Here is a 57,671-nt window from a genome sequence, read left to right as displayed (position 1 = left end):
AGTGATTGAAGAATGTAACGATTACATGTGCCAAATTACAGTTTTCAATCCAAATCCGGATAGCATCCAGTAAAAAAGCAGCTACTTACACTAGCTGCTTTTTTAATGAGTACCCTTATACAGTTGGTATTTTGAGTTTTTGTCCCGGATGAATCAGATTGGGATCTTTAATCTGGTCTTTATTGGCCTCATAAATCTTCTGCCATGTTAGTCCAGGGTAGTTTTTGGCAATTTTGCTCAATGAATCACCACTTTTCACAGTGTATGTAGTTTCCTGAGCTGCCGGTCCGGCTACTTCCAGGTTAAGCACCAGATCACCTGCACGATAATCGGGATCAATAGCTCCATAGGTATCCCATATCTGCTGTTTCACTTCTTCACTGGGAGCCGTTCCATCAATATATAAAACATTGTCTTGTTCTTTAACCTGAAGATTGGTTATGCCTTTGCTGTTTGCCAGGTTAATAACCGGTTGATATTTATCAGTAAGTGCCATAAAATTTTATAGTTAGTAGTAAATCCAATCTATGTCAGTAATTTCAAAATCAATCTATAACTGCCGTTGTTTAATTGACAACCAACTTAGAACGATCAACTTTTTTAGGCTTTGCTTCATTTGAGGCTTTTATAACATCTTGCAATTTAGAACGCTTCACAGTTCCTTCAAGCATTACGACACCATCTTTTACAGATGCTGTTACACCACTGATGTTGTATTGCTTAAATTTATCCTCCACAGCTGTTTTCAAACTATCATCTGGTGAGAAAGTTCTTTCTGGCTCAACAGGTGCAGGAGGGGCTTTTACTGTTAGCGTATTTACCACAGACTTTACTCCATCTGCAGTTTTGGCAGCCTCTTCGGCCTGTGCAATCAGGTCTTGTGTCTCTACCTCTCCACTTAGTGTTACTACCCCTTCTTTCACAGACACATTCACCCCTTGTATATTTTGCGTTTTAACTTTAACACTTTCTGTAATAGCCGCATCATCAGGCTTTTTCTTACAACTGCTGACAGACAATAGAATGCTGAACATCAGCATAAACAAGGATAATGACGTTTTGTTTTTCATAGAACTAAAAATTAGGTTGATTAATACATTACTTCCAGAAACGCTGAAATATAGGTAATTTTAGTTACTAACCACATACCAATTACCTATAAAACAAACTGACTATCAAACAAATAACTAGTTATCTATCCTTAATCAAAATATTCTGGAAGTATGTTCCTCAGAAAGAAATTTCTATGCCTGATGCAATCTAAATGAATAGGAATAGAATGTGTCTTTGCTACAGATTATCTGACAGAAAAGTATAAGAATGTACTATACGCAGAATCAATGCCTTATGTGGATACGATAGCAGACCAGGTCACTTCTTCCCCAAAAGGATAACTGGGGAAATATATACTCGAAACAGACTCTATTTATTTCATTATCAAACAAATAGAGAAATACATCTATAAATAAAAAAGTTTTTTTTGCCGGCTATAGAAAAAATTTACCCTCTGAGTAATCTCTCAAATTCGTTCAGCAGCAATAATCCGGTTGCGGATACGGCTCAATGAAACAGGCGTAATCCCCAGATAAGACGCTATATAATGTTGAGGAATTCGTTCCAGAATCTTTTTCTTATTGCTCTTCAGCAATCCGATGTATCGTTCTTCCGGACTATCCATTAATAAGGAAACCATACGTATTTCAAGTCCGACTGCCAGATACTCTGCCAGCTTCCTGCCAAAAATCTGATAAACCGGATAGTTAGTATATAAGTTTTGAAGCGTTTGGGCAGAAAAACACAAAACCTCCGAATCTTCCAGTGCTTCGATAGTTAACAAACTGGGTTGATTTTGCAGGATACTTATATAAGAAGACATCAGATGGTTTTCAAAATAGAAATAAGTTGTTTTTTCCTCTCCATCTTTCGTATAAAACTGCCGGAAGCTTCCCTTTAATACTAACGCTATCTTATCTTCCATTTCTCCTTCTTTACTAAATGCCCCCTTCCGTGGAATCTTACTGATAGATAAATTTTGAGCTAAGGCACTCCATTCTTCCTCTGTAAGGGAAACAAAACGTTCGATATGCTGACGTAGTAGAAGATGTTCCATAGACTAAGTAAAGGCTCCTGAGCAAGATTTATTTTTTCTCAAATATCAGTAAATGCTGCCAGGGAAGCGAATCTTGTCTCTCAATTCCTTTTAAACCTACTACCTCCATCTCTTTCCGGATTTGCTCTTTCGTCATTTTGTGTAAAGGCTTAATAGGAATAGACTTATCTTCTGCACGATATTCCAGCAGTACAACCTTTCCTGTAGATTTCAAAGCCTTGTATATGGCTTGCATCATAGCATAGGGCTCTGAAAACTCATGATACGTATCTACCAGCAATACCCAGTCCACCCTATTTTCAGGCAATTTCGGATCTGTAATAGTCCCTAATACTGTTTCTACCTGATGCATACGGTTTTTCTCTCGTTTAGATTGTATGATAGCCAGCATTTCAGGCTGAATATCTACCGCATAGACTTTTCCCTGAGGTACCATTGGCGCAAGTCGGAATGAAAAATATCCACTCCCGGCTCCAATATCAGCAATTACATCCGTAGGTTTAATTTGCGACTGCAACGCCTGAATAATCAAATCAGTACGTTCTTCTTCCAACCTTTCAGGACGATCTAGCCAAGACGCTGCTTCATGACTCATGGTATGTGCTATCTCTCGTCCCATATATAACCTTCCTATACCATCCGGACTTCCAGCTGGAACATTTTTATATATACTATCTACCACCTGGGTAGTAAGCGTTTGCCTGCCAGGCTGACTACACGAAGCGTGTAAGAAGATGATGCCCAGCAGATAAAATAGGTGGAATTCTCGCATAAAAGAGAAATTTTATTTCACACAAAACAAAATCGGGTAAAGAAAGTTATACAAACCTCAAGCCTGACATATAATTTATAACGACAATCGTTTAAAATTTATAGACAGGCATTTGATTTTTATCTATAAGCTAGTAATTTTAATAAGTTTAACATACTACAAGTATGTATTCCTGCTCCTTTCACCACTCTATGTTTATATCTTTTAAATTGTCTACTTATTGAAGAAATGTTTACAATGTATGAAAAAAGCTTATCCCTTACTCGCAATTGCCTTGCTGGTGGTTTTTGGATCCTGTATGAACGAAAGCCGTTTTTTAGTTGAATATGATTATAGCTACAAAGGAAATTTCAAAAAGTACAATTCGTTTTGCTTTGTAGATAATGGCAGTGCTGATGATAAAGACTCGACTATGTCGAATCCGATTATCGAAGAATCAGTACGTAAACAACTGGAGTTACATGGTTATCGTTTCAATAAGCGCAAACCCAGCTTGCTGGTATCCTACAAGATTTTTTATGACGATCTTCGCTTCCAAGGATTTAATCAACCTGAAATAGAAAACTGGATAGCTACAGAGGATGAGGAAGTAAAATATGATCCTATCAAGTATAGTATGGTGCGTGGTACATTGGTAGTGCAATTGCTGGATGCCAAAAAACATCAGACAGTCTGGCAAGGTTATGCATCAGGGCTTTACAATGATCAAACATTGACTAGTGATCGTTACCTGAAACGTGCGGTACGTTCTATCTTTGATAAATACAGGCTTTTTGCAGATGGGTATATCCTTGAAAACCGCGAAAATGCACCTGTGGGTAATTCGGATAAATAAAAGGGATACATACAATAGTGGTGGTATGGTTATGCAGGAATCCGGAAAATCTCCGGATTCTTGTTTTATAGTAAAATTCATCAGTCAAAACATATTATTTTCACCAAATACTCACCTCACTTTTACATACGATAGCAGGCAAATTCACTACGCCAGATCAAAATTACTTCATATGTAATTCTATACACATACATAGATTACATATGATATTACATCGAAAAAAAAGCGTTATTCGGAATAATCCTATATTTTTGGGATTGATACTTGAAAACTTTTGTTTTTTTACTTTACTTAGTTAAAATTACCGTGCAAGAGATTGTCAGCAATCTGCCAGATAGTAAATCCGCTTATATTGAATTACATTATTTTCCTTGTTTAGCTTATTTCGCCTGTATATCATCGTATGAATCAATTCTGTTAGAATCAGCAGAAAATTATACAAAGCAAAGCTACCGAAACCGATGTAATATCCGTACTGCCAATAAAGTAGCCAACTTGTCAGTACCAGTAGTAAAAGGAAATACCAAACAGCGGATAAAGGATATACACATTGATTATAGTGAGAATTGGATTAAAGATCATTGGCGTACAATTGCTTCAGGATACGGAAAAGCGCCCTTCTTTAGTGAATTAGCTCCTGTCTTTGAAAGAATTCTCCACAAGAAACATACGTTTTTATTTGATTTGAATCTTGAAATACTGACAAACTGTCTGCGTATTTTAAGATGGAAAAAGGAAATACGCTTATCTAATGAATATTTTAAGGGATCAGAGGTTCCAAATGACTTCAGAGACCGTATTCATCCCAAAAAAACAGAGTTATTAACGGATCTTTATAAAGTTGTTCCCTATACGCAAAACTTTGGCAGTGATTTTGTACCAAACTTATCAATCCTGGATATTCTTTTTTGTGAAGGTATCTATGCATCTGATCTCATCTGTCAATCTTCTGTTAACCCGCAAGGGCACAATTTTTAAAGAAAGGAGTTTATATACTAATAGTGCTGTGAAGGTTTACTATAACCATACTTGAAAATCTTCTCAAATAGTGATTACATATAAAAATTTAATAACACTAATCTGAGCCAATAAACTATTTTTTGTTTTTATTAGTTTATTAATAAATTTCAGACTTAAATAACTAACCAACTTATTGCTGAAATAAGTTTTTAATTAGGAACCATATATGGAAGCTAAGTTTTCTAACCGAGTAAAAGAGGTGATTTCTCTCAGCCGTGAGGAGGCATTGCGACTGGGACATGACTATATCGGAACGGAACATCTCATACTGGGTATGATTCGGGAAGGTGAGGGTGTCGCGATCGGACTACTTAAAAAGCTGGGCGTTTCCCTGGAAGAGCTTCGTCAGACGATTGAGCAGGCAACCAAAGGTACAGCCACTCATACTGTGAAGAATCTTGCCAATATTCCATTGACACGTCAGTCCGAGAAAGTGCTGAAGATTACTTACCTGGAGGCTAAGATATTCAAAAGCCAACTCATCGGTACAGAACATTTGCTCCTCTCTATTCTACGTGACGAAGATAATGTTGCCACGCAGATTCTTTCTAAATATGATATTAATTACGAAGTGATTAAGGAAATGTTAGAATACCATACCCACAACCCAACCTCTGCTGCCGATGCAGATGATCCGGATGATGACAACTCACGGATCTTTGGCGGTGGCGGAAGCCAGGGAGGCAGCGGAAGGGAATCCGCTAAATCCACAGAAAAGTCGCGTACGCCAGTACTGGACAACTTTGGTCGTGATTTGACTAAACTTGCAGAAGCTGGAAAATTAGACCCGATTGTTGGTCGTGAAAAAGAAATTGAACGGGTAGCCCAAGTATTATCTCGCCGGAAAAAGAATAACCCTATTCTGATCGGAGAACCAGGAGTTGGTAAAACTGCTATTGCAGAAGGTCTGGCTCTTCGTATCGTTCAGAAAAAAGTGTCTCGTGTATTGTTTGGTAAACGTGTAGTTACACTGGATCTGGCTTCATTAGTGGCTGGTACCAAATACCGCGGACAATTTGAAGAGAGAATGAAAGCCGTTATGAACGAGCTTGAAAAATCTCCGGAAGTTATTCTGTTCATTGATGAGTTACATACTATAGTAGGTGCAGGTGGAGCTTCTGGATCACTGGATGCATCTAATATGTTCAAGCCAGCATTAGCCCGGGGAGACATACAATGTATTGGTGCCACCACACTGGATGAATATCGCCAGTATATTGAGAAAGATGGAGCTTTAGCTCGCCGTTTCCAGATCGTAATGGTTGATGCAACTTCACCAGAAGAAACCATTGAGATTCTGAACAACATCAAAGATAAATACGAAGACCACCACCATGTAAACTATCGCCCTGAGGCTATAGAAGCTTGTGTGAAAATGTCTGATCGTTATATTTCTGATCGTTTCCTTCCAGATAAAGCTATTGACGTACTAGACGAAGCAGGTGCTCGTGTACACATCAATAATATTTCTGTACCTGAAGATATTCTGAAACTGGAAGAATCCATTGAGAATATCAAGAAGGAGAAGAACCAGGTTGTAAAAAGCCAACGTTACGAAGAAGCTGCTCAGTTACGTGACAGAGAAAAGAAATTACTAGAGCAACTGGAGCGTGCGAAAGAAATGTGGGAACAGGAAACCAAGCAGAAACGCTATACTGTAACAGAAGAAAATGTTGCAGAAGTTATCGCGATGATGACAGGTATTCCAGTTAACAGAATCGCTCAGAACGAAGGTACCAAGCTGCTTGGCATGGGTACCGAACTGAAAAACCGTGTAATTGGTCAGAACGAGGCAATTGAAAAACTGGTAAAAGCGATTCAACGGACTCGTGTAGGTTTGAAAGATCCTAAAAAGCCGATTGGCTCTTTTATATTCTTAGGCCCTACAGGTGTTGGTAAAACTGAGTTGGCAAAAGTACTGGCAACGTATCTATTTGACAAAGAAGATGCATTGGTTCGGATTGATATGAGTGAGTATATGGAGAAATTCTCCGTATCCAGACTGGTAGGTGCGCCTCCGGGATATGTAGGATACGAAGAAGGTGGTCAGCTGACTGAGAAAATCCGTCGGAAACCATACTCTGTCGTACTGTTGGATGAGATCGAAAAAGCTCACCCGGATGTATTCAACCTGTTGTTACAAGTATTGGACGACGGTATATTGACAGATGGCTTAGGTCGTCGGGTTGATTTCCGGAACACGATTATCATTATGACCTCTAACATTGGGGTTCGTGACCTGAAAGAATTTGGTTCTGGTATTGGATTTAGCACCCGTGCTAAATCAGATAACAACGATGATCTGATGAAGAGTACTATTCAGAATGCCCTGCGCAGAGCCTTCTCTCCAGAGTTTCTGAATCGTCTGGATGATGTGATTGTATTTAACTCACTGCAACGTCAGGATATACACCGGATCATTGATCTGTCTCTGGCTAAACTATTCTCTCGTCTGACTCAGTTAGGCTACAAAATAGAACTGACTGAAAAAGCGAAAGACTTCCTGGCTGAGAGAGGTTACGATCCGCAATATGGTGCTCGTCCGTTGAACCGAGCGATTCAGAAATACCTTGAAGACCCGGTAGCTGAAGAAATCCTGAAAGGCGATTTTGCAGAAGGTGATACCATTCTGGCTGATTACGAAGGCACAGGTGAATCTCTGACCTTTAAGACAGTTAAGAATGTAGGTGTGTAACAGTTTCACTTGTTATAAATCAGAAAGGGGCTCTTGCGAGCCCCTTTTTTTGTTTATTTACTATATCTGTTGTTTAATTTTCTATTTTCGTATAGCATTCTTTGCAATCTATTTATACTACACTATGAACATTACACTCTTACAAGACCTCATGAAAGACGGATACATCTGTGTACAGAAGCATCCGGAAGTAGATTATTATATTTATAACTATACCCCCAAAACGCAATTTGAAAGAGCATGGAATGAATGGACTTTAATGGCACGAGGTTTAATTCTGGATCAGGATTATACAATTGTATCTCGGCCATTCCCAAAATTCTTCAATATGGAAGAACACTTGCCAGAGGAAATCCCATCCGAAAATTTTGAGGTATACGAAAAACTGGATGGTTCTCTAGGCATTCTGTATTGGTTGAATGGCAAGCCGTATATGGCAACAAGAGGTTCCTTTAATAGCGAACAGGCATTGAAAGCTACTGAAATGCTTTATCAAAAATATGCGCATACCTTTCCATTACTAGATCGTTCCAAAACCTATCTGTTTGAGATTATTTATCCGGAAAATCGGATTGTAGTTAACTATGGAAACAAGGAAGATCTAATTTTACTTGCTATCATTACAAACGAAACGGGTCTGGATGAACCATTAGAGGATATTGGTTTTCCATTAGTCACTCGCTATGATGGAATCTCAGATCTAAAGACATTAAGATCGCTTCAGGAAGAAAATAAAGAAGGCTTTGTGATTAAGTTCCGATCGGGCTTCCGGGTAAAAGTGAAGTTTGAAGAATATGTGCGGTTACACCGAATCCTGACCCGTATATCGTCAAAAAATATCTGGGAATACCTATCTGGCAATCAATCTTTTGAAGAGATTCTGGAGAAAGTACCTGATGAATTTTATGACTGGGTAAAAAAGACAGTTGCAGATCTTACTAGGGAGTATCAGGATATTGAGAAATATTGCCAGGAACACTTCAAAGATCTCGGCAACCGAAAAGATAATGCACTATACTTTCGTACACTCAAATACCCTGCAGTTCTGTTCTCAATGCTTGACCAAAAAGATTATAGCCATATTATCTGGAAGATGATACGACCTACGTATGAACGACCTTTTCGTGTCAGTGAAGACAATTAACATCAAGTACTCTACCACCTTATTCACCTAATACCGGAAATGAATATTCATTTCAAAGAAGAGTCATTATTCGCAAAACTCATCAAAGCGACTATAGTACAACTGGAAGTTGGTTCTCCTTTATATGGTTTGCAGGATGAACATAGTGATAGAGATCTGCTCTGCATTTATTACCCATTTCACAATCAACTATCCAGTTTTACACAAACACATCACCAGTTACAATATAAAGCCCAACATATAGATTATCTGTTTGTAGATATATTTACGTTCATACGTAATACCTTATCAGGTGATTCTACACTTAACTTTGAAGCTATCCATATAGAGAATCTGCAATATACTCCGCTGGAATTTCTGTATACATATCGCACCTATTTCTACAATTATCAGATTATTAAGGCCTATCTTGGATTTGCCAACAGAGATCTCAAACAATACTGGCAGCAAACTTCTGAGCGGGACGCTAGTAAAAAATACATACATGCAGAACGCGGATTCTTATTTGCTAAAAGCATCTTTCAGAAAAACTTTATCCTGAAAGATGCTATTCTTCTGGAAAAGCGGCAGAACTTTATATCTCTTTCTCTTTCTGCCCGAAAAGAGACACTGAAAGAGTTACAAAATGAAATAGACTATTTTCGAAAGACCGTGCTTACTACGGCTATCGAATCTGGAAAATTAACCCGTTATATGCAACCATTGCACCAGAAGGAAATAGATACTTATTTACAACGATTAAAAAGTTTGCCTCACTATCAGTATGCTCAGACAGAAGAATTTAATCTGGATCTTTTTTATACTGTCAATGAAAATGGCTTGTCTTATGAGTAGGCTACGCTTCTGAAAACTCACACAATAGCGTTATCATGGTAGTCTTTAAAAATCCGATCAGTATATAATTCCAGAAGCTCCAGAACTCTATCCCGTACTGGAGACTGAAGGACAAAACCTATATGATGCGGATCATTTATCTTCCAGATAATTTCTGAGTCAGTAAAAGCAGTAGTATCCGAATGTTCATAATGACTTAACGATAATAGAAGACCTGAGTACATGTTTTTTACTTCAGGCAATGTATAATCAAGATTGCGAGCGGAGACTATTTCAATATTTGCCCACTCCTGCCACAGGTTGATTCCTGATGCAGCTTCTATCATCTCAACAATATGTGCCCCTCCTACCCGTGCTGATGTTTCCAGAAAGTAAAACTGTTCATCTTCTTTTGCTTGCACAATCTCACTATGTATAGCACTATTACGTATTCCAAATGCTTTTATAATCTGATTATTTAATCGCTTTAGGCTTTTTTCAGCTTTTGATTGGAATGGCACTGTTACAGAACGAAACAGAGTCCCTTTGTAGGTGTCTTCTACAGGATTATTCAGATTTCGGTTATACCAATCAAAAACAATTTTCCCTCCCGCAGCCAATGTATCTACGTAATAGGTGTCTCCCGGCTTAAATTGCTCCAGTAAATAATTATGGCGCATATCACCCAGACCATTAAGTATAGTCCATAATTCGTCAATACTATGAATCTTTTTTGTGCCTGCTGATGATTCTGTACGAGGTTTAAGTATCCAGGGAGGACTCACAGTCTGTGTGTAATGATGTACTACTTTATCCGTGAAAAGAGCACAAAAAGGAGGCACATTTATACCAGCTTCTGCCGCTTTCATACGCATTGCCAGTCGGTCCCGAAAATAACGTGCTGTAGTCTGTCCAATACCCGGAATACGAAAATGTTCCCTGAGAATGGCAGCTTTTTCAAGATCTATGTCATCCAGCGCTACAATACGATCTATACGTTGATGACGTATAAGATGAGCAAAGTTCGATACAATTGAACTCATATCCCATTCGGCCTCCTCCATATAAAAGACCTCTTCAATAGCATCATGTGGCCAGGGTTTATCTGCCATAGCTTTAGATGTCAACAGATAAATGGTACACCCTGCTTCTTTGCAAGCACTTATAAATCTCGAACCTTTAAAATAGCTTGAAACACAGAGGAAAGTAAGGCTGGTAAGTGGCATGTTCCAATAAAATAAGTAAGTGATGAAGTTGTATACATTTTCAAGCTGGTCATTTGACATTCAAAGCAGAAGCATTTTATTGATAACGACAGGCACTGTATGTTACTAAACGAGACATCAGATTATTTTATTAGATGATACTGTCTACATAATTTGTTAAAGTATTGAAAACATGTCAGAACTACGTTTAATCTGAGATTCTCAAATTTTCTCCAACAAATTATGTAAACAGGACCTGATTATAATTTACAAAATAGGAAATTGTAGTTTAAGTCTCAACATTTTGAAGCTTTATATCTTTTGTTCAATGTAGGCTGTTAATAACCGGATTCCATAAGCTGTCGCATTCTTTTGTGTTCCATATTCGCTCTCTGTAAATGCAGTTCCAGCGATATCAAGGTGCGCCCAGGTAGAATGGCTATTAGTAAAAACTTCCAGAAACTTAGCACCCATAATGGCCCCGGCAAACGGCTTACCATGATAATTTTTCACATCAGCTACATCTGATTTCAGATCATCTCTATAGTCATCCCACATAGGTAATCGCCATAACTTTTCTCCGGTTTGCTCGCTTACTTTTATTAATTCAGATGACAGCGTGTCATTTGTAGTAAACAATCCTGCAGCCACATATCCCAACGTACCGATTACGCTACCTGTAAGGGTTGCCAGATCTATCAGAACATCTGGTTGATAGTTCTTAACCACATAGGCCAGTGCATCAGCCAGAATCAACCTTCCTTCGGCATCTGTATCAATCACCTCAATTGTTTTTCCTGCATAGGAACCAATTACATCGCCTGGCTTGGTAGACTCTCCATCTACACTATTTTCAGTAGAAGGTATCACTCCAATCAAATGTACAGGTAGTTGTAACCTGGCAGCCAGTTCAATAGTCCCAAGTACAGCGGCAGCTCCTCCCATATCACTTTTCATCAAATGCATATTGGCTGAATCCTTAAGAGAAATTCCTCCGGTATCAAATGTAACTCCTTTGCCCACTAGACCTATTTTTTGAGAAGCAGCAGCACTATCAGGTTTATACTCCAGTACAATCATCACAGGCGGATTGGCACTTCCTTTATTTACAGCCAACAGGGCCTCTGCGCCAATATCAATCAGTTGGCTTTTGTCAAGAATAGTGACATCGTATCCCCATTCTCTTCCAGACTCCAGAGCCCAGGTTGCTAATGTCTGTGGTGTTTTGTAATTGCCAGGAGCATTACCCAGATTCATTATTCTGATCTGAGTCTCAGCAATGGCCTTACCCTTAGAAACCGCTTTTTCAGCGTCAGTCATACTCTCCTGGGACACATACAGGTCCAGAGAGGGATTTGCCTGAAAAAAGTTATAAGAGTCTGATTTATTTGTCTTGTATAAATTCAGATCATATCCTCCCAGTAATGCCCCATTTATAATGTTTTCCAAATAGTTGATACTATTAGCAGAAGCTTGTAAAGTAAGGTCTATCCCAAGAGCAGCAGGCAATTTGGTCTTATAGCTAAAAAACAGGTAACGAAATGCTTTTAACACTTCTATACTCCCTGCAGGTTTTCCTAGACCTAACAGATACACTTTCTTTAGCTTTTCAGAGGGAGTAGGAACATAAAAAAATAACACTTCTTTAGAATCTGCTTTAAAGTCATTTTGCAAGTCATAGTCAGAGAGTTGAAATTTCTCTGCAATCTGTGTTAAAGAAGACTGTAAGTTAGTATCCTGCCATACAGGAATAATCAAAGCCTGAATCTGAGGTTGAATCTGCGAATAGAGTTGTATATTCATTGGATAACAAAGATTGAGTTGTACTTATGGTAAGCAACAAAGATGATAATATCTCAAAAATAGTATGTTTTTTCAGGCATGAATCATAGAATGGTTAACTTTGTATGCTAATTAGAATTTTCGTAATTTTTTCACTACTATAATTCAGAGATTATGTTAGACATGATGAATATGTTTGGTAAGGTAAAAGAAATGCAGGCCAAGCTAAAAGAAGCCCAGGATAATTTAGTAAAAGTACAAGCAACAGGGGAATCCGGTGGTGGTATGGTAAAAGTTATTGTAAATGGAAAAAAGCAAGTAATTAAACTTGATATTGACAATGACTTATTAAAGCCTTCCGATAAAGAAATGTTACAGGACCTTATTATTGCTGCGATGAATAAAGCATTGGACGAAGTGGAAGAAAAAGCCCGTGAGGAGTTAAAAAAAGCCACTCAGGGTACATTACCAAACATTCCGGGTCTTGATTTAGGCAGCATGTTTTCGTAAAATATCACATCTGTTTTGTGTTTACCGTTTTTCGTTTTACGTTTACTGTCTTAAAATAAGATTGTTTCATTCAGGATAGTAATGAAAAAAAGTAATTGATATAGCTTGTTTGAAAGTTGAGATACAGGCCTAATCAGGTAAACACAAAACAGATCTAGTGAAAACCGCAGTTGTTATTCTTAATTATAACGGAAAACATTTTTTAGAGCAATTTCTTCCTTCAGTTGTAAACTATACTACTGAAGCACAGATTATCGTAGCAGACAATCTGTCCACAGACGGGTCTGTGGAAATGCTTCAGCAAAAATTTCCACAGGTACAAATTATTGAAAATACGCAGAATGAAGGCTATGCGGGAGGATATAACACTGCCCTTAAACAGGTCCAGACCGAATATTATGTACTCCTCAATTCAGATGTGGAAGTTACCCCCCAATGGCTTTCTCCACTTATTCAGTTAATGGATAGCAATCCGACTATTGCAGCTTGTCAGCCTAAACTAAAGCAATTTTATCAAAAAACGCACTTTGAATATGCCGGTGCAGCGGGTGGATTTATAGATATTCTGGGCTATCCATTTTGTAGAGGACGCATCTTTCAGGATATGGAAGCTGACACAGGTCAATACAATAATACATGTCCTGTATTTTGGGCATCTGGAGCTTGTATGGTTGTCAGATCGTCTGTTTTCTGGGAGCTTAACGGCCTTGATGCAGAATTCTTTGCCCATATGGAAGAAATTGACTTTTGCTGGCGTGCACACAATAGCGGTTATCAGGTTTACTATTGCGCTGAGAGTACAATATATCATGTAGGAGCAGGCACTTTAAGCACTGTAAGTCCTCAGAAAACGTTTCTGAATTTCCGCAACAGTTTAGCGACACTGTACAAAAATTTACACACGTTTAGGCTTATTTATACGATTTTTATTCGTTTGGTATTGGATGGCGTTGCCGGAGCAATATTTTTATTACAAAAAAAGCCGACACACTGCTGGGCGATCGTTCGGGCACACTTTGACTTCTACAAAAAAATTCCATTTTGGATGAAACAAAGGCGAAGTGTGATACGTAAGAAGGATGGCTTTTCCTTATTAGTTTATCAAAGTAGTATTGTTTGGATGCATTTTGTTCGCAAAAAAAAGAAATTCAGCGAATTGCAATTTTAAGGACAAATAATACAGAAAATTTATAAAATGTATTTTATTTGTGGCAAAAATAAAAAAACATTAAATATCCCAGACGGTAGGATGATTATATCGGCGAAGATGTTTACGCATATTAAGTACAAAAGCTAATATAAGATAGATAATTAACGGAGATCCAAGTGTGAGAAATGAGGTGTAAATAAAGAATAAGCGAATACTACTGATTGAAACACCCATCTTTTCTCCCAGCCTTGTACAAACACCAAACGCTTGATTTTCAAATAAGGATTTAATCTTTTGCATATGTTCATCTAATTAGTAGTAACAAAAATAAGAAAAAGTCGTACAAGAACACATAACGAAGTTAAGTGCTTCTTTGAGACAACAAAAAAAGTATATAAAAAATACACTTAATTTCAATAAATCTCTTCTATTAAAACTATTTGTAACTTCTAAATTAAACTTTTTTATTATGATTAACAAAAAAACAACACTTGCAACCCTTACTGTTTGCGGTGTATTGGCGCTTTCCGGTTGTACTCTCAACCAGATGGTCAAAAAATCTAAAGAACAGAAAGTAGCAGTAACCCCTAATCCTTTAGAGGTTCATGCTGATCAGGTGAAGTTCACAGCAGAAGCAACATTGCCTGTAAAAATGTTGAAGAAAAAAACAACCTATACAGGAAACATAGCTTATAAATATGGAGATAAAAAGACAGATGTAGGTTCTATCCAATTCAATGCAGCAGACTATCCTAATGCAAAGAAAGAATCTCCTGTAAAATCTCAGGAATTCAACTTCCCATATCAGGAAGATATGCGCCGTGGTGAATTAACTTTCACAGGTACTGCTGCAAAAGGCAAAAAATCTAAAGTATCTCCTGAGTTAGCAATCGCTCAAGGTATCATCACGACTTCTCGCCTTGCTCAGGATGCAGTTCCTGTTGTATATGCAGAAACTGGTTATAACCCAGATCCTGAATACAAACCAACGTATGTTGCTTTCTATTTCGATCAAGGAAAATCTGCATTGAAAACCAGTGAGGTACGCAGCAAGCGTGGTAAATTCCTGGATGCTTTCATTGCAGACAAAAACGTTACTAAAACTGTAACTGTAACAGGAACACACTCTCCTGAAGGAACAGAACGTAAAAACAAATTCCTTTCTGATGATCGTGCAAAACAGATCGAGAAGTTCTATCGTCAGAAAATGAAGCAATATGATTACAAATCTCAGGCTGACTCTGTAGAATTCGTTCTGAAGCCAGTATTTGAAGACTGGACAGTATTGAAAGATTCAGTAAACTCTTCTACTATCCTGCAACAAGAACAAAAAGACCAAGTGTTGTCAATCGTTGATGGAGGAGGAGAATGGGAAGAAAAAGAAAAACAACTGGAGAAGTTGGCTTTCTGGAAAACCTTGTTCAAACAAGTATATCCTAAACTTCGTAATGCTAACACTGAGATCTTAACGCTGGTTGAAAAGAAAACAGATGCTGAAATGTCTGCTATCTCTAAACGTATCGTTGAAGGAAAAGATACAGTAGGAGCTCTTAGCGAAGCTGAATTAGCTTGGTCTGCATCTTTAACTCCAATTGTTGAAGAAAAACAAGCAATCTATGCTGTTGCTGTTAAAAACTACGATAGCTGGCAAGCACACAATGACTACGCAGCTACTCAATTAGAGATGGCTAAGAAGTCTTCTGATCCTGCGAAAAAAGCTCAACTGGCTGATGATGCAATCACTCACCTGGAAACAGCTAAAACCAAACAGGAAACAGCTGAAGTATACAGCAACTTAGCAACTGCCTACACTATCAAAGGTGATAAGCAAAAAGCTGCTGACGCGATCACTAAAGCTCAGTCTTTAACTGGTAACGATCAGGTAACTAAAGCTATCAATGCAACGAAAGGTGTTCAGCAAATCCGTGCTGCTCAGTACAGCGAAGCTGCTGCCACATTGTCTCAAGCTGGTGATGATGCTAGTGTATTGTACAACAAAGCATTGGCTCAATTATTAGCTGGACAAAACGATGCAGCTGTTGCAACTTTGAACGATGCGGCTGCTAAAGATGCAAGCAATGGTGATATCTATTACCTGATGGCTGTGGCAAATGCACGTGCTAAGAAAGAAGCTGATGTATTTACTAATCTTCAGAAAGCAGTTCAAAACAAATCTAGCCTGCGTGAGAAAGCAGTAGACGATCTTGAATTTGCTGCTTACAAAGATTCTGAAGGTTTCAAAAATTCTTTGAAATAAGCTTTATAGCAACTTTCAATAGAAAAGCCCTGCCAATGCAGGGCTTTTTCATTTTCTCCATATTTCAACACCTTTACAAAGCTGTTTGTACCCATCCAAGTCCATGACGTGTGGTTTCTACCAGCCAGTATGAGCCGAATTTAGCCAGAGCATATACCGACTCTCCTTTTGCTCTTGTCTCCATCACAGCAGCCCCGGAATCAGGTTGGTCCGTAACAGCGGTCATCTGCTTTACCTTAACCTGATCAACAGGCATCCTTACCTTTTCTATGTCTTTTGCAGCAATGTATGCATTTATACCTGAAGGTAATATGATATGGTACCAGAGAGAAGATCCTCCAATCACCACAAAAGGTGTATGACGCTCTATGGATTGCAGAATGGGAGACTTTTTATCTGGGATGTGATAAATAGATGCTTTTTTCACTGACACCCGATACCACATACCTAAATTATCCAGTGGTACTTTTATATCAGCAGGAATGCCAGAAGAAGCTTTTATAAATGGATAAGGATCTATAGCGCCAGAAGGCCAGCGATAAATACCAAAGTGCAGATGGGGAGCCGTAAAGCGAGCATTACCAGTAGTACCCACAAGCCCCAGCGTATCTCCAGGCTTTACCAATTGTCCGGTTTGCACTAACTGACTATCCAGATGGGCATAATACAACGTTTGATTTCGTTCCTGATCCCATAACCACACCACCTTTCCACCCAGATTATTGGTATTCACACCTCTTATTACACCTTTCGTAGAAGCAATAGCGGGTGTACCTCTCGCTGCAAAAATATCTACACCTTCGTGTCTTCGTGCACCACCATCACGGTCTGCCCCCCAAAAGCTTCCAATGTGTTTATCCGTTTTTCCCTGTACAGGAAATCCTAAACTGGGGCTATTGGTAATAGATAATGTATAGCGTCCACTTCGTAACAATTCAGGCTGTATCCGTACCAGATGCATCTGATCATGTTCTGCTTCAAAGGTTACTGAAGTTGCATTGGTATCAGCAGAGATAAGTAATTTTGGCACTCCTTCCCATTTAAATACATCTACGAATACTTTTACTTTCTGAAGAGATTGTACTCCAACCTGAATAGTAATGCGTTCTCCTCTACGGGCATTAAACCGAAAGCTATAGGCAGTAGGCTTATCAGCACCAAAGTACGCTGTCTCCTGAAAAGGTACAGAAATCAATAATGAATCATGCAACACACGCTGCCCTGCCAATAGCCAATCTTTACCTAAAGCCGTTTGGTCAAGTTTGGTATCTTCCAACGCTTTTTGGTATTGTTCATAAGGTGTTGCCTTTTTGAATACTTCCCGAAAGGGCGTTGTCTTTCCGCAACTAGTCAGGAAGAGCAGGAAGATAGTACAAAGAGAGAATGTGAAATAAGGATTTTTTCTACGATGCAGATAATTTGTCATGTATATAATCTGAGGAAATAATGATAACTACCTCAGTCATAACAACATGTTACACATCAAAGTTTCAATCTATTGTAGATCAACAAATTACAACTCAGTAGTTTTATATCTATCGGGGAAATGAAGAAAATCTCACTAAGAACTGAAGCCTAACAATTCTTAGTGAGATTTTTTAACTGTAGATCGATTTACAATATCAGGTTTAAAATTTCTTTGGCAATTTGTTCAGCAGCATTTGGATAGCCAAGCTTTACAATGTTCTGAGACAGTACCTTCTTCTTCTCCGGATTGTTTAACAATTCCAGTGCTGTAGTTACCAGATTCTGCTGAGCATCTGTATCTTTTACCAGTAGTGCAGCGTCTGCCCTAACTAGGGCCATTGCGTTTTTAGTCTGATGATCCTCTGCCACATTAGGAGAGGGAACCAGAATAGAGGGTTTGGCAGCCAGACAAAGTTCTGAGATTGATAAAGCCCCAGCACGTGAAATAACTACATCAGCAGCAGCATAGGCCAGATCCATCTGGCCAATAAAATCAAACACCCGAATATTGGTAGCTCCTGAAGCAGCAACAGCCTTTTGGCAGGATTCATAATAATATTTACCTGTCTGCCAAATCACCTGCACAGAGGTTTGTTTCAGGGTTTCAATAGCTCCTTGAACACTCTTATTGATTGTACCAGCTCCCAGGCTACCACCTATTATCAGTAACGTAGGCACATTATCCCACAGTTGGAAATGCGAAATAGCAGCGGCTTTCTTCTGATCTGCAGATAAAATATCTTTTCGGACAGGATTACCTGTTAACACAATCTTTTCTGCAGGAAAAAATGCATCCATTCCCTCATAGGCCACACATATCTTGCTGGCACGTTTGGCAAGCCATTTATTTGTTATTCCCGCATAGGAATTCTGCTCCTGAATGAGTGTAGGTAATTTCATCAGTCCTGCAATATACAGCAAAGGTCCACTGGCGTATCCTCCAACTCCAACAGCAACCTGAGGACGAAATTCTTTAATCACCTTGCGGGCTTTTAGCAGACTACTCAAAAATCGCCAGGGAAGCAGGAAATTACTGAGATCAAATCCTCTCTGAAGTCCTCTGATAGGCAATCCTACAATCTTATAGCCTGCCTGCGGTACTTTCTGCATTTCCATCTTACCTTCTGCACCGACAAATAAGACTTCAGTATCAGGATTGAGACTCTTTAATGTATTGGCGATAGCAATAGCCGGGTAAATGTGGCCTCCGGTGCCACCCCCACTAATAATAACACGAACAGGCTGGGTCAAGGTTTAGTATCGATTTGAAAATGTTCTTTTATAAATTCACTAACAATAATAAGACTACAAACTCCGTCCTTTCAGGTCTGTACGGCTTACACTTATAATAATACCTATTGCCATCCCTGTAAATAATAAGGAAGTTCCTCCCATACTTAATAAAGGAAGAGGCTGACCTGTTACAGGAGCTAAACCTACAGAAACTGCCATATGTGCAAATGCCTGTAATACCAGACTAAAACTAAGTCCTGCTGCCAGTAATCCCCCAAACGGTCGATCACTGTTTGAGACAATAAGCATACTCCGATACAGTAGAAACAGATACAAAATAATCACAACAATTCCTCCCACCATACCATATTCTTCTACAATGATAGCATAAATGAAGTCATTGTAAGCATTAGGTAACATATTGCGCTGTTCACTGTGTCCGATTCCTTTTCCCACCAAACCACCTGTTGACACAGCAATAAACGATTGTTCAGCCTGATAAGGAATATCCTTGCTATCCATAAATCTTTTTACACGATTCACGACTGTTCCTCCGCGCTGACCTACAGCCATTGCAATGGCTCCTGCCAGTATTCCCACCAAAACTAACCGAAACAGATACTTAACAGGCACCCTTCCAATGAACATTAGCAGCATACAGGTTACAAACAACAGAGCAGCAGTTGAGAAGTTAGCCAGAGCAATCAAACCACAGATAAGACCACACCAGATAAGTACAGGAATAAGTGTTCCTTTTACATCCTCAATCTTCTGTTGCCTCTTTGCCAGAATCGCGGCGATACTTGCAATCAAAGCCAGCTTGGCTAAGTCTGACGGTTGGAAAGATTGTCCAAAAACAAAAATAACCCGTGTGGCACTATTAACACTACGTCCTACAAAAAATACCAGGATAAGTAAAGGCACCGATAACCAAAGTCCTAATTGCGATAATTTAGCATAATACCGATAATCGACCCGATGAGCCATCCACATCACAAATACACTTATACCCATGAGCAATGAATGTTTAAAGAGATAATACTCTGTATTTCCTCCTTGCTGCTGGTAAGCCAGTGTGCCTGTTGCACTATATACAACCAGTACACTCATAATAGAAAAAGCCAGAACAATAAACCAGATATAAAGATCTCCTTTAAAGTTTCTTTCAATCCATTCGCGCATAGGTCTTCAGGTAGGTTAGGTTATAAGTAATTACAGGAATGTTTTGGGTCTGTCTGTGTCACAAAACTACATGAATCTGTCAACTTGGGAAAGTTATAAAATAAAAAAGCGAAAGTGCAGAACACTTTCGCTTTTTTGAAAGAACTATACTTAATTTATTTCTTCAGCAACAACACTGCTGCTGCACAAAAGTCTTTTGATCCTTCAAATGAGAACTTCAGGTAATATACCCCTGTAGCTGAACAGGTATAACCCAAGCCTGGACGAAATTTCTTCCCACTTGCATCATAACTTGTTCCGATCAGATTACGGTTTGCATCATAAAGCTCCAGTACAACCCCTTTTAACTCAGGGTCTTTGTTAGCAATATTGATCAGGTAAGTCGAGTTCTGACGAAATATATATGGATACTCAATTTTAGGCTTGTTGCCACCTTCGCCATCAATCTTATAGCTCTTCAAAAATGTAGTTCCATCAGGTAAATTGCCAATTATCTTTTCTGTATATTTTTCTGCTTCACACTGTGCAAAAGCACTATTCTTTGCACAAAAAAATAATGCAAGCAGCATAGCGGTAAATAGAATGTTTTTCATAAAGTCAGCCAATATTAAGTTCTTGTAAGTATTGCGTAAAGCTTTAATTATTAATACTAAATATAACTCTTTAGTAATCCGGTATCTTGAACAAATCTTCTATTTGATAATTTTGTCACGTACAGCTATGGTAGCATTACGAATATTATCTATATCCTGTTCCGTAAAATCGATGCGGCTTGTACTTTTATCAACAATAGTTGGGATACCATTGATTTCTTCCATCTTGGATTCTTTGTACTCACGAGTCACTTTTACAGCATCAAATTTCGCCTTTAGATTATTAAGATCATTTATCAATCCTTGCACATTTGCATCGTCCTTATAAAAATCTAACAGGAGTAATAATTGATCCAAAATCACCTTTTGCTCACCTACTCTTTCTTTGAATTGTTGACTTGGATTTTTCTTCACTACCTCACAGGTCAGATAGAGTGATTCAACCCATCCACCTGTCAAAATCAGTACACTTTGGTTAGAACGATTTTGATCCTGAAGGTAGGAGTTGATCTTCTCAAAATTTTGTGTTGTGATTAATAAAAGTGAATCAAGGTTACTGCTATTTGTTGCCAGTCTTTTAATTGTTGAAAAATCGAAAAACTGCCCGATATTCAGACCATTAGCCATACTTGTTACAGCATCAAGGTATTTAATGGCGTCTTGCTTCTGATCATAGATATTGGCATATCCAAGATCTGTACTATATACACCCAAGTTTACAGCTTGGCGGAAACTAGTATTATAATTACCCTGGCTTGCTGTTGGGTTAAGTAATTTTGAGTCGTATTTTGCACCTTGTTCTTTGATAAGAACAGAAATTTCAATAGGAGAAGGTATAGATTGTATGAATTCGTTGACAACTTCCTTAGATACTGCAGGTGCTTTAGGTTTTACATTCTTTAAACTGTCAAGAGTACCCGCATCATCATTATTCTTGCTTCCGTTGCAAGAAAGTAACGCCAACGCGATAAAACCTATCAGTAATTTTTTCATAGTGATCGGTAATTGAAATAGTTAAGTAATGAGCGCAGTAAAAATAATTGTAATTCAGCTATTTACAAGTTTTATCAAAAATTACTTCCCGTAATCCATGTAAGAGTTTTAACAAAAATGATTTTTTCTCTACCTCTAAAATTACTTCTTCTGGTAATGATCCGCAGAAAAGTTCATTTTAGTAAAGAGATAAGTAATTTATTATAGAGTTTTTGAAATAAGTCGCAAAAAACCATAGTATTGTTATTTCTTTATATAGTAGAGAAGACAATGGTATATGCTACAAACATTGTCGTCTCTATTAACAGTATAATTAATTGGTAGCAACTTTTTTCTTTGCAAATGGCATATCAAGCTTTACACGTATACCACTCAATTTTTTCTTGATCCCTTCCAGGCTTGTCAGAACAGCCTTAGGTAAACGAATATTACCAAAGGCATAGAACAATTTGCGGAAAGCCTCGAAGTATAAGGTCACATACAAAAATCCTGTGAGTGCCCAGAGAATAATAATATTAAAGTAATAGGTATCAAATAATCTCCCAAACAATGGTTTTTGTGGAGCTAGAAAATGCGTCCTGTAATCCAGTATAGATAATACTTCAGGATCTCTGAACACAGGGTCAGTTTGTTGTAACAATTTTCCATTGTACTCTACAATTCTATCTTTCGCACTGGTATTCTTCATAAGATCTGCCAGTGATTCATTGTAGAACTGATTCTTATAAGATGTCAGATTAAACGTCTTATTTTTTTCTTTGTAAGCAATGAATTGGTCTTTTATATCTCTAGCCTTATTAAACTGTTCAATATTAGCTTCTTTGACCTGTTTAATAAAGGCACTTAATTTAACAGACTTTTCCTTAGAAAATTTATCTAGTGTGAGTGCATCCAATTGAAGAGTTTCCACACCAGGTTCTTTCATTAATGCTCTTTCTAGAATCATTAAGTCCCGTTCAGCCAAAGACTTTACCGAATCATCTTTAGCAGAAAAGTTTTCTGTTACAAAACTTAGTCTGTTCTCTAACTCAGGAACCAGATATGTATATTTAAAATATGCCTGGCTCTCTTCTTTTTCCAGATCATAGAAAGATTCCTGATAGGCATTATTTTTAAACTGATCTACTGCTAATGCTTCAAAACCCCAACGAGCAGCAATTACATCTGCCAGTACAGGTACTTTGTCTTTACTGCTTACTGCTTCATTTAGTTTGTCAAAGCTGAAAATAATACCACTAAATATCATCTGTGGAATCAGTAGTAACGGAATCGTTATATACACTGTTACAGCAGAGTCAAAAGAAGCAGACATATTCAATCCGAGCACATTGGCAAAACAAGATAATGTGAACAGAATCAGCCAGTAGCTAAATGTCATGCCCTGAATATCCAGTATCCAATGTCCTACAACCACAAAAGTCAGCGTCTGAATCGCAGATAATGTAAACAGAATCAACACTTTTGACGTTAGATAACTGGTACGGCTCAGATTTAGGAAAGATTCTCGTTTCTGAATTTTTCGGTCACGTATAATCTCTTCAGCACTTACTGTCAGACCCATGAATAAGGCTACCAAGACACTCATCAAAATGAACGCAGGTATATTATCATTATATCTGTAAGAATAGTCAGCTGTCTCAGAAGTATTTGTATATCGAATCACAAAAGCCAGTAAACATGCTAGTAATGGAGCCTGTAACAGGTTTATAAGCATGTATTGTACATTGCTGACTTTCGACAAGAAATCCCGAATCGTAAAGATGGTAGCTTGTTTGATGCGAGATGGAAGATTCAACGCTTTTGGCGGCAACTCCGTTATGGTAGTAACTTCGTCCATCCTGAAGTTTGTCAGGTATTTATCATTCCATTGTGCCGGTGTGACTTTACGTTTACTGGTGTATCTTCCGTATTCATCCACCACCTTAGCCTCGATGATATTAAATATCTGTTCGGGGTTTACGTTACCACACGTATGGCACTGACCACGTTCACTATCTACCTGATTTGTAGCCCGTTTGAAATAAGTTACTGCTTCTACCGGGTTGCCGTAATAGATAGGAAAACCTCCAGTATCCAGCAAAAACAGCTTGTCAAACATCTTGTAAATGTCTGAACTAGGCTGGTGGATAACCACAAAGATCAGCTTTCCCTTCAGTGATAATTCTTTTAATAAGTCAATTACGTTCTCCGAGTCACGGGATGATAATCCGGATGTAGGTTCATCCACAAACATGACTGCCGGTTCACGAATCAACTCCAAAGCAATGTTCAGACGTTTTCGTTGTCCACCACTAATCTTTTTATTTAGAACATTACCTACTTTTATGTCTTTGATATGATCCAACCCCAGACTTGCCAACACACTCATTACAGCTTGGTGAAGCTGTTCTTCATTCAGGTTAGCAAAGCAAAGTTTTGCATTATAATATAAGTTTTCATACACTGTCAGTTCTTCAATCAGCAGATCGTCCTGGGCAACATACCCAATTACACCCTGAATCTGATCTTTCTGTGCATGAATGTTGATTCCATTGATCAGAACTTCTCCTTTAGAAGGAGTTTCAATTCCTGCCAATACGTTCAGCAGAGTCGTTTTACCAGCACCACTACCTCCCATAATGCCAATCAGATTGCCTGGACCAGCTGCCAGATTGATATCACGCAATCCAATAGTTCCACTAGAGAAGCGATATTCAAGATTTTTGGCGTGAAAGGAAAGTTTATTGGCTTTGGCTGTATTCAGGAATATACCTGCTACATCACTATAATACAGTGGAGAACTATGTGCCAGTTTCAATGTACTACCATGCGAAAACAGATATATCTGTAATGGTTTGATAGGTAGTCCATTCAATAACAAATCTTCATGTCCGGCATATTTCACGAAATACATATCCACACTTGCGATATGGATAAAATACAGTTCGCCGGAGAAATGATCCAGATGTAAATATTTTGAGTGAGAATGTTCAGATGGTAAAGCGTCTTCACGTGCTACCAGCAATTTGACATCTGAAACAATGTCCAATAGATTATCCTTCAGTACAACACTCTCAATTAGTGAATACTCTTCTTTAACAATATTGAATACGGTTGAGACCGTATCAATAATGCTCATCCGTTGAGGAGTGAAGTTTTTATCAGAATTTACTAATTCCAATAGACGGATCAATACAATGACTTTCTGCTTTTGAGTCAACGTTTTGTTGATTTTCTTACAGATAGCCAATGTCTTTACAGAATCCTTTACAGATGTAAGTCTAGACCCGCTAGTGTCTTCTACTCCATATCCGGCTAACTCATCATAAAGGGCCAGATACCCCTGTACTGAATCCAGATCCAGTTCCTGTCGGAAAAACTGAATAACATAATTACGTTCCTTGACAGTGGCCCCACTATCCTGTTTGGTAATAATGGCAAACAGTTGGGTCAATGCCTTAAGTATTTCCTCACTCATAGCTGTAATTTTTAATTCAGAAACTGGAAAACAGCAATTTGATAATCAACTATTTTTTCAGTTTCTCAATTACGTTTTGAGAAATTAATGCTGGCAACTAAATAATTAAACTTTCGCACTGGAATGACAACAGGAGTATCTCTTCAGTACTGATACAAAGCTTTATCCCACAAGCCAGCATCTCTTTAGTAAAGCTTCATTCTCTGAATACAGCCACCTGCTTCATAACTATTTGGATTCTTCTTATTTTCAGGCAAGACGAAACCAGCTTGCAATCAACACGTGACTGCATTCAACAAGAAATCACTATCAGTCAGACTTAAAACAGAATTGTCTAAGCCTGTGTAGTCGAGACTACTCCTGTATGTCTAATGAGATTAATAAGCTTTGAAATCGAAAGGCACCTCTACTAATTCAGAGAACTCGCCTCCAGCTTCTTCCATATCTTCGTCGTCTTCATGGAAATACCATTCAACAGTAGTACCAGGAATTGCCTCCAACTTTGCCAGAATATCCAGGATAAGCTTAGAAGAAGCAGTATTGAAATACTCTAATTTGAATGTAAACTGAGTTTTGCTATTTGGTGTCTGTGCATAACGAGACAACCAATCTAATATAGGTCTATAGAATTCAGCAGTATCTTCTGGAAGGGAACGGCCAGATATTTCGAAAATACCATTCGATTTATCAAGAATAATTTTTGGCGTATCTTCTGCGCCTTCTAAATTGATGATTTCCATAATATGTAAAAGGATTTTAAATTCTTTCTGAAAGGATTAATAGATCAAATTATGTTTTAGGAATATTTTCAACAGTTTACACCTCCATGCCTGCCATGCGGGAAACACGAGTTTGTAATGAAAAGAACGATGTTTTTTCTGTTACCGGATGAAAATCATACTCCAGCTTCTGACCGGATTTCCGAGCCATATCCACAAAACCTAAGCCTGCACCACCTTTTTCCGAAAGTTCTGTATTCCGGATAATTTCTTTGTAAAGGTTCTTCAGACCTTCTTTGTCTAAACCATTGATCTGATCTAGTTTAGCAGACAAGAGAGCAATTTTGTCATTACGAATCGGATTACCTGAAGTAATAACGTATTCTTCATCTCTCTTTCCAACAATGAAAATAGCAGAATTGGGAGCATCCTCAATTGCTTCTTCAGCATGCTTACAGATATTCTGCAAACACTCCACCATTACATTGAACACTTTACGCTTGATACTGGACTCCTCTCCCATTGACTCCATATTGCGCTCTGTCATAGACAGAACCGACTTGGTAATCTCTTGCGTGAATTCTCCTTCATAGACTAAAATTAAGTCCTCTTGGATCATAATTCGGTGCAAGTCATAGATATACTTCATAGTTTTAAAAGATATATTGGATGAATACGAAATTTGCTTTATCTACTAATTGAAATTTATGAGTTAAACTATTCTTTTATATAAAAACGGATTTATTAAAATCTGATTCCTATCATAAGTACATCGTCAGTTTGTTTGGTATCACCTCTCCATCCCTCAAACTCCCGATCAAATATGGCATGCATCTGGTTCATACTCGCAGATGGGTTACCGGTAATCAGATCACGAATACGTTTTGGAGAGAACTTGCGATTATCAGGTCCACCAAACTGATCAGGGAAGCCATCTGAACAGAAGAATGCAGAGTCTCCTGAATTTAACTGGATAGTTGTAGTAACAAAGTTGGTTCTGTCTTTATACTGGCCACCGCCAATTGGGAACTTATCTCCTTTTATTTCAACCAATTCTCCTCCTGCCTGTAAGAAGTACAATGGCCTGTGAGCACCAGCATATTGTAATACATTCTCTTTCAGATTGATTTTACACAATGCGATATCCATACCATCACGTGTCGAACCTTCATCATTGGAGTCCTGCTTCAGAGTGGCTGTTACACCGCGGTCTAAACGATCCAGAATCTCTCCAGGAAGAATATTTTCACCACTTTCAGTTATGTTATTCAATAGGAAGTATCCAATCAGTGAGATCAAGGCACCTGGTACACCGTGTCCCGTACAATCGACAGCTGCGATATACAGATCATCTCCTTTTTGCATAAACCATGGGAAGTCACCACTTACGACATCTCTTGGCTTATATAGGATAAATGCATCCGGAAATACTGATTTAATAAGTTGATTTGCAGGAAGAATAGCGCCCTGAATTCGTTTCGCATAGTTGATAGATTCTGAGATCTTCTTGTTTTTATTAGAGATCTCCATCTCTGTCATCTTTCTTTCTGTAATATCACCCAATACAAACAACACCGATTCTACAGTTCCCTGGTCATTAAATTCCGGGATTGCTTTGATATCCATCACCCGAGTACCCACAGTAGAAGGAAAATCAATTTCAGTATTTACCTTTTCCTGAGTTTCTATCACCTGATTCAGAACAGAACGCCACGCATCAACCACAGAAGAAGTGATAGTGAGTTCGTCCAGGCTCTTTTGTTCAAATGTTTCTTTACGTTGCCCCGCATATACTTCAATCATTGGATTGATATAGAAGATGCGTCCTTCTTTATTGAAACGAATGATCAAATCAGGAGAGTTTTCAGATAGAGACTGCATCTGGCTACGCATACGCTGTTCTCTCTCTGCCCGAAGTCTCTCTGTAATATCCGTAGAGTTTATCAGAATACCTTCGATTGCTGGGTCATGCAATAAGTTTGATCCTGTTGCTTCCAGCCATATCTGCTCTCCATTCTTTCTATAGTAACTATACTGAACTGTATATTTCTGACCTGGGTTTGCCAGCAAATCTTCAAACATCTTTGTAATAGACTCTCTACCTGCTTCATCCACATGAGCCATATCGTCTGCCCCAATCAACTCTTCCTGTGAATATCCCAAGATTCGGTTTACAGAAGGGCTGGCATATCGGATAGTCCGGTCTTTTTCATAGATCATAATTACCTCTGCCGCATTCTCAAGTAGCTTCTGCAAACGTTTTTGTGCATGTACTACTTGTTCAACCTGGTATTCAAGCGCAGTATTGGCTCTTTTCAGTTCTTCCTGTGTTGCCTGCATCTCTTCTGCGTTCTGTTGCAGAATTTCCTGTTGTTCCTGAAGTTCCTGAGACTGTCTCTGGGACATTTCCAGCAATCGGCTGGTTTTCTCGTTTACTTTGATATTGAATACAGTACGTGCAATGATTTCACTTACTTCATTTATAAACTGAACGTTACGAGAGCTAAATTTTTCAAAGCCGGCAAATTCCAATGCTCCATACACTACCTTCTCACTCCCGATCACTGTCATCAATGGAACAACCAGTAAACACTTAGGCTTACGATCACCTAACAATCCAGAAGTAACTGTTACATACGTATCTGGAATCTCTGTTCGCAGAATAGTATCCCGCTCGGCAGCAGCCTGTCCTACCAGACCTTCAGCAAACCGGAACTGAGCTTTAAGATATTTTTTCTTGTTATAGGCATAGCTTGCCTTCATTTCAAGCATAAATCTGCCTTCATCCTCATCATTTACAACATACAGAGCACCTTGAATAGCACCTATTTTGCCTGTCAGATAAGATACTACTTTATCACTCAGTTCTTCCAACTCATTTGTTGAACGAAGAATATTTCCAATCTCAGCGACACCTGTTACAATCCAGTTACGTTCTTCATCCCGTTTGGCAGACTCCTGAATGCTATCACGCATATTCAGCAATGCCACACCTAACATATCATCCTGGCTCATAGGCTTAAATTCAGCCTCAAATTCTCCTTCTCCAATTTTATGAGCAAAGTCTGCCGTTTTGTGCAGGCCTTCTACCAGACGGTTCATTGTCTCAGTCATCTCACCAAATTCATCTTCACTTGACTTTTTAATTTTCTCAGGTAATACACCTTGTCCGAGAAGGCCCATCGTTGTTTTTAATGTCATCAATGGACGGGTAAGAAAGCGTGAAAAGAGAACTGTAATAACCAGAGCCAGCAACAGAATGATGACGCTTACGCCTACCATATAATATTGTATCTGCTCGGCGGGCACAGACTTACCCCCCAGATGGCTTATTACAATAATGGTTGTAGCTAAGGCAAGTACCACAATTGAGAGGACAAGTGCGGTAATTTTTGTGCCGATTTTTATATTTTTAAACATACCTGTTAGTAACTTATTTCGATTCAAGAATATGCTGAACTTCTGACTTTCTACTTTTTACTAGCATAGCTATACCAGACTTGCCTGTGGAACCAGAGAAATTACTTCTTCTTCCAGGAACTGACTATTGATACGATTACTAATCAAACGAGTCACTTCTGTTACCAGAGCTTCATCTGAACGGGTAAATCTCTTAAAGGATGCTATTTCGACCACAGCTACAACCTGTTCATCATAAATTACAGGTGCAATCAATAACTCTGCGGGTGAAGCTTTTCCCAAACCAGATAGTACAGTTACATATCCATCCGGTATATTTTTAATAACAACCTGCTTTCCTTCCTTGGCAGCCTGCCCTGCCAGACCTTCACCAAATTCATAATGAAAAGTTTTACTCTCGGCAATATGATACGCGTAGGTAGCAAATAATTCCAGAATACGTTTCCCCTCATATCTTTTGGCAACAAAGATGATTGCCTGAGAGGCTTCCAGTTCGCGACATACAGAGGAGAGAAGTTTTTCAAATACAGGTTTTAAATCACGGGATTGCTCGGCAAGGATACTTTCCATAGAACTTGCATTGTGATTTTTCCCCATTTCAGCCTGATCATCATCACTTGTATCAAGTCCATATTGCTTCTCTTCACTTTTCTTTACATATACAACTTGCACCTCTCCATTATTTCTGCTCAACAACAATATGGCAAGTGTTACAAGTGTAACTCCACTACAAATGGCAACAGATGTACCCAAGGCTTGTATTAAATTCTTAATAGATACCCAGGATGTGGCAATCTCTTTTCCAGACAAAGTATGAGCTTTATCTGTCAGAGATATATATTGATACCAGACATAGCCAATACTTGCCAGCAACCCAGCGATGGCTACAATAGAAAGAATAGTATATAATTTTCTTTTATTCATTGCTCTATCCCTGTTTTATCTTTTTAGTCTGAGATGTGTTTATTGTATTATTTGCTCATTAACGGACTTATTTTTTTATTCTGTTTGTGCACTTCAAGTAAAAACTGAAGGATCTTCTGCACTGGCCATACGTGATCAATTTGTGTAACCTTCATCGCAGAAGTTGGCATAGTATCTATCATACATTCAGCCGGATCCTGTACAATGGTCAATCCCCCCCAATCTTTAATCTTTTTCATTCCCAGAGCTCCATCTTTGTTGGCACCAGACAACAAAATTCCGATAAGCTTATTTTTATATACATATGCTGCGCTTTCAAGTGTCAGATCTATGGATGGTCTTGAGTGATTTACCATTTCATCTGTAGAAAGTGCAAATGAATTTCCAAGTTCAACTAACATGTGATAATTAGCAGGAGCCAGATATATCTTTCCTTTACGTATTGGCTCCTTGTCATCGGGCTCTTCTACAGTAATACTGCTTTTCAGATTCAGAGCCTCCACAAAACCCTGTCGTACGTGTTTCAGCCTATGCAAACACATGATAATCGGTAGTTCGAAATCAGTTGGTAAACCATTCAGTATCTTATTGATAACCTGAAAGCTACCAGCTGATCCTCCAATGACGATTGCTTTATATTGGTTCGTATTCTGAACAGGATTCACTTTCGTACTTTTTCGCGTTTAATAATTCGGCCATTTTGCTTTTATGTATTACCTGTCAAAGCAAAATCTTTTAAAAACTTTCTTATCAATCCTATTCATCTAATCAACCCTCAGAAAGCCTTATCTACAAACAGATCATTGTAGAATATTATTGGTAACGGATTAATCTTTTACTTTTTTGTAAACTTTCTCTTCATTATTGACAACAATGAAACGATTTGCCACCTCACACCAGATCAAAGACTCTTTTGAACCAATAATCAGATAACCATATTTAAATAAACTTTCATGAAACATTTTTAAAACCTGGTTTTGCAACTGTTGGTTAAAATAGATCATGACGTTACGACAAAGTATGATATCAAACTTGGAGAATGGCGTACAGTCTACCAGATTATGCTCTCTCCATGATACATTTTCTACCAATGTTTTATCCATTATAGCCTTGCCCCCTTCTTCCTTATAGTATTTCTCAAGTGAATGAGCACCCTGAAAACGGATATAGTTCTTCTGGTTCAATTCCATGTTTTTGATGGGAATCACACCAGCTTTTGCTTTAGCTAATATATCCGCATCTATATCTGTTGCCACAATTTTACAACGATCCAGAATCCCCATCTCTCTCAACATAATAGTCATAGAGAAAACTTCTTCACCAGAAGAACATCCGGCATGCCAGATACTCACATGATTATTGTTTAAGAGAATATTAGGTATAACCTTGTCCCGAACCTCTCTCCAGAAAGAAGGATCGCGAAACATCTCCGTCACATTTACTGTGATTTCTGAGATAAATTCTTTAATAAATCCAGGTTCGTCATTGACTCGCCTGATCAAACCATCAATCGTCGGAATACGATACAACTCCAGCACACGTTGGATTCTTCTTTTAAAGGAAGACATCGCATAGTTAGAGAAGTCATAGTTATACTTCTGCCGGAGAAGCTCCGTCAACCTCCGAAGTTCCGTAATCTCAATGTCGGGTGTTGTAATTATGTTCGGATATTGTAACACAGGACTTATTATTTTCGTAATGCAGATAGAACTACAGTTTTTTTCCTTTTTGGCTATTGCGAATTTAATGGAATTACATCTGTTCCAAGTATTTAGGCAGTAGTGCTATGTATAAAAGGGAGTAACTTTCAGGATGTATTTTGTCGATTTTCCCAAAGAAGGGTGCAGTTTTTGGGTACTTTCAAATGTCGGATATACGCATATATGATTACCTTTACGGCAACTTCTGTAATTAGCAGAAAAAGTTTCCTCAGACACAACTCATAGCTTGGAAACCGGGTCTGGGTACTTAAAAAAGGGTTTAGGCATATTCAGAAGTCCTTTTTCTCCAATAAAAGAAAGGGAATTTGATAGTGTAGTGACATAAAAAGGTGAATAGCCACCTAAAAATTACGCCTGTCCTTTGCAACAAAATATGCGCTTTGGCTAATTGTATCAAATAAGTAATAAATTCTCCAGAATTATGTGTATTTATGCCTCCTGGCCATTTCTATTTGTATCTCTTTTGCAATAAAATCCTCATTTTTCCTCTTTTTCAGATACATGTGTGGCATTCACATAATTATTGATAAGCAAAATCAACTGAATGAAAAACCCATTCAGCAAATGCTTTCGGCAACCTATTATCGTGGTCCTGACGCTCAGGTCTGGACTCAGATTATATCATCTCGTCAGACAGTCTGGATGGCGAATAACCGACTCAAAATCAGCGATCTTCGGGATATTGCCAATCAACCAATGAGTACGGCAGATGGGCAATTTACACTCGTATTTAATGGGGCTATATATAACCATGTTCCATTACGTCAGACTAAACTGTCAGACACTGAATTTGCTACTCTGTCTGACACAGAAACCCTATTACAGCTATTAGTCAGATATGGTCATTCCATTTTCTCAGAATTGAATGGAATGTTTGCTGTAGCTCTTTATGATAAATTTACTGAAACCCTTATCATAGCCAGAGATCGATGGGGGATAAAACCTCTTTACTGGTTTGAAAACGACGCATTTCTAATTATTTCTTCAGAGATCAAAGGAATACTGGCAACTGGATTAGTTCCCAAAAATCCCAACCTCAATCAGATACAGCATTATCTTTCGTTCAAGTTTCCCTGTCGTCCTCAAACATTTTATAAAAATATTTTTGAAGTCGAGCCTGGCAGAATTTGTCAAACTAGTTACAGTTCTGAGTTACATACAATCAGCCATCTGTCAATTCCTCAAAGGTCGACAAGTAAAATACTACATAAAGAAGAAGCGCGAAACAACATAGCACAGGCATTAGAAGAAACTATCTATCAATATAGTACAGCAGATGTACCAGCGGGCTTGTTTTTGAGTGGCGGTGTAGATTCTACTTTATTGCTAGCTAGCTTGTATGCCAAAGGTATAAAGAACTTCCCTGTGTTTACTATTGGATATACAGATTCTGATAAACCTTATGCGACTCAGGATCAGTATTTCGCGCAACAGGCAGCCAGGCAATATAAAGCAGATATGCATGAAGTTGTTGTTGATAGTCAATTACTCGATCAGTTTTCTGAGTGGGTAAGGACTATCGATCAACCTGTTGCAGATGGAGCAGCATGGCTTACCTATCTATTATCTCAGGAAGCCTGCAAATATGTTAAGATCATCTTGTCCGGAGCAGGAGCAGACGAACTATTTGCAGGCTATAATCGACATTGGGCTTATTACCAATACCTGAGAACACCATCCTTTATAAGAAAGGGCATCCCTTTATTGAATCATATTCCACACCATAAATTTTCTAAGACTCATTACGGTCGTCTATGGGAAAAAGCTCTGCAGCAGTTACACCCTTCACCAGAACAAACGTACATTCGTTTTACTAGTGGAGCTACTTCTTTTTCTTGGCATAAGGAGCTTTCATCCCGTATTCAGGAAGAACTTTTCACTACCACAAGCCAACAACAGTCACTAGAAAACTCTCTTGCTACAGCTTTACACTTTGACCAGTCACATTATCTGATATCAGATGTATTAACCATTACAGATCGGATGACTATGCAACATGGAATTGAAGCCAGAGTTCCCTATCTGGATAATACAGTAGTAGAACAGGCACAAAACATTTCAGCTACAGATCTGTTGAAATATGGAAAGAAGTGGCTATTGAAAGACATCCTTTCTCGAAAACAAGGTACAGCCTATAATAAACGACGTAAAGAAGGATTTGGAATGCCGTTAGGCCATTGGTTGCGGAAGCCTGTTTCGGATAACATATTCAGGTCTTTACAAAATTCTGATTCATTGATTTATGAGATTGTAGATTATGCCTGGGTACAACAGCTTAAAAAGAATCATATCACAGGGTCAGCTGATTATACCTCAGAATTGTGGGGACTTTCATTACTTGCAACTTGGTTGGAACTCAATTTTTAGGATTGTCTGTTCACTAAAGTGAAATGATTTTGTATATATCTTCTTTTTGAGAAAAAAAATTGTAAAATTGCTTTATATAACTTTTCTAAAAAAAGACCTTTCAAACAAAACATCAACAACCATTCGGGAGCAGGCAAGCAGGAAGCGAACTGTTGAAAAACCCAGTATGTTCATATGTTGCCTTTTGTTTCACCATCAATTTCCAGCTTTTCTAGTGAAGATTGTTTATATTCATCAATATTTCAAAACGTATTCAGACGGGGGGTCCTCCAGATCATATTACCTTGCTAAATCCTTAGTTGATAATGGATTTGATGTAGAATTAATTACTTCTCACAATAACAAGGACTATCTCTTTACTACTATAGAAGGTATAAAAATCCATTATCTGCCTGTTTCCTATGACAATCATATGGGCTTTTTTGACAGAATCTGGTCTTTTCTTTCTTTTATGTTCCAGGCCTATCAACTAACCCGAAAGATTAAGAATATTGATTCCTGTTATGTATCGTCTACACCATTAACTGTAGGTATTACAGCACTTCTGCTGAAATGGCAGAGAAATATTCCATATCATTTTGAGGTACGGGACTTGTGGCCTCTAGCTCCTATTCAGCTAGGCATAATCAAAAATCGCTGGTTACAAAAGTTTCTATCCCGGCTTGAGCAAAGGATCTATGAAGAAGCAACATCTATTATTGCTCTTTCTCCTGGAATAGCCTCACATATTCAGCAATGCGTCCCCTACAAAACGATTCATCTGCTACCTAACATATCAGATTGTGACTTCTTTCAAAAAGAAGCCAAGAAAACATATTTGACAGATAAATACGATACTACCCATAAGTTTGTAGTTACCTATTTTGGTGCTATTGGGCAAGTGAATAATCTACAAAGCCTGATTGAGGTTGCCAAAACAGCGCAGGAAGCCAATAACCAAGCATTACGTTTTCTGATTGTAGGGCGTGGAAATCAATTAGCAGAAGTACAGAAACTGGCGAAACAGTATCAGTTAACAAATATCCTGTTTATCCCTCATGTTAGTAAGTATCAGTTGCGTGAGATTATCAATATAACAGATGCGGTTTATGTATCTTTTGCTTCTTACCCTGTACTGGAGACCAGTAGCCCTAATAAATTTTTTGATAGCTTAGCAGCTGGAAAGTTATGCATTACCAATACATCCGGCTGGATAGCCCAACTGATTGAAGAATACGGATGCGGATTTTATGCAAACCCTACTAAACCAGAAGAACTGCTGACCAAGGTTTCATACTATATGGCAGATCCAGAGGCATTGGAACAAGCCCAATACAATGCCCGTCGGCTGGCAGAGACTCAGTTTTCCAGAGAGCACCTGACACAGAAATTTATACAAATCCTTGACCCAAGCCTGAGAACGCATACCCGAGAACAACACGTCGTCACGGTTTAGTTTTCAATCTTATAATCTTCTACTTAAGTATCTTCCCAAAACAAGAAGGAACTATGTCCTTCTTGCATAGGATATGAATTAATCCTAATCCTTCTATCTAAATTTTAGCCACTTGCAACCATTCATCACTCTTCAGAACATTTCTGTCCGAAAATTTGAAAAAATCGTTTTTCAACACTTTAACTGGGATATTCATAAAGGTCAGCATTGGGCTATTGTTGGCCCCAACGGATCAGGAAAAACCACATTGTTAGAGGCTTTGGCAGGTAAAATACCATTCATGGGAGGGGCAGCAACCTATCACTTTCTGAAGGATAATGAATGGATTGCGGATTCACTGGAATTGGTTACTAAAGATTATTCTGGTAATCGGATACTTCAGTCTGCAGCACAATATTATCAGCAACGCTTTTATGCCTATGACTCTGAGAACTCTCCTACTGTATGGGAATTTCTCGCAGATCAAATGAAGCCTATTGGTACGATTGACGATGCATCTGTAACTCTGGGGCCTCCCAAGTACACAGATAATGAAATAAATCAGGCTGCAGATATATTAAAAATCAGTCATCTGTTGCCCAGAAAACTGATGACTCTTTCCAATGGAGAAACAAGACGTGTTTTATTAACCCGATCATTCCTAAAACAACCCAAGGCCATATTACTTGATATGCCTTTTGTCGGACTGGATATTGGGTCTCGGCAGATTCTTCACTCTGTATTAAACCATCTTGCAGAAACGGGTACAACCATCATTATCACTACAACCTCCAATGAAATACCAACCTGCATTACAGATACTCTAGCCTTGTCTGCAATAGAAGATCAGGAAACACCCTCTATACAGGTTAATGCACGTATTCATGCACTGTCCCAGCAAACAGATACTAGTTTTGACTATGCTGTTAAAATGAGGAATGTTACAGTGTCTTACAATGATAAAAAAGTATTACATACTATTGATTGGGAAGTAAAACGAGGAGAACGTTGGGCAGTATTAGGGCCCAATGGCTCTGGAAAATCAACACTTCTGAGCCTGATCAATGCAGATAATCCTCAGGGATATGCTAATGACCTCTTGCTGTTTGATCGGAAGCGGGGTAGTGGAGAAAGTATATGGGATATCAAATCACGTATTGGCTTTGTGTCTCCGGAGTTTCATTTGTATTTCCCCAAACAAACTAAAGTGTATACAGCCATTGTATCGGGGCTTTTCAACACAGATGGATTCTATCGGACACCCACACCTGAACAAGAATTACTGATAGATGACTATATACACTTGTTGAATATCAGCCATCTTTCACAAAAGAAACTGGATGAACTATCAACAGGTGAACAACGTGAAGTATTACTGGCAAGAGCCTTAGTGAGGAATCCTCCTTTGCTTATTCTTGATGAGCCATGTCAGGGATTGGATACCAGCAGAATGAGACAGTTTCGTGATCTGGTTAATGAGATTTGCCTGCAGCTCAATAAGACGTTGCTATATGTCACTCATTATGAAGAGGAAATTCCATCTTGCGTTACTCAGATTTTGTCTCTTGATGCTGGCCATGCAACTATTATTTCCAGATAAAAACAAACCCGGTTTGAAACCGGGCTTAATTCAATCTTCAGAAAAACCCCAATACTTTTTCTCCAAGCTTATCAATAATCAGTGTTAATATTACCCCCCAGGCCAATGCGCTGAGAAACATATATAAAAAAATCCGGAATTTAGATTCTCCAAATGAAGAAGCGACTATTGTTCCCCCAATAGGAGTTAGAATTATAGGAGTCAGAAAAGCAACTCCCAGCATTCCATATTTGCGCCATATTTTTACCAATCTACGATTACGAGGGGTAAACAAGAGTCGTTTTTTATAAAAACGACTCAAAAAATTATCTTTTAGTGTCTTCCCCAAAAATGTAAACAGGATAACACTTATCATCATTCCTGTTACAGTAAGCAGATATGTTTCTGTCCAATGCAACCCTAAAGCGACTCCGCTTAACGGTCCCCCTATAAACTTAAACATACTTGCAAGAACGACGCTTATATATTTTGCAATCCGCATAGAGTTCTATAGATTATACTATACATTCATCAATTTTTCTGAGTGCAACTGATCAATGTGAGAGCTCTGATAACTATTAAAACTCCAGCATATCATCCATACCAAAAACCCCATGCTTTCCAACAATCCATTCCGCTGCCAGTACTGCTCCCAATGCAAACCCTTCCCGATTATGTGCAGTATGCTTGATTTCAATATCATCAACCTGAGAAGTATAACGAATCACATGAGTACCAGGTACATTTGGAATCCTGTGAGAAATGATGGGTAATTCTGATGCATTTTTTCCCCCATGGTTTACCCAGTTATTTTTTCGTACAACCTCATCCAGAATATCTCCCGCCAATGTAAGTGCAGTTCCGCTAGGTGCATCTTTCTTTTCTGTATGATGAGTTTCTTCCATAACCACATCATAATCAGGATAGCGATTCATTAGTTTTGCCAACACTTTATTTATGTGAAAAAATATATTCACACCCAGGCTATAATTAGACGCATAAAAAAATGCGCCATTCTTCTGCATACAATGTGTTTCTACTTCTGACCGTTTATCAAGCCAGCCTGTAGTACCTGACACTACTGGAATATGATGGTCAAAACAAAAATACAGATTAGAAATAACAGCACCAGGTTCACTGAACTCAATGGCAACATCTATTTCTTTAGGATCTATTTGATTCAATTCATGGATATTGTCAGCACTGATTTTATGTTTAATCTGGTGACCACGTGATAGGGCAATCTGTTCAATCATTTTGCCCATTTTACCGTAACCAAGAATAAGGATATTCATGAAAATGCAGGTTAGAATGAAAAAAGGTATCGGAAATCAACTAAGGCACAAAAATAACATCTTTCTGTTCTGAATGATGTTATGTCAGTGAAATATCCGGAGGTGTAGGAAAACTATACTAAAGAATATATTAGAACATCTACCAGCGAAGACGAAAGCCCAAACCAGCATAATTATTCTCAATAATGGGTTCAAAACGCAGGCTAATGCTATGATTATTCCAGTCAAACCCTTTCAGGTGAGCATCTACATTGGCATCTATAATTTGTAATGCATAGAAGGCAGCAGCAGACAAAATGCTGAGTTCAAGGTATCTGCGAAAAAGATCTTTATTTCGTTTCAGTACAGTTACATCATTTAGTCTTTCTAATTGCTGAGCTGAAAGTTCCGGATAAAATTTAGCTAAAATGAATGGTCCATCGTTGCTGCCTCCGTTATACTTGGCAGTCCACGCCTGTAAAAAATTCTGGTAGGTCCGATTGTTATCATAAATGAAATAACCAATAATCCCAAAACCAACATATACTAAAGGTACCTTCCAGTATTTCTTATTATAAATCTGCCCGGCACTGGGTAATATAGCAGCCAACATTGTAGCACGGCGGGGAGAATGAGGATTAACACCTTCAATTAGCAAGGTATCCTTGGCAGCATTAACCACACGAGCTTTTTCAGGGCCAACTTTAGTAGTATCTGTCTGACCTATAGCAGTAAAAGTACTAAATAGACATAACACAAATACTACAACAGATTTGAATACTATTTTCAGTTCTATTTGATCAATCATACATGTGATATTACAACATTCTGCTTAGCAGATAATAAACCTTGGAGCAATAGAGACTAAAATGATAAACCCGCAAGAAGTTGCTTTGCGGGTTTATCATTTTATCAAAAATCAGGCCAGCATACAGTTGGTTCAAATATACTATTAACTTAATGACAATATTTCCAGAATACGGTTCAGATCATCTTCTGACACAAAAGGAATCCGGATTTCACCCTGATTCTTATCGTTACTCTTCAAGGTAACTTTTGTACTTAAGAAAGAAGATAGTTTATACTGCAGTTGTGTGTATTCCATTCGTAGAGGCTTCCGTTCTTTTTTCTTTTTCTGTCCGGATTCTTCTGCCAGATTACGAACCATATTTTCAACTGCACGAACAGATAAATCTTCTTCAATAATCTTATGGAATATAGCTAATTGAGCCTCAATATTCTCAACATTAATAATGGCACGGGCATGTCCCATTGAGAGTCGATTATCACGTAATGCAGCCTGAATATCAGGAGGTAATTTCAATAAGCGCAGATAGTTATTTACAGTAGCCCGATTCTTCCCAACTCTTTCACCTAGTTCTTCCTGTTTCAGACTACATTCAGAAATCAGACGCTGATAACTCAGAGCAATCTCCATTGCATTCAGGTTCTCACGCTGAATATTTTCAATCAATGCCATTTCCAGCATCTGCTGGTCATTGGCAGTACGCACATAGGCAGGTATTTCCTTAAGGCCAGCTAACTTAGAAGCCTGTAAACGCCTCTCACCTGAAATCAGCTGATAGTGATCCCTATCTAGTTGCCGTACAGTAATAGGCTGAATAATTCCCTGAACTCTAATAGATTCAGCCAGTTCATTCAACGCATCACGATCAAACGAAGTACGTGGCTGAAACGGGTTAGTTTCTATAGTATCAACATCGATGTCAGAAACAGAATTTATAGATGGAACTTGAGTCAGTTCCGTTTCATTAATGGGCTCAGTTTGTTGAAGTAAGGCTCCAAGGCCTCTACCCAATGCATTTCTACGTTTCAAATTTTTAGCCGTCTCCATATTGTCTGTCTCTTTTATATTTAATTCCATATTTGATTGTCAGGATTTTTTATCTGGTTCTTTCTATATCCAGGATCTACACGTTTCAAACAGTAAACGTAGTTCTGAATACAATACAAGTCACTCTTATTCAGAATGAATCATTCCATTTTTAGCCAGGATCTCTCGTGCAAGATTCAGGTAGCTGATAGCCCCTTTACTTTCCGCATCATGCGCAATAGCTGGTACACCAAAACTTGGAGACTCACTAAGACGGATATTTCGTGGAATAATTGTACTAAATACCATCTGTTGAAAATGTGCATTTACTTCATCCACAACCTGATTCGACAATCTAACCCTCAGATCATACATGGTCAGCAGAATACCTTCTATTTCCAGACTGGTATTTAATCTTGATTGAATAATCTTGATTGTATTCAACAGTTTTCCTAATCCTTCCAATGCAAAATATTCACATTGTACTGGGATAATGACAGAATCTGATGCGGTAAGACTGTTTATGGTGATTAGACCCAGTGAAGGCGAGCAGTCCAGAATAATAAAATCATAATCGTTTTTTACATCCCGTAATGACTCTTTCATCTTATCTTCCCGATTTTTTAGATTAATCATCTCCACTTCTGCCCCAACCAGATCAATATGAGAGGGGAGAAGATCAAGGTATGATATATCCGTATGAATAATCACATCACGGGTGTTGATCCCTTCAACCATACACTCATAAATACTGAATTCTATTTCCTTTGGATTAAAACCCAGACCAGAGGTAGAGTTAGCTTGAGGATCAGCATCTACAATTAATGTCTTGTATTCCAATGCAGCCATACTGGCAGCAAGATTAATAGCGGTAGTTGTCTTCCCTACGCCGCCTTTTTGATTGGCAATGGCTATGATTTTACCCATATATATGATTTGGCTTACTTACAGGCTTTGAATTATAACATAAGTAACCTACTGAATATCAAATAACATCAGTATCCCATGTTGTTTTTATAAAAAAAATGTTACTTTTTTAAAAAGTTAATACAAATCTTGCTTTTCCTTACCTGTAAAAACCTTCCGTTCAATTCGCAAAATAGCTGAAAATTAACCATTTAGCCTTAATCCAAAGATTATTGATCACTTTTCCCCGAATTTTAGTACGGTTCTCACACACGTACTAAATCGTTCTGCTATTCGTTTTTTTCTCTAGAGTTCTATGTGATATTTGTTTTGTGATCTTCTTTACAAAGATAGATGTTTCACACGTTTCACGGAAATTAAATTTTATTCATTTAAGAGAAAAATATCCCCAAGTTTTCAATCAGCTATCAAACAGCAGTATAAAACTATACTGCTGTTTTCTTTTATTTTTTTTATAAAACCGGATAATTAAAACAAATTAGAATATTATCCAGCTATTTCTTTCTTGTAAACTATTTATATAGAGGAGAAGTTCTTGCTCAAAAATAAAGAGGGTGTACTTTAAAACCAGTAACAGGATTCCATTCCAATGCAGGTGCTGGAATATGCACATTATTTAATAGAAAGAATAGACTTTTCAGGAAACGATTTTTTGTATGAATCTTGGTAAAATTAATATCCAATGATAGATAATATTGCCTGTAAGGTGTGTATCCTGCTAACCTGCTCTGGACATTGTCTGCAGAAATCATATTCTGAGCACCATATCCTAAACTTATACATAACCAGTCAGGAAAATTACTCTCTTGTTTTAACCAAGGCTTTATATCAAATGCAAACCAATATGTTTGCCCATTATAATCCTTTAACCATTGTTGCATCAGGTTTTCACCTAGTATATGTGGACGGACCTTCGCTAATGAGGTAGGATAAAATGAGAACTTGGGATGTATACGTTCTTCGTCCCACAGCAATAATTGTCCTAAGAGTAAACCAGAGCCAACAGTATTAGCTGTCAGGTCTCCCCAAGATGCGCCATAGGCAGCGGAAAAACCATCCAGGACCTCAATAGGAGTCTGAAAGATAATTCCCATTAAACCACCCCACCAGATAGATTTGCGACGTGGCATGCCTGTCCACTGAAAAGCCTGTACACCTATTCTGCTGATATGATAAGCCGTATAAAAATGTCCTACCTTGTCAACCTGTTGCCACTCAGAGTTATCGTCAAAAAAATGAAAAGAACTACGTGGCTCATCTGCATACCAAAGGAAATTTAAACCTGTTAAAGTTGCGGCATAAGTGGTGCTCCCTCCAATCACCAAAGTTCGTAAACGCTTTTTATTTACTTCCGAAAAAGAAAATGTAGAATCAGAATGACTACTAGTTTGAGCAAGAGAGGAAACCCCCAAACCAGTGAAAACCAGGCATACTAAAATGGTTTTCTGTAAGTGCCTTTCAAGATTATTCAGAAATTCTGACAAAATCGCATTGATAGAGATGATAGCCAAAAGTATCAGCTTATAAAGGAAATTACAAGCCGATACATATTTCAATCAAATATTTTATTGATTCACTGGCTCCTCTTCCTCAATTGCCTCCAATACATATTTGTGAAAATAGACAGTAAAGGTACTACCTTCACCTAACCTGCTATCCAGATGTATCTCACCATTCATATGCTCAACAAGCCTTTTTACAATAGAAAGTCCCAGACCACTGGAATGTTCTCCTGCTGTTGGACGGGCAGAAAGACGCTGAAACTTCCGAAACATCTTTTGTTGATCTTCTTCTGAGATTCCTGGCCCCTCATCTTTTACAGCAATAGACACTAATGAATATCCTACCTCAACACTTATCAGGACATTTTTATCTGCAGGGGAAAATTTAATGGCATTAGACACTAGATTATCTACGATCTGCCCAAATGCAGACTTATCTACTGATACATAGCCTTCACTGGTATTGCTTTCTAGTCTTAGTTCAATATTTTTCTTCTTTGCAGTTTGCTCATAACCAATTATAGAGCGAGAGAACCACTGCATAACTTCCAGGGGTTCTATCTTTAAACGTCTGCTTTGTTCTTCAATAGCTTTCAGGTCTAATAAGTTCTCAATGAACTGTCTACCATCAAAAGCAACCTGATTTATCATATGCATACATTTTGTCTGCTCCTCATTAAGAGAGCCTACCAATGGTAGTAATTGAGTTAGTCCCACTACTTTGTTCAAGGGAGCTTTCAGATCATGGGCAACTATTCCCATAAGTGTTTTGAGCTCTTCATTCACTACTTCCAGACGACGGCGCTCTTCTTCCAATGTCTGTGAAGCTTCCTGTAACTTCTTTTTCTTCTTATTATTACTTAACGCAAAAAATACAGCAATACCAACCAACAACAACAAGAGGACTACAACAAATTTACTTGCACGAAACTGGCTTGTAATAATACTTAACTGACGATCTGCTTCATTCTTTGCATCCAGAATATCCTGATTATCCCGTTTATATTTCTCCAGGAGAATGACCAGTGGATTATTAGGATCAATCTTTCGGAGTGATTCAATAAAACTGTTAATATATTCATCATTGATATAGGCTGTAAAAGCTTCTTCTGCAAGAGTACGTTCCTGATCATTTGCTGCTCTAGTTACTTCACTTTGTAATCGACTTAGTTCTTTACTTATAGTTTCAATCTCTTTGCCTATTACCTGTGAATGATTTCCGGTAATAGCCTTATCACCCCGCTTCTCACCAATCAATTTGATCAAAGCCTTAAGGTTCTTATTATCTTTTGTTATTTTAAAAGGTTCCTGAGGGGAAGAAGCTTTTTGAACACTGGCATAGTTTGTAGGACTCTCACTTGCAGGTAGTGTATTTGTAGTATTTTTATCTTGTAAAGATGCTAATTCTACTATCTGGTCATCTGCTGATACAGTCAGGAAGACAAATGTGTTTTCTTGTATAAATTTCAGATTGTCATTTTTTACCTTTCTTAACTCCACATTGCCATCATCTACCTTATAGGCCTCTACAGCAAAATCTGAAATGGTAACCTGTGCCTCACTGGGAAGTTGCAATTTAAAGAAGCCATCAGTGTCTGTTGTTGCATTTCGTTCAAGAGTACTATTCCTGAATCGGACTAAAGCATTACTGACAGGAGATTTGTCAGGAGTCCGAACCCATCCACCTAAAGTTTTATATATAGGTTGGATGATTAGCTCTATCTCCTTCTGATAATAATTAAAGTCTTTTGATTTAAGTTTATATCCAGTAGCTGTAACAACAATTTCAAGCTCTCCATTTGTGGGAGGGGATTTTAAATTTACCTGAAACCGTCCTTCTTTTGGTGTACTTACCACAGTATAAGAACCATTAATTGAAACTTGTACACCACCAACAGGAATATATGCGTCATCCATCACTACACCACGCAAGGCATATTCCTGAGCCTTTAGTGAAAATAAAAGCCCAGCGCCCAACCAGATAAATACCACAAGCCGTATGAATTTGTGTATCACTTGACGCTGTAAGTAATTTAATAATTTTAAACCTATTTTGTAATTATAGCGACCCTCTATACATCAGACAGTTAGCATATATCTATTGTATTAGTTATCAGACTACAATCCTTAATTTTTGTCAGACTACCCTTGCATATACACTCAAAACACTATCATCTGCCTGTTATCAAAATGATCGGACAGAATAATGGATTTATGCTAATTTATGGGCATTATTGAGAATGTGGTCATTTGAATTTCGCAAATTTTCTCCATCTTTTCTTACCCTGATGTTAACTAGAAAAAGATGGGCAATAAAAAGTATGTTAGTTTTTACCAGAAAGCATACAAAATGTACTTCTTAAACAAAAAAGTAAATCTTCATGTCGTCAGATATAAGTATCAAATACTTATCCTGCAATATTGTGTACAGGAATTATTCCTTGTGACTCTGTGGTAGAAGGAAATCAACACTCTATAGCCATCTATTTTGGCGAAAAGCTATCAGCAATGAAGTCTTTACAAAATGGGACTATTTATACAAATGAAACAGATTGTGCCAGTGCAATTTCCAATTGTTGATGGTACTCTGTAGCAGGAATTTCCACAGCACCATATCGCAATACATTATCATTGATAAACTGAGTATCCAATAGTACAAAACCTTGTTTGATCAGATGCTGTACCAGATAATGGAATGCTACTTTTGACGCATTGGAACGTAAAGTAAACATAGATTCTCCGAAAAAAGCCCCTCCTAAAGCCACACCATATAATCCTCCTGCCAACTGTCCATCATACCAGGCCTCAACACTATGTGCATATCCATTTTTATGCAGTTGTGTGTATACCTGTATCATTTGTTCAGAGATCCATGTATTAGCATCTGAAACCCGTGGAGCAGCACAATACCGCATAACTTCTTCAAAACAAGTGTTAATCCGGATTTCAAATATATTTTTATTTAATATAGGTCGCAGGGATCGTTGTGGACGGTATGTTTCCAGAGGAATAATAGCCCGAGGATCTGCCGAATACCAATGAATTTCACCATTGCGGTCATCTGCCATTGGAAAAATTCCACGTGCATAGGCATATAACAGCATGTCTATCGTCAGCTCCGACATTCTATTCGTATTATCTGGTTTTAAAAATCAACTTACCTGTTGTAAATTATCTTAATTGTGCCTTTAATTTCTGAATTTCAGATGCAGGAGAAGCCTTCTCATAAAGAATCCGATACACTGCTTTAGAGATAGGCATATTAACCTGATATTGTTTGTTAATAGCAAAAATGCTTTTAATAGCATAATATCCCTCTGCAATCATATTCATTTCTACCTGAGCTGATTTAACACTATAACCCCGTCCAATCATATTTCCGAATGTACGATTCCGGCTAAACTGAGAGTATGCTGTCACCAGTAAATCGCCCAGATAGGCAGAAGCCATCAGATCCCTTTGCATAGGGTTAATTGCATCCACGAACCGCTGGATTTCCTGCATAGAGTTAGAAACTAACACTGCCTGAAAATTATCTCCATAATTTAAGCCATGAGCTATACCACATGCCAGTGCAATAACATTTTTCATTACAGCGCAGTATTCTACTCCATAAATATCTTTTATGGCATGAGCCTGAAGGAATCGGCAACTCATCATCTTTGCAAAGTGAGCAGCCTGTATTACATCTGTTGAAGCAATGGTCAGATAGGATTGTTTCTCTAAAGCAACTTCTTCAGCATGACATGGCCCTGCAATCACACAAATCTGGTCCTTTGGAACAGAGAAAGCACTCTCTACCCAATCTGTAATTAGTATATTTTCGTTGGGGATTAAACCCTTGATGGCAGATATGATTACTTTTCCCTGTAAATCTTCAGGACGTACCTCTTTCATAGCGTCCTGAATAAAAGCAGCAGGAACAGCCAGAATCACATGTGTTGCATCTTCCAGTGCTTTAGGCAACTGATGAAAGGTACGAACTTTCCGGCGATTAATCTGAACGTCACTCAGATAGTTGGGATTATGACCAAATTTACGAATGTACTCAACATCCTCTATGTTGCGCAGCCACCAACGTATATGAACATCATTCTCACATAAAATTTTAACAATAGCTGTCGCCCAACTACCGCCTCCAATAACGGTAATAACTGGACTTGAAGGAATGTCTGGTTTCAATAGATTTGGCAATTGGTTTTTATGGCTGCAAAATAATAGTATTTTATGAATCAACTCTTGTCCTTATACCCGAAAGATTAGAATCCGTTTCATTCACATTGTATTTCCTTTGTACCACCTGACATATTTCCTCTATTCTTTTTTTATATTTCCCTGTTAATCAGCAATCTAATAAAAATTTTAAATTTCACTCAGAGATAATACTTTATTAATCAGCTGGAAATATGTTTCCTCTACTTTTGATTCCAGTAAATGCTTCCATTGTGTTTATTTTCTAACAATCAAACCACTATTACTCATGCCCAAACCTATACTGATCATTCTATTCACAATTTTATGTGTGAACTCTATTACTGCCCAAAACAAAACGGAAAATGTATTTCTCATTATGACAGATGGCTTACGTTGGCAGGAAGTATTCAGAGGAGCAGATTCAGCTTTGATCAATGATGTTGCCTTTACACCTAGTCCGGAAGATATCAAACCTCAGTTCTGGAAAGAAACAGTACAACAACGACGAGAAGTACTATTTCCTTTTTTATGGACTACAATAGGCAAACAAGGACAATTATATGGAAATCGACAATATGGAAATAAAGTTAATGTAAAAAATCCGTTCTGGTTTTCGTATCCTGGTTATAGCGAAACATTAACAGGCTTTGTTGATACCCATATTAACTCTAATGATAAGGTACCTAACCCCAATCAGACTGTTCTTGAATTTATAAATCAGCAAAAAGGATTTACCGGAAAAGTGGCAGCTTATACAACATGGGATGTATTTCCATTCATCATCAATGAATCCCGAAGCCGTATTCCTGTCAACTCAGGTTATGAGCAGGTAACAGGGCAACTATCTGCACAGGAAGAATTATTGAATGATATGCAAAAACAAATACCTAGCCCCTGGGGTACAACCCGCCTGGACTGGATGACTTATTTTCTAGCTAAAGAATATATCAAAAAGAACAAACCCAAAGTGTTTTTCTTATCATTTGATGAAACTGATGACTATGCGCATGCTGGAAAGTACGATACCTATCTAAAAACCGCCTATATGGTTGATGGCTTTATTGGAGACTTATGGACTTTTGTTCAATCACAGCCACAATATAAAGACAAGACAACTTTTATTATTACAACAGATCATGGCAGAGGAGATGAACCCAAGGCGTTATGGAAAGATCATGGAGATAAAGTATCACATGCAGATCAGATCTGGATGGCCGTAATTGGACCGGATACACCCAATCAGGGCGAAATGAAAGCAGAAGGGCAATATTTTCAAAACCAGATTGCAAAAACGCTGGCTGCCTTTCTGGGTATTACGTATACAAATACCCAATCTGTCGGAGAAATAATATCTCCAGCTAGTAAAGCTAACTAATCAGTGCATTTTTTAGAAAGTAACTTAATGCAAGGCAAATACCTGAGCAGCATATTGCCAAGCATCTTCAAAAGCTGATTTATTAATATTCGGATCTATTGACTGACGTTCAAAATATCCAATAATTTGTTCAGTAGGGAGGTTGCCTGTCAACTCGTCTTTTGCCATAGGGCAACCTCCAAACCCTCTGATAGCACCATCAAAACGGCGACATCCCGCCTGATAAGCAGCTTCTATTTTAGCAATAACAGTTGAAGGAGTGGAGTGCAGATGTGCCCCAAACTCAATATGAGGAAAATCTTGTAATAGTTGCTGAAACAACTCTATAATACTTTCGGGAGTAGAAGATCCGATAGTATCAGAAGGTGCCACTATGGTAATACCAAGGTCTGATAACTTTTCTGTTAACAATGACACACGATCCGGATGATACAATTCATCATAGGGATTTCCAAAAGCCATTGACAAATACACTACCAATGTCTTTCCCTTATCAGATATATGATTCTGAATTTGCGTGATTTCTTCCAATGCCTCAATAATAGATTTATTGGTATTACGTTGTTGAAATATTTCTGAAACAGATAAAGGATAACCTATATAGGTAATTTCATCAAAATCTGTGGCTTGTTCTGCACCTCTTCTGTTAGCCACAATAGACAACAATTTGGTATTAGTACCACTTAGGTCCAAGCCCTTTAACACCTCGGCAGTGTCAGCCATTTGAGGAATAGCTTTGGGAGAAACAAAACTCCCGAAATCCAGTGTATCAAAGCCAACTCCCAATAATTTATTGAGATAGATAGTTTTAACAGCTGTTGGAATAAAGGCTGTAAACCCTTGCATTGCATCCCGGGGACATTCGATAAGTTTCATAGGCAATCTGTTTTATTACCAGAAACAACAGTTATAGGTATTTCAATCCTTTATTTTATCTTTTTGGCAGATCAAGCTGAAAGTGATGACAGGTAATCCGAAATCCTTTGTTCAAATATAGTCTGTGTGCATCAAATCGCTGATGTCCGGAATCCAGATGAACACCATTCAATCCTTCATTTTTAGCTTTTTCAATGATATAGTCCAATAAAACACTGGCATATCCTTTACCTCTGCTTTCCGGCAATGTTGTGAGATCATCTATGTAAATAATAGTCCCTGCATAAAACATAGTCATATATCGAAAACCCAGTGCAGCCATAGCCTTTTCTCCATCTTCAATAAAGATAAGGTTGTATCCGCTTTGAGTCATTTTTTTTAACAACTCCAGATATCCTTCTTTTGTCAGGTGAGGCCGTAAGGCATGTATCACATCCCAACATTTGAGAAAATCTTTTTCTGTGTGCGCGATTTGAACTTCCATAATTCAGGATTAAAAAATTGCCTGTGCAATTGCTTTTACAGGATCAGATTTACTCATTGTATAAAAGTGCATAACAGGTGCACCAAAGGCAATAAGTTCCTTACACTGTTGTATACACCATTCTATTCCTACCAGCTTTACCTCTTTATCTGTTTTGCATTCTTCCACTGCTTTTACCAGATCGTCAGGTAAGTCCAGATGGAAAATGCGTGGTAATACGGTTAATTGTTTTTTTGTAGTCAGAGGTTTCAACCCTGGAATTATAGGTACTAGTATTCCTGCCTGCCGACATTTCTTTACAAACTCAATATATTTAGCATTATCAAAAAACATCTGGGTGACAATAAACTCAGCCCCCATATCAACTTTCATTTTCAAGTATTTGAAATCTGTTTCCAGATTAGGAGCTTCAAAATGTTTTTCAGGGTAACCTGCAATTCCAGTACAGAAGCTGGTTGGATAAGATTCTGTTTCCTGATGTAGCAAAATGCCCTTATTCATTTGCATAACTTGCTGCAATAACTCGGAAGCATAGGCATGTCCACCTTCACGGGGTTTAAATACTCCGGCTGATTTTTCAGGATCACCTCTTAACACCAATACGTTATCTATTCCCAAATAGTGTAGATCCACAAGCATATCCTCCGTTTCATCTCTTGTAAAACCACCACAGATCATATGAGGAACTGCATCTACCTTAAATCTTTCCATAATTCTGGCACATATACCTACTGTACCTGGACGTTTTCGTATAGAAACTTTCTCAATCAATCCATTACTATGTTTTTTATCAATAACTTCTTCTCTATGATAAGTTACATCAATAAAAGGAGGTTTAAACTCCATTAGGGGTTCTATTGCATCAAAAAGATGTTGAATACTTTCACCTTTTAAGGGAGGAATTATTTCAAAGGAAAACAGAGTTTTCCCGTTAGCCCGCTGGATATGTTCAGTAATTTTAGTCATAGAAAAACAAGTACATGTCTGATTAAACATGCAGAAGAATAAGGCAAAGGTAATAATAGGTATCAGGTTAAAAGAGAAAAGATATCACTTTTTGGTGCTAATTTGATTAAGTTCAATAACATACCCATCAGGATCTGTAATATAAATCTGCTTTACACCATCAAAGCGTACTTGCGGATGGTAAGATATATTTCTCTTTTTCAGAAATGCTTCCGCCTGATCAATATTTTCAACGAAGACTGCAAAGTGACCGCCATTCCGATCGTTAACCACAGGTTCTGTACGTCCTGCCAATAAGTGTATTTGCTGATCCTCCCCTAATTTGAACCAAGATCGGATAGCTTTTAAATCATCTGGAACAGGGATAGGTTGTAGACCGAGGGTTTCACGATAAAACTTTGTACTGGCTTGAATATCTTTAACATGTAATCCAATATGATTGTGTTTAACTATCCCAAGCTTATCAGCAGACTGGCTATAGGCTGTTATTGAACTAATAAAAATAACTAACAAGAAATAATAACGCATAGGATTGAAAGTATGTGGGTTAAATGTAAAAATATAGAATCACTTAAATATATTTCTATTTATCCGAATTATAATCCAAAAATAACGACCATTATTTTGTCTAAGTAGTAACTCCAAAAACAAAAATTTTACCTTTGCAGAAAAACAGACAAACACATTTATAAACAAGTTCTTACAATTTTATTACCATGCTCGGATTAAAACTTCCAACAGATCCCCGATGGGTCAATATTGCAGAAAAAAATATTGACGAGATACTAATAGATCATGCCTATTGTGAACAAAAAGCAGCATCGAATGGAATCTCTCTTATTGTACAGTTTCCGGAGCGAACAAAACTTGTAGATACAATGACAGAGATTGTTGCAGAAGAATGGAATCACTTTGAACGTGTTTTGGCAGAACTAAAAAAAAGAGGGTATCATCTGGGACATAAGAGATCAGATGAATATGCTGTTCGTTTGGGTAAACTGGAACGTAAAGGTGGGCGTATAGAACAACAACTCATGGATAAACTCCTCATTAGCGCATTAATAGAAGCGCGTAGCTGTGAACGCTTCAGATTATTATCAGAAAATATTGCAGATGAATCACTAAAAGAGTTCTATTATGAACTTATGGTCTCTGAAGCTGGACACTATAGAACTTTTTTAGACTTGGCGAAAGAATATATGCCAGCAGAAACTGTTAAACAACGATGGGAAGAGTTACTACAGGCAGAAGCTGAAATTATCTCAACATTAGAGATCCGGGGAGATCGAATGCATTAACTACTTTAACTATGTACGATTTTTATTGAAAAAAAGCAGAAAAAAGCATGAGGTTTGTTTTCTGCTTTTTTTCAATAAAAATGACACTGAAGACAAATTGTTATATTTTCTTTATCAGATATAAAACCGTTTTCATCTTCTTAAAACTTCTTTCTATCGAAGGAATGACCATTCTTTAACTTATTGGTGTTTACCTTTTTACCGCTACCTGTACTAATATTCGTAGAATGGAAATTATTAAATTCGTATATTCAAAAAATTACATATTCATCACATCTGAAAATGTATCGTCAGAATTGCTCTAGTAACCTTGTATCACCATCAAGTTAATTTATGATCAAGGATCTAACCTCTTATCTGGAGAGTCTGCTATCTGGATATTCTAGCCTCAAAACAAATAATTAAATTATTTCTTACACTTGTAGTGATGTCAGATAATTCTACTATTACATCTTATGCGATCTGACTTCACGAAAAATTGATTTTTAAATTTCATATTTGTTGTGCTACAAACCACTGTCTATATCCGGATCTCTTAACAATTAAAATCCACTTAATTAATTAGTAACCAGTCAGATACACACGCCTATGCATTGTCGCCATTGTAACACAGAATTAAAGCATGAATTTGTAGACTTAGTAAGCAGTCCTCCAGCTAACTCTTTTCTTTCACATGAAGAATTGAATGAACCAGAAGTTTATTATCCGCTAAAGCTTTATGTGTGTCATGAATGCTTTTTAGTACAGATTGATGAGTACAAAAAAGCAACTGAAATCTTTAACAACGACTATATTTATTATTCCTCTTTTTCCAAAAGTTGGCTTGAACATGCAAAACGTTACACTGAAATGATGCAGGAACGTTTTGGAATCAATGAGGATTCAATGGTTGTTGAGATTGCTTCAAATGATGGGTATTTGCTTCAATATTTTAAAGAAAAAAATGTATCTGTATTAGGTATCGAACCTACCCGGAATACAGCTGCAGAAGCAGTAAAAAAAGGAATATCTACTATCACGGATTATTTCAGTAAGAAACTGGCAGTAAGACTGGGATTAAAAGCCAATTTGTTGATAGGTAATAATGTACTGGCTCACGTACCAGATATTAATGACTTCGTTAGTGGTATGAAGATGCTTTTAGCAGATGACGGTATTATTACAATGGAATTTCCCCATCTGTTAAAACTGGTCGAAGAATGTCAGTTTGATACTATTTACCATGAACACTTCTCCTATCTGTCTTTCATATCTGTAAAACGTATTTTTGAAGCACAAGGCCTGGAGATGTTTGACGTGCAGGAAATTTCTACTCATGGTGGCTCCTTACGGATTTTTGCTAAACATGCAGGTAATCAGAAACATCAGGTAACCCCTAATGTAGAGAATCTGTTACAGAAAGAAGAAGCAGCTGGTCTCAAAAACATTGGATCTTATGCTGATTTCCAGAGCAAAGTTTCTAAAATCAAATACGATTTTCTGTTATTTCTGCTCGAAAAGAAAAAAGAAGGAAAGAGAATCGCTGCATATGGAGCTGCTGCGAAAGGAAATACATTCCTGAATTATTGTGGAGTAGTAGGTACCGAGTTAATTGAATTTGCTGTAGATGCTTCACCATACAAACAAAACAAATACTTGCCAGGCAGTCACATTCCAGTTGTGAATGAATACAAAATCAAAGAACAAAAGCCTGATTATGTAGTTATTCTGCCATGGAACCTACGGGATGAAATAAGCAAACAACTGAGCTATATTGGAGATTGGGGCGGACAGTTTGTAACCTGTATCCCGGATTTAAAAGTTATATCTCCTAAAAAAGCAGTACAGGATAATGTGTCAGCACAAAAACTGGAAGAAGTAGAAAAATAATGATAACTGAAATAAATACAGGTCTGCCAGCAATGGCAGACCCTTCTGTTATACAACCGGGTGACGAAATGTATCAGATCGTTACCCGGTTGTATCCTATTTGCCGAAGCATCACCGGAAATGGTGTTCGTCAGACATTACAGATCTTACAGGAATATATCCCCGTTCAGATCAAAGAAGTTCCGACAGGAACACCTGTATTTGACTGGACTGTCCCTAAAGAATGGAATATTCAGGATGCATGGATCAAAGATCCTCAAGGAAATATTATTCTTAGTTTCAAAGACCATAACCTTCATGTACTGAACTATAGTACTCCCATTCATAAAACGGTATCACTGGCAGAACTAAAACCTCATTTGTTTTCATTACCTGACAAACCAGACTGGATACCTTATCGGACTTCCTACTATAATGAGAACTGGGGCTTCTGTATGACTCACAGGCAATTAGAATCATTAGAAGATGGGGATTACGAAGTATGCATTGACTCTACTCTTGAACCAGGAAGTTTGACATATGGAGAATGTTTCCTGCCAGGCCATACAGACGAAGAAGTCCTGATATCTTGTCACATCTGCCATCCATCACTGGCAAATGACAATCTTTCAGGTATCTCACTGGCAGTTAAACTGATTCAATGGCTTCAGGAACAACCTCGCAGATATTCTTACAGATTTTTGTTTATACCTGGTACTATTGGTTCTATCACCTGGTTGAGTCTTAATGAACAACAAGCATTTAAGATCAAACATGGTTTGGTAGCTACATTGGTGGGAGATAGCGGAAGGTTCACATACAAGAAATCCCGCCGTGGTAATGCTACGATTGACAGAGCTGCTGTGCATGCATTAAAACATATTCAGCTGCCTTACCACATCATAGATTTCTTTCCTTATGGATATGACGAACGTCAGTACTGCTCTCCAGGTTTTAATTTGCCTGTAGGTTGCCTTATGCGCACTCCTCATGGACAATATCCTGAATATCATACTTCAGCTGACAATCTGGATCTGGTACAACCCAAAAACCTTACGGAATCTTATCAACTTTATACAACTATACTTCGGATACTGGAAGGAAATGGTATATATGTAAACCAAAATCCAAAATGTGAGCCACAATTAGGAAAACGGGGATTATATCGGGCTATTAGTGGTGATAATCATACCAAATCCTATGAGATGGCTATGCTTTGGGTACTAAACCTTTCAGATGGTGAACATTCATTACTGGACATTGCAGAAAAGGCAGATATCCCGTTTGAATTTATCCAAAAAGTAGCTGTGATATTAGAGGAACATGACTTATTAAAACTTCAGACCTATTTATAAAAGAAAAGGCTCTCATTGTATTGAGAGCCTTTTTTTATCATTACTACTTTACTGAAATACTGGACTTAACCTTACTTTGCAAAAACAGAATAACCATTTCCAGAGCTGTCTTAAAGTGGCTATTGTTTGGGATAATTACATCTGCTTCGTGCTTAAGAGGGGCAATGTATTTTTCATAGGCAGGAACAATGTGGTGCTCAAGTCTATACAAAACATCCGTGAGGTCATATCCTCTTTCTGTATTATCACGAAAGATACGACGCTTTAGTTTGATATGTTCTTTGGCGTCAATAAAGATCTTTAAATCCAGTAGATTGGCCACTTCAGGATAATACAACACAAACAAACCTTCTACCACTATAATAGGAGCAGGCTGGAAAGTCAGCATCTGAGGTTCTATATCCTTTTTGTTAAAAGTATATTCCTTTTGCTGAATTGTACGTCCCTCTCTCAAACCCATCACATGATAGCCAAATAGCTGATGATCGATGGCTTCAGGGAGATCAAAATTTTGTACACCGTTGGAGTCCAGCTGTTGTTGTTCCAATGGCCGGTAATAGTTATCCTGAGAAATTAAACAAATCTCCTCTGAGGAAAAGGATTTTAATAAGCTATTCAGAAAATATGTCTTGCCGGAACCGCTACCACCTGTAATACCGACTATGAAAGGACGCTGCATTCGATTGGAATGGGAGTTTGTTGAGAAGAAGGAAGAATTTTTCTCAAAAATACGATCTTTATATAACAAACCCTATTGATACAAAAGATTGTCCATCTATAAAAAAATAACCTCTCCATAAGGAAGAGGTTATTTGTATCAGGATTGGGTTTGGTTAATTAATCAACCTTAAATGCCAATACTTTATTTACAAAGAATGTTGGTACCAGTAAGGTTTTTTTAGAAGGAATATAGTCGATGTCAGCTGTATTTATTTTCTGATCTACAGTGTCATGCAGTAGTTCAATTTTCCCATCAGGTGTCACATGCCATATTTTACCACGCCATTCAGAAGCAAAGTACCCCTTCTTTCCATCAGATACCAATCCATCTATTCCACCCATCCCTTCTGCAAGAGTAGTATACTGCTTGGTCTTTATATCATATGCCAAAATCTTTCCATCTCCATTTCCCACCAGCAGCTTTCCTTTCTCATATAAAAGTCCATTTGGATTATTTAATGGTCCCCCTTCGCTTACTTTCATAATCATACCATTGTGCAACATCCAGATACGATTGTTTCGCATATCTGTAAAGTACACCATTCCACTTTCGTCAGCAGTTACATCGTTGAGGAACTTTGCTTCTGGTACATCGTATTTCTTGATAACCTTGCCTGTTTTCAGATCTATTTCTACCAGTTTAAATATCTCTGTCACATAGATCTTATTACCACTTACAATCAATCCTTTGGTAGAGTTTAACCCTTCTGTGATTCGTTGAAGTACTTTGCCATCAGGGCTTACTTTGGCGATAAAACTTTTTGAATTCTCTGGAGCAGGCCCTCCATTGATACAGGATACATAAATAGTATTTGTTTTACTATCATAGAACACAGATTCAGGTGTAGTGACAGTAGTATCTGTTTCCCAAACCTTGGTCAATTTCACAGATTGTGCAATTGTATTGGTTGATAGTAATAAAAGGAAAAGACCTGAACAGGTCAAAAAAGCACTTACTGATTTCATAGGTGTTAGGGTTGAAGTGATGAAAAACAAAAGTGTTGACTTTCAATGATATTTGCACATACTAAGTAGAAAATTAGCAGCTAGTTAACTATAATTTTACAGGTTTTACCTGATACCCTGCTTTACGCAATAGTTGGATTACGCCTTTTTTCCCTCCCAGATGGCCTGCACCTACAGCAAAAAAAGTAGGCCTTTCTATAGCAATTTTGGTAATAAGCGGTATCCACCGATTATTTCTGTCTGTTAGCAGTATACGTTCATATCTGGAAGTTGCCTGAGAAGCGGTTGAGATAGCCTTTTGCATACCATCTATATCCTGATCTTTATAAAGGTTTATAAGTTTTTGATTTTCTTTTTGTGACTGGCTAGTATCCTTCAAAGTCTCTAGTAGCATTGAAGCCTGATCTTTATAGGAGATCTGATCAATAACCGCCAATTGGTCCTGTAAAGTCTCTAGTCCGTATGTCTCAATTTTTCGTTCCTGCGCCAGTGATAGGAGAGAAGTTTCCCAAGATGCTGTCTGACAGTTCATAGTAGACGGTAATATCAGATTCATAATAAAAAATGGCTTAGCAGCACCGAGCATATCTATTGACATACCTGTTTTCTTCTGAAAGAAGGTAGATACCATAGTATAATCTGCATCAGAAAGTAACGATTTTAGCGTAGTGCCCTCTTTCATAGTCATAT

The 57,671-nt window shown here is 37.9% G+C and carries 50 protein-coding genes (1 of these 50 only partly in view); 15 read left to right on the top strand and 35 right to left on the bottom strand.

Annotated features, from left to right (window positions below; translation table 11 throughout):
• Positions 1-115 precede the first annotated feature (115 nt).
• The 4 genes from QNI15_RS22325 to QNI15_RS22310 all read right to left on the bottom strand — a co-directional run bounded on the left by QNI15_RS22325 (position 116) and on the right by QNI15_RS22310 (position 2,882).
• On the bottom strand, positions 116-496 hold the full coding sequence (locus tag QNI15_RS22325; RefSeq protein WP_313979568.1) for a LysM peptidoglycan-binding domain-containing protein: 381 nt from the start codon (positions 494-496) through the stop codon (positions 116-118).
• 70 nt (positions 497-566) lie between these two features.
• Positions 567-1,070 carry a BON domain-containing protein gene (locus tag QNI15_RS22320; protein WP_313991353.1) on the bottom strand — a complete coding sequence of 168 codons (504 nt, stop codon included), beginning with the start codon at positions 1,068-1,070 and terminating at the stop codon, positions 567-569.
• Positions 1,071-1,519: 449 nt separating this feature from the next.
• Positions 1,520-2,110 carry a Crp/Fnr family transcriptional regulator gene (locus tag QNI15_RS22315; protein ID WP_313979573.1) on the bottom strand — a complete coding sequence of 197 codons (591 nt, stop codon included), beginning with the start codon at positions 2,108-2,110 and terminating at the stop codon, positions 1,520-1,522.
• Positions 2,111-2,138: 28 nt separating this feature from the next.
• Positions 2,139-2,882, bottom strand: a complete 744-nt coding sequence (locus QNI15_RS22310) for a class I SAM-dependent methyltransferase (RefSeq protein ID WP_313979576.1) — start codon at positions 2,880-2,882, stop codon at positions 2,139-2,141.
• 241 nt (positions 2,883-3,123) lie between these two features.
• Between QNI15_RS22310 and QNI15_RS22305 the strand changes: the two genes are divergently transcribed.
• From QNI15_RS22305 to QNI15_RS22285, 5 genes are all read left to right on the top strand, one after another.
• Positions 3,124-3,717: a DUF4136 domain-containing protein gene (locus QNI15_RS22305; RefSeq protein ID WP_313979578.1), complete on the top strand. Its 594-nt coding sequence runs from the start codon at positions 3,124-3,126 to the stop codon at positions 3,715-3,717.
• 306 nt (positions 3,718-4,023) lie between these two features.
• Positions 4,024-4,695, top strand: a complete 672-nt coding sequence (locus QNI15_RS22300; protein ID WP_313991355.1) for a WbqC family protein — start codon at positions 4,024-4,026, stop codon at positions 4,693-4,695.
• A gap of 208 nt (positions 4,696-4,903) precedes the next feature.
• A complete protein-coding gene (locus tag QNI15_RS22295) occupies positions 4,904-7,432 on the top strand; it encodes an ATP-dependent Clp protease ATP-binding subunit (RefSeq protein WP_313979583.1) in 2,529 nt (842 codons plus the stop codon).
• Positions 7,433-7,556: 124 nt separating this feature from the next.
• On the top strand, positions 7,557-8,576 hold the full coding sequence (locus QNI15_RS22290; RefSeq protein ID WP_314033588.1) for a T4 RnlA family RNA ligase: 1,020 nt from the start codon (positions 7,557-7,559) through the stop codon (positions 8,574-8,576).
• A 39-nt stretch (positions 8,577-8,615) separates the two neighbouring features.
• Positions 8,616-9,410: a DNA polymerase beta superfamily protein gene (locus QNI15_RS22285; protein ID WP_314033586.1), complete on the top strand. Its 795-nt coding sequence runs from the start codon at positions 8,616-8,618 to the stop codon at positions 9,408-9,410.
• 17 nt (positions 9,411-9,427) lie between these two features.
• Here QNI15_RS22285 and QNI15_RS22280 read toward each other — a convergent pair whose 3' ends face one another.
• A complete protein-coding gene (locus QNI15_RS22280) occupies positions 9,428-10,501 on the bottom strand; it encodes an ATP-grasp domain-containing protein (protein ID WP_314033584.1) in 1,074 nt (357 codons plus the stop codon).
• Positions 10,502-10,906: 405 nt separating this feature from the next.
• Complete coding sequence (locus QNI15_RS22275) at positions 10,907-12,397, bottom strand: leucyl aminopeptidase family protein (protein ID WP_314033582.1); 1,491 nt, start codon at positions 12,395-12,397, stop codon at positions 10,907-10,909.
• A gap of 153 nt (positions 12,398-12,550) precedes the next feature.
• Between QNI15_RS22275 and QNI15_RS22270 the strand changes: the two genes are divergently transcribed.
• Positions 12,551-12,886, top strand: coding sequence for a YbaB/EbfC family nucleoid-associated protein (locus QNI15_RS22270; protein WP_313991371.1), 336 nt, complete (start codon positions 12,551-12,553; stop codon positions 12,884-12,886).
• A 157-nt stretch (positions 12,887-13,043) separates the two neighbouring features.
• Positions 13,044-14,054 (top strand): glycosyltransferase family 2 protein, encoded by a 1,011-nt coding sequence (locus QNI15_RS22265; RefSeq protein ID WP_313991374.1) that lies wholly within the window; start codon positions 13,044-13,046, stop codon positions 14,052-14,054.
• A gap of 60 nt (positions 14,055-14,114) precedes the next feature.
• Here the strand turns inward: QNI15_RS22265 and QNI15_RS22260 are convergent, their stop codons facing one another.
• Positions 14,115-14,336: a PspC domain-containing protein gene (locus QNI15_RS22260; protein ID WP_313979599.1), complete on the bottom strand. Its 222-nt coding sequence runs from the start codon at positions 14,334-14,336 to the stop codon at positions 14,115-14,117.
• 169 nt (positions 14,337-14,505) lie between these two features.
• Here QNI15_RS22260 and QNI15_RS22255 point away from each other — a divergent pair, with 169 nt between their 5' ends.
• A complete protein-coding gene (locus QNI15_RS22255) occupies positions 14,506-16,293 on the top strand; it encodes a tetratricopeptide repeat protein (RefSeq protein ID WP_313979601.1) in 1,788 nt (595 codons plus the stop codon).
• A 73-nt stretch (positions 16,294-16,366) separates the two neighbouring features.
• Here the strand turns inward: QNI15_RS22255 and QNI15_RS22250 are convergent, their stop codons facing one another.
• From QNI15_RS22250 to QNI15_RS22195, 12 genes are all read right to left on the bottom strand, one after another.
• The gene (locus QNI15_RS22250) at positions 16,367-17,719 is read right to left on the bottom strand and encodes a M23 family metallopeptidase (protein WP_314033580.1); all 1,353 of its coding nucleotides are present in this window, start codon (positions 17,717-17,719) and stop codon (positions 16,367-16,369) included.
• A gap of 188 nt (positions 17,720-17,907) precedes the next feature.
• Entirely contained in the window at positions 17,908-19,011 is a 1,104-nt protein-coding gene (gene murG / locus QNI15_RS22245; protein ID WP_314033578.1) for an undecaprenyldiphospho-muramoylpentapeptide beta-N-acetylglucosaminyltransferase, read from the bottom strand.
• A 54-nt stretch (positions 19,012-19,065) separates the two neighbouring features.
• Positions 19,066-20,175 (bottom strand): FtsW/RodA/SpoVE family cell cycle protein, encoded by a 1,110-nt coding sequence (locus QNI15_RS22240; protein ID WP_314033576.1) that lies wholly within the window; start codon positions 20,173-20,175, stop codon positions 19,066-19,068.
• A gap of 155 nt (positions 20,176-20,330) precedes the next feature.
• A complete protein-coding gene (locus tag QNI15_RS22235) occupies positions 20,331-20,768 on the bottom strand; it encodes a hypothetical protein (RefSeq protein WP_313979611.1) in 438 nt (145 codons plus the stop codon).
• Positions 20,769-20,867: 99 nt separating this feature from the next.
• Positions 20,868-21,761: a hypothetical protein gene (locus QNI15_RS22230; RefSeq protein WP_313991388.1), complete on the bottom strand. Its 894-nt coding sequence runs from the start codon at positions 21,759-21,761 to the stop codon at positions 20,868-20,870.
• Between the two features lie 313 nt (positions 21,762-22,074).
• The gene (locus tag QNI15_RS22225; protein ID WP_314033573.1) at positions 22,075-25,218 is read right to left on the bottom strand and encodes an ATP-binding cassette domain-containing protein; all 3,144 of its coding nucleotides are present in this window, start codon (positions 25,216-25,218) and stop codon (positions 22,075-22,077) included.
• A 377-nt stretch (positions 25,219-25,595) separates the two neighbouring features.
• A complete protein-coding gene (locus tag QNI15_RS22220; RefSeq protein ID WP_313979616.1) occupies positions 25,596-25,958 on the bottom strand; it encodes a DUF1987 domain-containing protein in 363 nt (120 codons plus the stop codon).
• Positions 25,959-26,034: 76 nt separating this feature from the next.
• On the bottom strand, positions 26,035-26,586 hold the full coding sequence (locus tag QNI15_RS22215; RefSeq protein WP_313979619.1) for a SiaB family protein kinase: 552 nt from the start codon (positions 26,584-26,586) through the stop codon (positions 26,035-26,037).
• A 95-nt stretch (positions 26,587-26,681) separates the two neighbouring features.
• The gene (locus tag QNI15_RS22210) at positions 26,682-29,357 is read right to left on the bottom strand and encodes a PAS domain S-box protein (RefSeq protein ID WP_313991394.1); all 2,676 of its coding nucleotides are present in this window, start codon (positions 29,355-29,357) and stop codon (positions 26,682-26,684) included.
• A 69-nt stretch (positions 29,358-29,426) separates the two neighbouring features.
• Entirely contained in the window at positions 29,427-30,281 is an 855-nt protein-coding gene (locus QNI15_RS22205; RefSeq protein ID WP_314033571.1) for a GAF domain-containing protein, read from the bottom strand.
• Between the two features lie 47 nt (positions 30,282-30,328).
• Positions 30,329-30,946, bottom strand: a complete 618-nt coding sequence (locus QNI15_RS22200) for a chemotaxis protein CheB (RefSeq protein ID WP_313979625.1) — start codon at positions 30,944-30,946, stop codon at positions 30,329-30,331.
• A 162-nt stretch (positions 30,947-31,108) separates the two neighbouring features.
• Positions 31,109-31,960 carry a CheR family methyltransferase gene (locus QNI15_RS22195; RefSeq protein WP_313979627.1) on the bottom strand — a complete coding sequence of 284 codons (852 nt, stop codon included), beginning with the start codon at positions 31,958-31,960 and terminating at the stop codon, positions 31,109-31,111.
• 543 nt (positions 31,961-32,503) lie between these two features.
• On the opposite strand from QNI15_RS22195, the gene asnB reads away from it, so the two are divergent.
• The 3 genes from asnB to QNI15_RS22180 all read left to right on the top strand — a co-directional run bounded on the left by asnB (position 32,504) and on the right by QNI15_RS22180 (position 37,383).
• On the top strand, positions 32,504-34,369 hold the full coding sequence (gene asnB / locus QNI15_RS22190; protein ID WP_314033568.1) for an asparagine synthase (glutamine-hydrolyzing): 1,866 nt from the start codon (positions 32,504-32,506) through the stop codon (positions 34,367-34,369).
• A 214-nt stretch (positions 34,370-34,583) separates the two neighbouring features.
• Positions 34,584-35,804, top strand: a complete 1,221-nt coding sequence (locus tag QNI15_RS22185; protein WP_314033565.1) for a glycosyltransferase family 4 protein — start codon at positions 34,584-34,586, stop codon at positions 35,802-35,804.
• A gap of 112 nt (positions 35,805-35,916) precedes the next feature.
• Entirely contained in the window at positions 35,917-37,383 is a 1,467-nt protein-coding gene (locus QNI15_RS22180; RefSeq protein WP_313991401.1) for an ATP-binding cassette domain-containing protein, read from the top strand.
• A 37-nt stretch (positions 37,384-37,420) separates the two neighbouring features.
• On the opposite strand, the gene QNI15_RS22175 is transcribed toward QNI15_RS22180, so the two are convergent.
• From QNI15_RS22175 to QNI15_RS22135, 9 genes are all read right to left on the bottom strand, one after another.
• Positions 37,421-37,825, bottom strand: a complete 405-nt coding sequence (locus tag QNI15_RS22175; protein WP_313979638.1) for a small multi-drug export protein — start codon at positions 37,823-37,825, stop codon at positions 37,421-37,423.
• A 115-nt stretch (positions 37,826-37,940) separates the two neighbouring features.
• Positions 37,941-38,657: a 4-hydroxy-tetrahydrodipicolinate reductase gene (dapB, locus tag QNI15_RS22170; RefSeq protein ID WP_313979640.1), complete on the bottom strand. Its 717-nt coding sequence runs from the start codon at positions 38,655-38,657 to the stop codon at positions 37,941-37,943.
• A gap of 139 nt (positions 38,658-38,796) precedes the next feature.
• Positions 38,797-39,444, bottom strand: a complete 648-nt coding sequence (locus QNI15_RS22165) for a DUF5683 domain-containing protein (RefSeq protein WP_313991403.1) — start codon at positions 39,442-39,444, stop codon at positions 38,797-38,799.
• Between the two features lie 144 nt (positions 39,445-39,588).
• Positions 39,589-40,521 carry a ParB/RepB/Spo0J family partition protein gene (locus QNI15_RS22160; protein ID WP_390902208.1) on the bottom strand — a complete coding sequence of 311 codons (933 nt, stop codon included), beginning with the start codon at positions 40,519-40,521 and terminating at the stop codon, positions 39,589-39,591.
• A gap of 96 nt (positions 40,522-40,617) precedes the next feature.
• The gene (locus QNI15_RS22155) at positions 40,618-41,397 is read right to left on the bottom strand and encodes a ParA family protein (RefSeq protein ID WP_313979645.1); all 780 of its coding nucleotides are present in this window, start codon (positions 41,395-41,397) and stop codon (positions 40,618-40,620) included.
• A 539-nt stretch (positions 41,398-41,936) separates the two neighbouring features.
• Positions 41,937-42,908, bottom strand: a complete 972-nt coding sequence (locus QNI15_RS22150) for a DUF2279 domain-containing protein (RefSeq protein WP_314033563.1) — start codon at positions 42,906-42,908, stop codon at positions 41,937-41,939.
• 54 nt (positions 42,909-42,962) lie between these two features.
• Positions 42,963-44,915 (bottom strand): ATP-binding protein, encoded by a 1,953-nt coding sequence (locus tag QNI15_RS22145; RefSeq protein WP_314033561.1) that lies wholly within the window; start codon positions 44,913-44,915, stop codon positions 42,963-42,965.
• 518 nt (positions 44,916-45,433) lie between these two features.
• Positions 45,434-46,024 carry a leucyl/phenylalanyl-tRNA--protein transferase gene (aat, locus tag QNI15_RS22140; protein WP_314033559.1) on the bottom strand — a complete coding sequence of 197 codons (591 nt, stop codon included), beginning with the start codon at positions 46,022-46,024 and terminating at the stop codon, positions 45,434-45,436.
• A 46-nt stretch (positions 46,025-46,070) separates the two neighbouring features.
• Complete coding sequence (locus tag QNI15_RS22135; RefSeq protein WP_313979653.1) at positions 46,071-47,081, bottom strand: NAD(P)H-dependent glycerol-3-phosphate dehydrogenase; 1,011 nt, start codon at positions 47,079-47,081, stop codon at positions 46,071-46,073.
• Positions 47,082-47,379: 298 nt separating this feature from the next.
• Between QNI15_RS22135 and QNI15_RS22130 the strand changes: the two genes are divergently transcribed.
• Entirely contained in the window at positions 47,380-48,468 is a 1,089-nt protein-coding gene (locus QNI15_RS22130) for an alkaline phosphatase family protein (protein ID WP_314033557.1), read from the top strand.
• Between the two features lie 24 nt (positions 48,469-48,492).
• On the opposite strand, the gene QNI15_RS22125 is transcribed toward QNI15_RS22130, so the two are convergent.
• The 4 genes from QNI15_RS22125 to QNI15_RS22110 all read right to left on the bottom strand — a co-directional run bounded on the left by QNI15_RS22125 (position 48,493) and on the right by QNI15_RS22110 (position 51,322).
• Positions 48,493-49,344, bottom strand: coding sequence for a hydroxymethylglutaryl-CoA lyase (locus QNI15_RS22125; RefSeq protein ID WP_314033555.1), 852 nt, complete (start codon positions 49,342-49,344; stop codon positions 48,493-48,495).
• A 55-nt stretch (positions 49,345-49,399) separates the two neighbouring features.
• On the bottom strand, positions 49,400-49,828 hold the full coding sequence (locus QNI15_RS22120; RefSeq protein WP_314033553.1) for a GNAT family N-acetyltransferase: 429 nt from the start codon (positions 49,826-49,828) through the stop codon (positions 49,400-49,402).
• Positions 49,829-49,837: 9 nt separating this feature from the next.
• Positions 49,838-50,794, bottom strand: a complete 957-nt coding sequence (gene metF, locus QNI15_RS22115; protein WP_314033551.1) for a methylenetetrahydrofolate reductase [NAD(P)H] — start codon at positions 50,792-50,794, stop codon at positions 49,838-49,840.
• An 84-nt stretch (positions 50,795-50,878) separates the two neighbouring features.
• Positions 50,879-51,322, bottom strand: coding sequence for a VOC family protein (locus tag QNI15_RS22110; protein ID WP_314033549.1), 444 nt, complete (start codon positions 51,320-51,322; stop codon positions 50,879-50,881).
• Between the two features lie 188 nt (positions 51,323-51,510).
• Here QNI15_RS22110 and miaE point away from each other — a divergent pair, with 188 nt between their 5' ends.
• The 3 genes from miaE to QNI15_RS22095 all read left to right on the top strand — a co-directional run bounded on the left by miaE (position 51,511) and on the right by QNI15_RS22095 (position 55,295).
• On the top strand, positions 51,511-52,092 hold the full coding sequence (gene miaE / locus QNI15_RS22105) for a tRNA-(ms[2]io[6]A)-hydroxylase (RefSeq protein WP_313991423.1): 582 nt from the start codon (positions 51,511-51,513) through the stop codon (positions 52,090-52,092).
• 588 nt (positions 52,093-52,680) lie between these two features.
• On the top strand, positions 52,681-53,961 hold the full coding sequence (locus tag QNI15_RS22100; RefSeq protein ID WP_313991425.1) for a class I SAM-dependent methyltransferase: 1,281 nt from the start codon (positions 52,681-52,683) through the stop codon (positions 53,959-53,961).
• A complete protein-coding gene (locus QNI15_RS22095) occupies positions 53,961-55,295 on the top strand; it encodes a DUF4910 domain-containing protein (protein ID WP_314033547.1) in 1,335 nt (444 codons plus the stop codon). The genes QNI15_RS22100 and QNI15_RS22095 overlap by 1 nt, the downstream gene beginning before the upstream one ends.
• Positions 55,296-55,338: 43 nt before the next feature.
• Here the strand turns inward: QNI15_RS22095 and QNI15_RS22090 are convergent, their stop codons facing one another.
• The 3 genes from QNI15_RS22090 to QNI15_RS22080 all read right to left on the bottom strand — a co-directional run.
• Entirely contained in the window at positions 55,339-55,974 is a 636-nt protein-coding gene (locus QNI15_RS22090) for a uridine kinase family protein (RefSeq protein ID WP_313991428.1), read from the bottom strand.
• Positions 55,975-56,132: 158 nt separating this feature from the next.
• Positions 56,133-56,981, bottom strand: a complete 849-nt coding sequence (locus QNI15_RS22085) for an SMP-30/gluconolactonase/LRE family protein (protein ID WP_314033545.1) — start codon at positions 56,979-56,981, stop codon at positions 56,133-56,135.
• Between the two features lie 88 nt (positions 56,982-57,069).
• Positions 57,070-57,671, bottom strand: partial view of a TraB/GumN family protein gene (locus QNI15_RS22080; RefSeq protein WP_314033543.1) — the 3' portion only. The gene runs 208 nt beyond the window's last position; only the last 602 of its 810 coding nucleotides appear in the window; its start codon lies off the right edge, out of view — the gene reads right to left on this strand; it ends in the stop codon at positions 57,070-57,072.

It is taken from the genome of Xanthocytophaga flava (assembly GCF_030068545.1).
GTDB classification, from domain to species: Bacteria; Bacteroidota; Bacteroidia; order Cytophagales; family 172606-1; genus Xanthocytophaga; species Xanthocytophaga flava.
This window is presented reverse-complemented; position numbering and strand designations above follow the sequence as displayed.

Bases quoted from the DNA above. Each gene is read 5' to 3' on its own strand.
- QNI15_RS22205 (WP_314033571.1), bottom strand. From the start codon at position 30,281: ATGAATAAAAGAAAATTATATACTATTCTTTCTATTGTAGCCATCGCT.
- aat (WP_314033559.1), bottom strand. From the start codon at position 46,024: ATGTCGGAGCTGACGATAGACATGCTGTTATATGCCTATGCACGTGGA.
- QNI15_RS22095 (WP_314033547.1), top strand. From the start codon at position 53,961: ATGATAACTGAAATAAATACAGGTCTGCCAGCAATGGCAGACCCTTCT.
- QNI15_RS22165 (WP_313991403.1), bottom strand. From the start codon at position 39,444: ATGATTGATCAAATAGAACTGAAAATAGTATTCAAATCTGTTGTAGTA.
- QNI15_RS22220 (WP_313979616.1), bottom strand. From the start codon at position 25,958: ATGGAAATCATCAATTTAGAAGGCGCAGAAGATACGCCAAAAATTATT.
- QNI15_RS22175 (WP_313979638.1), bottom strand. From the start codon at position 37,825: ATGTTTAAGTTTATAGGGGGACCGTTAAGCGGAGTCGCTTTAGGGTTG.
- QNI15_RS22325 (WP_313979568.1), bottom strand. From the start codon at position 496: ATGGCACTTACTGATAAATATCAACCGGTTATTAACCTGGCAAACAGC.
- QNI15_RS22160 (WP_390902208.1), bottom strand. From the start codon at position 40,521: ATGGAATTAAATATAAAAGAGACAGACAATATGGAGACGGCTAAAAAT.
- asnB (WP_314033568.1), top strand. From the start codon at position 32,504: ATGTGTGGCATTCACATAATTATTGATAAGCAAAATCAACTGAATGAA.
- QNI15_RS22280 (WP_314033584.1), bottom strand. From the start codon at position 10,501: ATGGCAGATAAACCCTGGCCACATGATGCTATTGAAGAGGTCTTTTAT.
- QNI15_RS22290 (WP_314033588.1), top strand. From the start codon at position 7,557: ATGAACATTACACTCTTACAAGACCTCATGAAAGACGGATACATCTGT.
- QNI15_RS22225 (WP_314033573.1), bottom strand. From the start codon at position 25,218: ATGAGTGAGGAAATACTTAAGGCATTGACCCAACTGTTTGCCATTATT.
- QNI15_RS22240 (WP_314033576.1), bottom strand. From the start codon at position 20,175: ATGCGCGAATGGATTGAAAGAAACTTTAAAGGAGATCTTTATATCTGG.
- QNI15_RS22130 (WP_314033557.1), top strand. From the start codon at position 47,380: ATGCCCAAACCTATACTGATCATTCTATTCACAATTTTATGTGTGAAC.
- metF (WP_314033551.1), bottom strand. From the start codon at position 50,794: ATGACTAAAATTACTGAACATATCCAGCGGGCTAACGGGAAAACTCTG.
- QNI15_RS22110 (WP_314033549.1), bottom strand. From the start codon at position 51,322: ATGCGTTATTATTTCTTGTTAGTTATTTTTATTAGTTCAATAACAGCC.
- QNI15_RS22315 (WP_313979573.1), bottom strand. From the start codon at position 2,110: ATGGAACATCTTCTACTACGTCAGCATATCGAACGTTTTGTTTCCCTT.
- QNI15_RS22155 (WP_313979645.1), bottom strand. From the start codon at position 41,397: ATGGGTAAAATCATAGCCATTGCCAATCAAAAAGGCGGCGTAGGGAAG.
- QNI15_RS22305 (WP_313979578.1), top strand. From the start codon at position 3,124: ATGAAAAAAGCTTATCCCTTACTCGCAATTGCCTTGCTGGTGGTTTTT.
- QNI15_RS22100 (WP_313991425.1), top strand. From the start codon at position 52,681: ATGCATTGTCGCCATTGTAACACAGAATTAAAGCATGAATTTGTAGAC.
- QNI15_RS22275 (WP_314033582.1), bottom strand. From the start codon at position 12,397: ATGAATATACAACTCTATTCGCAGATTCAACCTCAGATTCAGGCTTTG.
- QNI15_RS22320 (WP_313991353.1), bottom strand. From the start codon at position 1,070: ATGAAAAACAAAACGTCATTATCCTTGTTTATGCTGATGTTCAGCATT.
- QNI15_RS22255 (WP_313979601.1), top strand. From the start codon at position 14,506: ATGATTAACAAAAAAACAACACTTGCAACCCTTACTGTTTGCGGTGTA.
- QNI15_RS22285 (WP_314033586.1), top strand. From the start codon at position 8,616: ATGAATATTCATTTCAAAGAAGAGTCATTATTCGCAAAACTCATCAAA.
- QNI15_RS22310 (WP_313979576.1), bottom strand. From the start codon at position 2,882: ATGCGAGAATTCCACCTATTTTATCTGCTGGGCATCATCTTCTTACAC.
- QNI15_RS22085 (WP_314033545.1), bottom strand. From the start codon at position 56,981: ATGAAATCAGTAAGTGCTTTTTTGACCTGTTCAGGTCTTTTCCTTTTA.
- QNI15_RS22215 (WP_313979619.1), bottom strand. From the start codon at position 26,586: ATGAAGTATATCTATGACTTGCACCGAATTATGATCCAAGAGGACTTA.
- QNI15_RS22250 (WP_314033580.1), bottom strand. From the start codon at position 17,719: ATGACAAATTATCTGCATCGTAGAAAAAATCCTTATTTCACATTCTCT.
- QNI15_RS22090 (WP_313991428.1), bottom strand. From the start codon at position 55,974: ATGCAGCGTCCTTTCATAGTCGGTATTACAGGTGGTAGCGGTTCCGGC.
- dapB (WP_313979640.1), bottom strand. From the start codon at position 38,657: ATGAATATCCTTATTCTTGGTTACGGTAAAATGGGCAAAATGATTGAA.
- QNI15_RS22295 (WP_313979583.1), top strand. From the start codon at position 4,904: ATGGAAGCTAAGTTTTCTAACCGAGTAAAAGAGGTGATTTCTCTCAGC.
- QNI15_RS22120 (WP_314033553.1), bottom strand. From the start codon at position 49,828: ATGGAAGTTCAAATCGCGCACACAGAAAAAGATTTTCTCAAATGTTGG.
- QNI15_RS22235 (WP_313979611.1), bottom strand. From the start codon at position 20,768: ATGAAAAACATTCTATTTACCGCTATGCTGCTTGCATTATTTTTTTGT.
- QNI15_RS22125 (WP_314033555.1), bottom strand. From the start codon at position 49,344: ATGAAACTTATCGAATGTCCCCGGGATGCAATGCAAGGGTTTACAGCC.
- miaE (WP_313991423.1), top strand. From the start codon at position 51,511: ATGCTCGGATTAAAACTTCCAACAGATCCCCGATGGGTCAATATTGCA.
- QNI15_RS22260 (WP_313979599.1), bottom strand. From the start codon at position 14,336: ATGCAAAAGATTAAATCCTTATTTGAAAATCAAGCGTTTGGTGTTTGT.
- QNI15_RS22210 (WP_313991394.1), bottom strand. From the start codon at position 29,357: ATGTTTAAAAATATAAAAATCGGCACAAAAATTACCGCACTTGTCCTC.
- QNI15_RS22230 (WP_313991388.1), bottom strand. From the start codon at position 21,761: ATGAAAAAATTACTGATAGGTTTTATCGCGTTGGCGTTACTTTCTTGC.
- QNI15_RS22270 (WP_313991371.1), top strand. From the start codon at position 12,551: ATGTTAGACATGATGAATATGTTTGGTAAGGTAAAAGAAATGCAGGCC.